This window comes from Paenarthrobacter aurescens, assembly GCF_025421775.1.
Taxonomy (GTDB): Bacteria; Actinomycetota; Actinomycetes; order Actinomycetales; family Micrococcaceae; genus Arthrobacter; species Arthrobacter aurescens_B.
This window is the reverse complement of record NZ_JAOEFX010000001.1, coordinates 1-56,994: the sequence shown is the minus strand read 5'-3', so window position 1 is coordinate 56,994 and position 56,994 is coordinate 1. Positions and strand designations below refer to the sequence as shown.

At 61.9% G+C, this 56,994-nt stretch carries 56 protein-coding genes, 5 tRNA genes and 1 other RNA gene (1 of these 62 only partly in view); 25 read left to right on the top strand and 37 right to left on the bottom strand.

What is annotated here, in order from left to right:
• Positions 1-772 carry the 5' portion of a bifunctional folylpolyglutamate synthase/dihydrofolate synthase gene (locus tag N7568_RS00310; protein ID WP_261607943.1) on the bottom strand. The gene continues 590 nt to the left of window position 1, outside the view, so 772 of the gene's 1,362 nt are visible here — the first part of the coding sequence; its start codon is at positions 770-772; the stop codon falls past the left edge of the window.
• 3 nt (positions 773-775) lie between these two features.
• On the bottom strand, positions 776-4,084 hold the full coding sequence (gene ileS / locus N7568_RS00305) for an isoleucine--tRNA ligase (protein ID WP_261607942.1): 3,309 nt from the start codon (positions 4,082-4,084) through the stop codon (positions 776-778).
• Between the two features lie 328 nt (positions 4,085-4,412).
• Between ileS and N7568_RS00300 the strand changes: the two genes are divergently transcribed.
• On the top strand, positions 4,413-5,459 hold the full coding sequence (locus N7568_RS00300) for an endonuclease/exonuclease/phosphatase family protein (RefSeq protein ID WP_261607941.1): 1,047 nt from the start codon (positions 4,413-4,415) through the stop codon (positions 5,457-5,459).
• Here the strand turns inward: N7568_RS00300 and N7568_RS00295 are convergent.
• Positions 5,456-6,235, bottom strand: a complete 780-nt coding sequence (locus N7568_RS00295; RefSeq protein WP_261607940.1) for an SDR family oxidoreductase — start codon at positions 6,233-6,235, stop codon at positions 5,456-5,458. The two genes, N7568_RS00300 and N7568_RS00295, sit on opposite strands and share 4 nt — an antisense overlap.
• An 83-nt stretch (positions 6,236-6,318) precedes the next feature.
• Between N7568_RS00295 and valS the strand changes: the two genes are divergently transcribed.
• Positions 6,319-8,940, top strand: coding sequence for a valine--tRNA ligase (gene valS, locus N7568_RS00290; RefSeq protein WP_261607939.1), 2,622 nt, complete (start codon positions 6,319-6,321; stop codon positions 8,938-8,940).
• A 356-nt stretch (positions 8,941-9,296) separates the two neighbouring features.
• A complete protein-coding gene (locus N7568_RS00285) occupies positions 9,297-10,172 on the top strand; it encodes an Fpg/Nei family DNA glycosylase (protein WP_261607938.1) in 876 nt (291 codons plus the stop codon).
• 56 nt (positions 10,173-10,228) lie between these two features.
• Here the strand turns inward: N7568_RS00285 and N7568_RS00280 are convergent, their stop codons facing one another.
• The 6 genes from N7568_RS00280 to N7568_RS00255 form a co-directional block, all read right to left on the bottom strand.
• Positions 10,229-10,873, bottom strand: coding sequence for a mycothiol-dependent nitroreductase Rv2466c family protein (locus N7568_RS00280; RefSeq protein ID WP_261607937.1), 645 nt, complete (start codon positions 10,871-10,873; stop codon positions 10,229-10,231).
• 79 nt (positions 10,874-10,952) lie between these two features.
• Positions 10,953-12,242: an ATP-dependent Clp protease ATP-binding subunit ClpX gene (gene clpX / locus N7568_RS00275; RefSeq protein ID WP_261607936.1), complete on the bottom strand. Its 1,290-nt coding sequence runs from the start codon at positions 12,240-12,242 to the stop codon at positions 10,953-10,955.
• A 182-nt stretch (positions 12,243-12,424) separates the two neighbouring features.
• Entirely contained in the window at positions 12,425-13,084 is a 660-nt protein-coding gene (locus N7568_RS00270) for an ATP-dependent Clp protease proteolytic subunit (protein ID WP_024816918.1), read from the bottom strand.
• Positions 13,085-13,123: 39 nt separating this feature from the next.
• Positions 13,124-13,747: an ATP-dependent Clp protease proteolytic subunit gene (locus N7568_RS00265; RefSeq protein WP_026542390.1), complete on the bottom strand. Its 624-nt coding sequence runs from the start codon at positions 13,745-13,747 to the stop codon at positions 13,124-13,126.
• Positions 13,748-13,966: 219 nt separating this feature from the next.
• Positions 13,967-15,349: a trigger factor gene (gene tig, locus N7568_RS00260; RefSeq protein ID WP_261607935.1), complete on the bottom strand. Its 1,383-nt coding sequence runs from the start codon at positions 15,347-15,349 to the stop codon at positions 13,967-13,969.
• Positions 15,350-15,418: 69 nt separating this feature from the next.
• Positions 15,419-15,493: transfer RNA gene (locus N7568_RS00255), tRNA-Pro, on the bottom strand.
• 128 nt (positions 15,494-15,621) lie between these two features.
• Between N7568_RS00255 and N7568_RS00250 the strand changes: the two genes are divergently transcribed.
• A tRNA-Gly gene (locus N7568_RS00250) sits at positions 15,622-15,695 on the top strand.
• Between the two features lie 46 nt (positions 15,696-15,741).
• Here the strand turns inward: N7568_RS00250 and N7568_RS00245 are convergent.
• The 3 genes from N7568_RS00245 to N7568_RS00235 form a co-directional block, all read right to left on the bottom strand.
• Positions 15,742-16,629 (bottom strand): Fpg/Nei family DNA glycosylase, encoded by an 888-nt coding sequence (locus tag N7568_RS00245; RefSeq protein WP_261607934.1) that lies wholly within the window; start codon positions 16,627-16,629, stop codon positions 15,742-15,744.
• Positions 16,629-17,111: a ribose-5-phosphate isomerase gene (locus N7568_RS00240; protein ID WP_261607933.1), complete on the bottom strand. Its 483-nt coding sequence runs from the start codon at positions 17,109-17,111 to the stop codon at positions 16,629-16,631. Before N7568_RS00240 ends, N7568_RS00245 begins: the two co-directional genes overlap by 1 nt.
• A gap of 98 nt (positions 17,112-17,209) precedes the next feature.
• On the bottom strand, positions 17,210-18,214 hold the full coding sequence (locus tag N7568_RS00235) for a hypothetical protein (protein WP_261607932.1): 1,005 nt from the start codon (positions 18,212-18,214) through the stop codon (positions 17,210-17,212).
• A gap of 133 nt (positions 18,215-18,347) precedes the next feature.
• Between N7568_RS00235 and pepN the strand changes: the two genes are divergently transcribed.
• On the top strand, positions 18,348-20,909 hold the full coding sequence (gene pepN / locus N7568_RS00230) for an aminopeptidase N (RefSeq protein ID WP_261607931.1): 2,562 nt from the start codon (positions 18,348-18,350) through the stop codon (positions 20,907-20,909).
• Between the two features lie 59 nt (positions 20,910-20,968).
• Entirely contained in the window at positions 20,969-21,448 is a 480-nt protein-coding gene (locus tag N7568_RS00225; protein WP_261607930.1) for an OsmC family protein, read from the top strand.
• Here the strand turns inward: N7568_RS00225 and N7568_RS00220 are convergent.
• The gene (locus tag N7568_RS00220) at positions 21,445-22,443 is read right to left on the bottom strand and encodes an NAD-dependent epimerase/dehydratase family protein (RefSeq protein WP_261607929.1); all 999 of its coding nucleotides are present in this window, start codon (positions 22,441-22,443) and stop codon (positions 21,445-21,447) included. The two genes, N7568_RS00225 and N7568_RS00220, sit on opposite strands and share 4 nt — an antisense overlap.
• An 87-nt stretch (positions 22,444-22,530) precedes the next feature.
• Here N7568_RS00220 and N7568_RS00215 point away from each other — a divergent pair, with 87 nt between their 5' ends.
• Together N7568_RS00215 and N7568_RS00210 are read left to right on the top strand one after the other, a co-directional pair.
• Positions 22,531-23,232, top strand: coding sequence for a mechanosensitive ion channel family protein (locus N7568_RS00215; RefSeq protein ID WP_261607928.1), 702 nt, complete (start codon positions 22,531-22,533; stop codon positions 23,230-23,232).
• Positions 23,225-23,701, top strand: coding sequence for a globin (locus N7568_RS00210; RefSeq protein WP_306422471.1), 477 nt, complete (start codon positions 23,225-23,227; stop codon positions 23,699-23,701). Before N7568_RS00215 ends, N7568_RS00210 begins: the two co-directional genes overlap by 8 nt.
• A 2-nt stretch (positions 23,702-23,703) precedes the next feature.
• Here the strand turns inward: N7568_RS00210 and N7568_RS00205 are convergent, their stop codons facing one another.
• Positions 23,704-24,375: a hypothetical protein gene (locus tag N7568_RS00205; protein WP_261607927.1), complete on the bottom strand. Its 672-nt coding sequence runs from the start codon at positions 24,373-24,375 to the stop codon at positions 23,704-23,706.
• Positions 24,376-24,438: 63 nt separating this feature from the next.
• On the opposite strand from N7568_RS00205, the gene N7568_RS00200 reads away from it, so the two are divergent.
• Positions 24,439-25,344 (top strand): acyl-CoA thioesterase, encoded by a 906-nt coding sequence (locus N7568_RS00200; protein WP_261607926.1) that lies wholly within the window; start codon positions 24,439-24,441, stop codon positions 25,342-25,344.
• A gap of 92 nt (positions 25,345-25,436) precedes the next feature.
• Here N7568_RS00200 and ettA read toward each other — a convergent pair whose 3' ends face one another.
• On the bottom strand, positions 25,437-27,119 hold the full coding sequence (gene ettA / locus N7568_RS00195) for an energy-dependent translational throttle protein EttA (RefSeq protein WP_207593754.1): 1,683 nt from the start codon (positions 27,117-27,119) through the stop codon (positions 25,437-25,439).
• Positions 27,120-27,175: 56 nt separating this feature from the next.
• On the bottom strand, positions 27,176-27,466 hold the full coding sequence (locus N7568_RS00190; protein WP_261607925.1) for a DUF6993 domain-containing protein: 291 nt from the start codon (positions 27,464-27,466) through the stop codon (positions 27,176-27,178).
• Between N7568_RS00190 and N7568_RS00185 the strand changes: the two genes are divergently transcribed.
• Entirely contained in the window at positions 27,435-27,671 is a 237-nt protein-coding gene (locus N7568_RS00185; RefSeq protein WP_261607924.1) for a hypothetical protein, read from the top strand. The two genes, N7568_RS00190 and N7568_RS00185, sit on opposite strands and share 32 nt — an antisense overlap.
• Before the next feature lie 89 nt (positions 27,672-27,760).
• Positions 27,761-28,198: an SRPBCC family protein gene (locus N7568_RS00180; protein WP_261607923.1), complete on the top strand. Its 438-nt coding sequence runs from the start codon at positions 27,761-27,763 to the stop codon at positions 28,196-28,198.
• Positions 28,199-28,242: 44 nt separating this feature from the next.
• Here N7568_RS00180 and N7568_RS00175 read toward each other — a convergent pair.
• Positions 28,243-28,315 (bottom strand) — tRNA-Arg (locus N7568_RS00175).
• A gap of 223 nt (positions 28,316-28,538) precedes the next feature.
• Here N7568_RS00175 and N7568_RS00170 point away from each other — a divergent pair.
• Positions 28,539-29,108, top strand: coding sequence for a single-stranded DNA-binding protein (locus tag N7568_RS00170; RefSeq protein ID WP_261607922.1), 570 nt, complete (start codon positions 28,539-28,541; stop codon positions 29,106-29,108).
• Positions 29,109-29,172: 64 nt separating this feature from the next.
• Positions 29,173-29,796 carry a GNAT family N-acetyltransferase gene (locus N7568_RS00165; RefSeq protein WP_261607921.1) on the top strand — a complete coding sequence of 208 codons (624 nt, stop codon included), beginning with the start codon at positions 29,173-29,175 and terminating at the stop codon, positions 29,794-29,796.
• On the opposite strand, the gene map is transcribed toward N7568_RS00165, so the two are convergent.
• On the bottom strand, positions 29,774-30,541 hold the full coding sequence (gene map, locus N7568_RS00160) for a type I methionyl aminopeptidase (protein WP_261607920.1): 768 nt from the start codon (positions 30,539-30,541) through the stop codon (positions 29,774-29,776). The two genes, N7568_RS00165 and map, sit on opposite strands and share 23 nt — an antisense overlap.
• 161 nt (positions 30,542-30,702) lie before the next feature.
• Between map and N7568_RS00155 the strand changes: the two genes are divergently transcribed.
• A complete protein-coding gene (locus tag N7568_RS00155) occupies positions 30,703-31,389 on the top strand; it encodes a DNA alkylation repair protein (RefSeq protein WP_261607919.1) in 687 nt (228 codons plus the stop codon).
• A 6-nt stretch (positions 31,390-31,395) separates the two neighbouring features.
• Here the strand turns inward: N7568_RS00155 and mptB are convergent, their stop codons facing one another.
• Entirely contained in the window at positions 31,396-32,952 is a 1,557-nt protein-coding gene (gene mptB, locus N7568_RS00150) for a polyprenol phosphomannose-dependent alpha 1,6 mannosyltransferase MptB (RefSeq protein WP_261608476.1), read from the bottom strand.
• A gap of 143 nt (positions 32,953-33,095) precedes the next feature.
• On the opposite strand from mptB, the gene orn reads away from it, so the two are divergent.
• From orn to N7568_RS00130, 4 genes are all read left to right on the top strand, one after another.
• A complete protein-coding gene (orn, locus tag N7568_RS00145) occupies positions 33,096-33,731 on the top strand; it encodes an oligoribonuclease (protein ID WP_261607918.1) in 636 nt (211 codons plus the stop codon).
• A gap of 132 nt (positions 33,732-33,863) precedes the next feature.
• Positions 33,864-33,939: transfer RNA gene (locus tag N7568_RS00140), tRNA-His, on the top strand.
• 125 nt (positions 33,940-34,064) lie between these two features.
• Positions 34,065-34,637: a peptide deformylase gene (gene def, locus N7568_RS00135; protein WP_261607917.1), complete on the top strand. Its 573-nt coding sequence runs from the start codon at positions 34,065-34,067 to the stop codon at positions 34,635-34,637.
• Between the two features lie 3 nt (positions 34,638-34,640).
• Positions 34,641-35,471, top strand: a complete 831-nt coding sequence (locus N7568_RS00130) for an acyltransferase domain-containing protein (RefSeq protein WP_261607916.1) — start codon at positions 34,641-34,643, stop codon at positions 35,469-35,471.
• On the opposite strand, the gene N7568_RS00125 is transcribed toward N7568_RS00130, so the two are convergent.
• The 4 genes from N7568_RS00125 to rnpB all read right to left on the bottom strand — a co-directional run bounded on the left by N7568_RS00125 (position 35,456) and on the right by rnpB (position 38,799).
• Positions 35,456-36,256, bottom strand: a complete 801-nt coding sequence (locus tag N7568_RS00125; protein WP_261607915.1) for an HNH endonuclease family protein — start codon at positions 36,254-36,256, stop codon at positions 35,456-35,458. The genes N7568_RS00130 and N7568_RS00125 overlap by 16 nt on opposite strands.
• Positions 36,257-36,374: 118 nt before the next feature.
• Positions 36,375-36,584 (bottom strand): hypothetical protein, encoded by a 210-nt coding sequence (locus N7568_RS00120; RefSeq protein WP_261607914.1) that lies wholly within the window; start codon positions 36,582-36,584, stop codon positions 36,375-36,377.
• 72 nt (positions 36,585-36,656) lie between these two features.
• Positions 36,657-38,144 carry a glyceraldehyde-3-phosphate dehydrogenase gene (locus tag N7568_RS00115; protein ID WP_261607913.1) on the bottom strand — a complete coding sequence of 496 codons (1,488 nt, stop codon included), beginning with the start codon at positions 38,142-38,144 and terminating at the stop codon, positions 36,657-36,659.
• 263 nt (positions 38,145-38,407) lie between these two features.
• Positions 38,408-38,799: RNase P RNA component class A (rnpB, locus tag N7568_RS00110), an RNA gene on the bottom strand.
• A gap of 57 nt (positions 38,800-38,856) precedes the next feature.
• Between rnpB and N7568_RS00105 the strand changes: the two genes are divergently transcribed.
• Positions 38,857-39,621, top strand: coding sequence for a YaaA family protein (locus N7568_RS00105; RefSeq protein ID WP_261607912.1), 765 nt, complete (start codon positions 38,857-38,859; stop codon positions 39,619-39,621).
• 26 nt (positions 39,622-39,647) lie between these two features.
• On the opposite strand, the gene N7568_RS00100 is transcribed toward N7568_RS00105, so the two are convergent.
• Positions 39,648-40,385, bottom strand: coding sequence for a zinc ribbon domain-containing protein (locus N7568_RS00100; protein ID WP_261607911.1), 738 nt, complete (start codon positions 40,383-40,385; stop codon positions 39,648-39,650).
• A gap of 90 nt (positions 40,386-40,475) precedes the next feature.
• Positions 40,476-41,387 (bottom strand): Nif3-like dinuclear metal center hexameric protein, encoded by a 912-nt coding sequence (locus N7568_RS00095; protein ID WP_261607910.1) that lies wholly within the window; start codon positions 41,385-41,387, stop codon positions 40,476-40,478.
• A 115-nt stretch (positions 41,388-41,502) separates the two neighbouring features.
• Here N7568_RS00095 and msrA point away from each other — a divergent pair, with 115 nt between their 5' ends.
• From msrA to epsC, 3 genes are all read left to right on the top strand, one after another.
• Positions 41,503-42,027, top strand: a complete 525-nt coding sequence (gene msrA, locus N7568_RS00090; protein ID WP_261607909.1) for a peptide-methionine (S)-S-oxide reductase MsrA — start codon at positions 41,503-41,505, stop codon at positions 42,025-42,027.
• A 66-nt stretch (positions 42,028-42,093) separates the two neighbouring features.
• A complete protein-coding gene (cysK, locus tag N7568_RS00085) occupies positions 42,094-43,029 on the top strand; it encodes a cysteine synthase A (RefSeq protein ID WP_261607908.1) in 936 nt (311 codons plus the stop codon).
• 41 nt (positions 43,030-43,070) lie between these two features.
• Positions 43,071-43,655 carry a serine O-acetyltransferase EpsC gene (gene epsC / locus N7568_RS00080; RefSeq protein WP_011775089.1) on the top strand — a complete coding sequence of 195 codons (585 nt, stop codon included), beginning with the start codon at positions 43,071-43,073 and terminating at the stop codon, positions 43,653-43,655.
• Here the strand turns inward: epsC and N7568_RS00075 are convergent.
• Complete coding sequence (locus tag N7568_RS00075) at positions 43,652-44,491, bottom strand: oxidoreductase (RefSeq protein WP_261607907.1); 840 nt, start codon at positions 44,489-44,491, stop codon at positions 43,652-43,654. The genes epsC and N7568_RS00075 overlap by 4 nt on opposite strands.
• A 123-nt stretch (positions 44,492-44,614) precedes the next feature.
• Positions 44,615-46,051, bottom strand: coding sequence for an NADP-dependent phosphogluconate dehydrogenase (gndA, locus tag N7568_RS00070; protein WP_261607906.1), 1,437 nt, complete (start codon positions 46,049-46,051; stop codon positions 44,615-44,617).
• 252 nt (positions 46,052-46,303) lie between these two features.
• Between gndA and N7568_RS00065 the strand changes: the two genes are divergently transcribed.
• The gene (locus N7568_RS00065) at positions 46,304-47,032 is read left to right on the top strand and encodes a FadR/GntR family transcriptional regulator (protein ID WP_261607905.1); all 729 of its coding nucleotides are present in this window, start codon (positions 46,304-46,306) and stop codon (positions 47,030-47,032) included.
• 10 nt (positions 47,033-47,042) lie between these two features.
• On the opposite strand, the gene N7568_RS00060 is transcribed toward N7568_RS00065, so the two are convergent.
• Genes N7568_RS00060 through N7568_RS00050 form a run of 3 tightly spaced genes read right to left on the bottom strand, consistent with a single transcriptional unit; the run spans position 47,043 to position 49,808 of the window.
• A complete protein-coding gene (locus N7568_RS00060) occupies positions 47,043-48,092 on the bottom strand; it encodes an L-idonate 5-dehydrogenase (RefSeq protein WP_261607904.1) in 1,050 nt (349 codons plus the stop codon).
• Positions 48,092-48,862: an SDR family oxidoreductase gene (locus N7568_RS00055; RefSeq protein ID WP_261607903.1), complete on the bottom strand. Its 771-nt coding sequence runs from the start codon at positions 48,860-48,862 to the stop codon at positions 48,092-48,094. The genes N7568_RS00060 and N7568_RS00055 overlap by 1 nt, the downstream gene beginning before the upstream one ends.
• 34 nt (positions 48,863-48,896) lie before the next feature.
• Positions 48,897-49,808: an NAD(P)-dependent oxidoreductase gene (locus tag N7568_RS00050; protein WP_261607902.1), complete on the bottom strand. Its 912-nt coding sequence runs from the start codon at positions 49,806-49,808 to the stop codon at positions 48,897-48,899.
• Positions 49,809-49,878: 70 nt separating this feature from the next.
• Between N7568_RS00050 and N7568_RS00045 the strand changes: the two genes are divergently transcribed.
• On the top strand, positions 49,879-50,946 hold the full coding sequence (locus tag N7568_RS00045) for a D-2-hydroxyacid dehydrogenase (RefSeq protein WP_261607901.1): 1,068 nt from the start codon (positions 49,879-49,881) through the stop codon (positions 50,944-50,946).
• A 131-nt stretch (positions 50,947-51,077) separates the two neighbouring features.
• Positions 51,078-51,461: a hypothetical protein gene (locus tag N7568_RS00040; protein WP_261607900.1), complete on the top strand. Its 384-nt coding sequence runs from the start codon at positions 51,078-51,080 to the stop codon at positions 51,459-51,461.
• Positions 51,462-51,560: 99 nt separating this feature from the next.
• On the opposite strand, the gene N7568_RS00035 is transcribed toward N7568_RS00040, so the two are convergent.
• From N7568_RS00035 to N7568_RS00005, 7 genes are all read right to left on the bottom strand, one after another.
• Positions 51,561-52,919 (bottom strand): MFS transporter, encoded by a 1,359-nt coding sequence (locus N7568_RS00035; protein WP_261607899.1) that lies wholly within the window; start codon positions 52,917-52,919, stop codon positions 51,561-51,563.
• Positions 52,920-53,080: 161 nt separating this feature from the next.
• A complete protein-coding gene (locus N7568_RS00030) occupies positions 53,081-53,875 on the bottom strand; it encodes an IclR family transcriptional regulator (RefSeq protein ID WP_261607898.1) in 795 nt (264 codons plus the stop codon).
• Positions 53,876-54,109: 234 nt separating this feature from the next.
• On the bottom strand, positions 54,110-54,400 hold the full coding sequence (locus N7568_RS00025; protein ID WP_261607897.1) for a hypothetical protein: 291 nt from the start codon (positions 54,398-54,400) through the stop codon (positions 54,110-54,112).
• 114 nt (positions 54,401-54,514) lie between these two features.
• Positions 54,515-54,590: transfer RNA gene (locus N7568_RS00020), tRNA-Val, on the bottom strand.
• 64 nt (positions 54,591-54,654) lie between these two features.
• Complete coding sequence (locus N7568_RS00015; protein ID WP_261607896.1) at positions 54,655-55,602, bottom strand: NAD-dependent protein deacetylase; 948 nt, start codon at positions 55,600-55,602, stop codon at positions 54,655-54,657.
• Complete coding sequence (locus N7568_RS00010) at positions 55,599-56,102, bottom strand: peroxiredoxin (RefSeq protein WP_261607895.1); 504 nt, start codon at positions 56,100-56,102, stop codon at positions 55,599-55,601. The genes N7568_RS00015 and N7568_RS00010 overlap by 4 nt, the downstream gene beginning before the upstream one ends.
• Entirely contained in the window at positions 56,099-56,518 is a 420-nt protein-coding gene (locus tag N7568_RS00005; protein WP_089595414.1) for a DUF3052 domain-containing protein, read from the bottom strand. The genes N7568_RS00010 and N7568_RS00005 overlap by 4 nt, the downstream gene beginning before the upstream one ends.
• Positions 56,519-56,994 lie beyond the last annotated feature (476 nt).

Below are 56,994 nucleotides of genomic sequence, written 5' to 3'. Positions count from 1 at the left end.
CATAGCGTCCAGCCAACCCCTGGATGGTCAGAACCTGCCCACCAACGGCAACGCTGCGTGACTCCACCCCGAATTCAACGCCCTCGAACCGGAACGGCACGTCCACTTCGCGGGCCTTCTCCAACAGGACCTGTGCTGCGTCCACGGGCTGGGCGGCGCTCACAAGGAAGCCGCCAGGCTTGATGATGCCGGCCTTCTCATAGGCGATGTCCTCGGTGGTATCACCCAGGAGATCCGTGTGGTCCAGCGAAATGGGTGTGATGACGGAAACCTGGCCATCGCCGACATTGGTGGCATCGGTGATGCCGCCCAAACCAACTTCCATGACCGCAACATCAACCGGCTGGTCGGCGAACACCGCGAAGCCCAGGATAGTCAGGCACTCGAAGTACGTCAGCCGGGGCTCGTTTGCTGCCACGAGCTCGTTGTCCACGATCTCCAGGTATGGACGGATTTCGTCCCAGATCCGAACAAAGGTGGCGTCCGGCACGGGTTCGCCATCGATGCTGATGCGCTCCGTCACCTTGGACAGATGCGGACTGGTGTATCGGCCGGTGCTCAGCCCATGGGCACGCAGTCCCGCCTCGATCATGCGGGCCGTAGATGTCTTTCCATTCGTTCCCGTGATGTGGATGATCGGAAATGCCTTGTTCGGCTCTCCCAGCACATCCATGGCACGGAACAGCGGCGCAAGGCGCGGTTCCATTTTGTTTTCCGGCGCGCGGCCCAGGAGTTCCGCGTAGACGCTTTCAACTGAGAATTCATCAGTCATGGATCAGGCCCCTGCCTTTGCGACGGTGACCTGCGGTTCGTCGACGCTTGCCAGCAAGACCTCGAGTTCCAGGGTCAATGTCTCGGTCTTGACGAGTTCGGCGTTGGCTTCGAGGGCGTCCACCACGTCCTGGGCAGCCTCAACGGAGGTCCGGATGCGATCACTCACGTTCAGTCCGGCATCCTTACGTGCCTGCTGGATGGCGCGGACCATGTCACGGGCCAGGCCCTCGGCAGCAAGTTCCGGGGTGACTTCAGTGTTCAAGACCACGAATCCGCCGCCCGGCAGAACTGCCACTGCTTTCTTGGCGGCAGCATCGTCGTCGGAGGTTTCAGCCACGACAGTCTCCAGCGTGTATTCCTGCGGCTCAAGCTCAAGTCCGCCCGCCACCACGACGCCTGCGTCGTTCACGGACCAGTCGCCGGACTTGGAGCCCTTGATGGCCTGCTGCACGTTCTTGCCGAGGCGCGGGCCCGCGGCACGGGCGTTCACCACCAGTTTCTGCTCGATGCCGAATTCCTCCGGCGAAGCCGTTGCGGCGTCCAGCAAGCGGACCGACCGCAGGTTCAGTTCATCAGCGACGACGGCGGCAAAGCCTTCCAGCGCGTCTGCGCCTGGTGCCACAACAGTCAGTTCCTGAAGCGGCAAGCGAACGCGAAGGTTTGCGGCCTTGCGCAAGCTGGAGCCAGTGGAACAGATCTGCTGGACACGGTCCATGGCTTCCACCAGTGCCGGGTTGGACGGGAACAGCGAAGCGTCAGGCCAGTCGGCCAGGTGTACGGAACGGCCACCGGTCAGTCCGCGCCAGATCTCCTCGGTTACCAGCGGGAGCAAGGAAGCCGACACACGGCACACCGCTTCGAGAGCCGTGTAGAGCGCATCAAAGGCGTCAACGTTCTCGTCGAAGAAACGCTGGCGGCTGCGGCGGACGTACCAGTTGGTGAGCATGTCCAGGTAGCTGCGCAGTTCATCGCAGGCACCGGAGATGTCATAGCTGTCCAGGCTGGCGGTGACATTACGGACCAAATCGCCGGTGTTGGCCAGAAGGTACTGGTCCAGCGTGTCAGCGTAGCCGTCATAGCGGAGCTTCGCCTCGTACCCCTCCCCTCCGTTGGCGGCATTCGTGTACAGCGTGAAGAAGCTATACACGTTCCACAGCGGCAGGATGACCTGACGGACGCCATCGCGGATGCCCTGCTCGGTCACCACAAGGTTCCCACCGCGGAGGATGGGGCTGGACATGAGGAACCAGCGCATGGCGTCGGAACCGTCGCGGTCCAGGACCTCGGACACGTCCGGGTAGTTCCGCAGGCTCTTGGACATTTTCTGGCCGTCCGAGCCCAGCACGATGCCGTGGCTGATCACATTGCGGAACGCGGGGCGGTCAAACAACGCAGTAGACAGGATGTGGAGCATGTAGAACCAGCCACGGGTCTGGCCGATGTACTCCACGATGAAGTCCGCCGGGTTGTGGGTGTCGAACCACTCCTGGTTCTGGAACGGATAGTGCACCTGCCCGTACGGCATGGAGCCGGAGTCGAACCAGACGTCCAGGACGTCCTCTACGCGGCGCATGGTGGACTGACCTTCTGACGGCGAACGGGGGTCGTCCGGGTTCGGACGTGTCAGCTCATCAATGAACGGACGGTGCAGGTCCACTTGGCCTTCGTTGTTGACCGGGAGGCGGCCGAAGTCGGCTTCCAGGTCCGCCAGCGAACCATAGACGTCGGTGCGCGGGTACTCGGGATCATCCGACTGCCAAACGGGGATGGGTGATCCCCAGTAGCGGTTGCGGCTGATGGACCAGTCGCGGGCGTTATCCAGCCACTTGCCGAACTGGCCGTCCTTGACATTCCCCGGGATCCAGTTGATCTCCTGGTTCAGCTCGGACATGCGGTCCTTGAACTTGGTGACCTCCACGTACCAGGAGGACACGGCGCGGTAGATCAGCGGGTTCCGGCAACGCCAGCAGTGCGGGTAGCTGTGTTCGTAGCTGGCCTGGCGGACAAGACGGCCATCGGCACGGAGCACCTGGGTGATGGGCTTGTTCGCATCGAAGACCTGCAGGCCAACAATCGAGGCAAGCTCACCGTGCGCGAACAGAGGCAGGAACTTGGCGCCCTCGTCCACAGAGAGGACCACGGGGATGCCGGCGTCTTCACAGACTTTCTGGTCATCTTCACCGTAGGCCGGAGCCTGATGGACAATGCCCGTACCGTCGGTGGTGGTCACGTAGTCAGCCACCAGGAAACGCCACGCATTCTGCGTTCCGTACTTCTCAGCATCGGCAAAGTCGTTCCACAACGGAGCGTACTCAATACCCGCCAGCTCGGCGCCTGTGTAGGTGGAGACGACGGCGGCAGTTGCGGCAGCTGCGTCGTCGTACCCCAGGTCCTTGGCGTAGGACCCCATCAGGTCAGCCGCGAGCAGGAAGCTGCCCGTGACCGGCGCTTCAGCGGAGGCCGCCTTCACGCCGTTGGGTCCTGCAGGCAGGACGGCGTAGGAGATGTCAGGCCCGACGGCGAGCGCCAGGTTGGTGGGCAGCGTCCAGGGCGTGGTGGTCCAGGCGAGCGCCTGCACACCGTCGAGGGCCTTGGAGAGTTCGGACTCTCCTGCCTTGATGGGGAACGTCACCGTGACCGTCTGGTCCTGGCGGTTCTTGTAGACGTCATCGTCCATGCGGAGTTCATGGTTGGACAGAGGGGTCTCGTCCTTCCAGCAGTACGGGAGAACCCGGTACCCGTTGTAAGTGAGGCCCTTCTCGTGCAGTTGCTTGAAGGCCCAGAGCACCGACTCCATGTACTCAACGTTGAGGGTCTTGTAGTCGTTCTCGAAGTCCACCCAACGGGCCTGGCGGGTGACGTAGGCCTTCCACTCGTTGGCGTACTTCATCACGGAGGCACGGCAGGCGTCGTTGAACTTGTCGATGCCCATGGCTTCGATCTGGGTCTTGTCCGTCATGCCGAGCTGCTTCATGGCCTCAAGCTCTGCCGGCAGGCCGTGCGTGTCCCAGCCGAAGCGACGCTCTACACGCTTGCCGCGCTGGGTCTGGTAACGACCTACGAGGTCCTTGGCGTAGCCGGTCAGCAGGTGGCCGTAGTGGGGCAGGCCGTTGGCGAAGGGAGGGCCATCGTAGAAGACGAATTCGTTGCTTCCATCGTTACCCGCATCGCGCTGGTCGATGCTGGCTTGGAAAGTACCGTCTTCATCCCAGTATTTGAGGATGCGCTCTTCGATTTCCGGGAACTTCACGGAAGCGGACACGCCTTGCGTGCCGGAAGAAGAGGCTGAGGCCTTGGGGTAGTGGGTCATCTCATATCCTGTGATAGCTGGTTGACTGTCAGGATGCGAGGACGGCTGCGGCATTGACCTGGGTCAACACCGGTACCGCGGTACCACCTCACTTACCGAAATACGGGATTTCGGCCTCTCATTACTGCTGTGACGGGCTTACCCGTCCGGTTCTACTGAGCGCTTTCCGCCTTGCAGACGGTCAGTACTGTTCTTCCGGAGGCTCACCGGTGATGGCCGGGTCGAAGCTGTTCCTTCAAGTCTAGCGGCAGCGGCGCGCGTTGCTCTACTTAGGGGTTCATCCTCTGGATGGAGTCCAGTATCACTGGCGGTGAATAGACTCGACCCCATGACGCACCCCTCCCCTGCACTTCCGGAATCCCGTCCGGTGCGACGCCGGGCTTCTCTGGCATGGTCGGTGCCGGCTCTGCTGATGGCGTTGCCCGTGGCGGCCGTATCGATGTTCCGTGCAATCCCTGCGGAGTGGCCCCTGATCGTGGTGCAACTGCTGTCCTTCACCCCGTGGATGGTCCTGCCAGCTGCTGTGGCATTGGTGCTCGCCCTGCCGGGACGTCGCCTGTGGGTGATAGTGACGACGTCGGCCCTGCTGGCTCTCCAAGTGTTGTGGCTGTTTCCGCTGGACCCAGGACGCCAGCAAGCGCTGCCTGACGGGACTCCGACTGCATCGGTGAGGGTGATGAGCCTCAACACCGAGTACGGGGAGGCTGACGCGGACACCATCGTGAGGTTGGTCCGTGAGCACGGTGTCCAATTGCTGACGCTTCAGGAGCACACGCAGCGCCTGGAAGATGCCCTCCGCTCCGCAGGTATGGACAAATTGCTCCCAAACGTCCTCAGCGAACCCAACGATGACGCCTCCGGTGGCGCCGTGTATTCCGTGTTCCCGATCGAGGCCGTGGGTCTTCTGCCGGATACCCCGTTCCGGATGGACGTCACCCGGGTCCTGGTCACTGATGGCGGCGCGGCGTCCACAGCGGCACTGAACCTCACCAACGTCCATGCCCTTCCACCGGTGGACGAACGGATCGGGCAGTGGCGCAGTGATCTGGACAAGGTGGCCCGGCAAGCGTCCCGGCCGGGAAACCACCTGTTGGTGGGTGACTACAACGCCACGTACGATCACTCCGAGTTCCGGTCGTTGCTTGATGCTGGCACGGGCAGCCAGCAGGAAGCCAGCAAACTCGTTGACGTCGGCACGGCCTCGGGCGGACGGTTCTCACCCACCTGGCCAATGGAGGGTCCGCCATTGCCGGGAATCGTCATCGACCACATGGTGACGACGCCCAGGATCAGCAGCAGCGGTTACTCGGTCCACCGGATTCCGGGCAGCGACCATGCAGCCATCATGGCAACGCTGGTCATCCCCGCCGGCTAACTTTCCTTGCGGACCAACTTGTGGTTGGCGGCCTGCGCAACAGGGCGGACCACGATCTGGTCGAGGTTGATGTGATGCGGCAAGGAGACTGCGTACTTCACAACATCTGCCACATCCCCAGCGGTCAAGGGCTTCTCCACTCCGGCATAAACCTTGGCCGCCGCATCCTTGTCGCCCAACCGGTTGAGTGCGAACTCCTCGGTGTGGACCAGGCCCGGAGCCACTTCGATAACCCGGACGTTGTTGCCCACCTCCTCCAGCCGCAGGGCATTGGTCATGGCGTGCTGGGCGAACTTGGCGGCGTTGTACCCGGCGCCGCCCTCGTAGGCGGACAGCCCGGCCGTCGAGGTGAGGTTGAGGACGGTTCCTTCGCCGTTCTCCCGCAGCATGGGCAGGAAGGCACGGGTGATCTTCATGGTGCCCAGGACGTTCACCTGGTACATCCATTCCCAATCTTCCGTGTCGGCGTTCGCGATGGTGTCCGCGCCCCTCGCACCGCCGGCGATGTTGATGAGAGTGTCAGCACCTCCGGCTTGGGTGACCGCCGCCAGCAGGGCCGCAACGTCGTCGTCGTCGGTGATGTCGGCCGGGAACGGAACGGCGCCGGTTTCGGCGCCCAAAGCGCCGAGCCTGTCAGCCCTGCGCGCCACGGCGAAGACCTTCCACCCGGTGGAGACCAAGGCCCTCACGGTGGCCTCGCCGATGCCGGTGCTGGCCCCGGTTACAACGGCCGTCTTGTTATGTCCTGCGGGGATGCTGTGCGCTGCCAAAGTCATGGGACTACCTTATCGGGGGTGCGGGGTCCTGAAGCGGCGGCGGGATGTACCCTGCGTTGATTCAGCCATGAAACAATTGGTCCATGGCTGAATCAACGCAGGGTACAGACACGCCCGCCACCGCCCCCATTAACGTTCCCGACAAGCCGGCCCTTGAAGGCCTTGAGGCTGCCTTGACGCAGCGCTGGCTGGAAGAGGGAACCTACAAGTTCAACCCGGACACCACCCGGGAGCAGGTCTACTCGATCGACACTCCCCCGCCCACGGCGTCCGGCTCGCTCCACGTGGGCCACATGTTCTCCTTCACGCAGACCGACGTCCAGGCACGCTACATGCGCATGACGGGCAAGAACGTCTTCTACCCGATGGGCTGGGACGACAACGGCCTGCCCACCGAGCGCCGCGTCCAGAACTACTACGGTGTGCGCTGCGATCCCGCCATCCCTTACAAGGCCGATTACACGCCCCCGGCACAGCCGGCCAAGAACCAGCGCGATTTCGACGTCGTTTCGCGGCAGAACTTCATCGAACTGTGCGAGGAACTCGCCGTTGAGGACGAGAAGGTCTTTGAGAACCTGTTCCAGACCCTTGGCTTGTCTGTGGACTGGGACCTGACCTACCGCACCATTGACGACACCTCCCGCGCGGTCTCCCAGCGTGCGTTCCTCGCCAACCTCTCCGCCGGTGACGCTTACATGGCCGAAGCTCCTACCCTGTGGGACGTGACGTTCCGCACCGCTGTTGCCCAGGCTGAACTTGAGGACCGCGAAGTTGCCGGCGCCTACTACCGCTACCCCTTCTTCACCGAAGACGGCGAAAAGATCTTCATCGAGACCACGCGTCCGGAACTGCTCGCCGCTTGCGCAGCCCTGGTAGCCAACCCCGACGACGAGCGGTACCAGCCGCTGTTCGGCAAGACCGTGAGGTCCCCGCTGTTCGACGTCGAACTGGAGGTCAAGGCGCACCCGTTGGCCAAAGCTGATAAGGGCTCCGGCATCGCCATGGTGTGTACGTTCGGTGACCTGACGGACGTCACGTGGTGGCGCGAACTGCAGCTGCCTACCCGCGCCATCATGGGCCGCGACGGCCGCATCATTGCCGACACTCCGGAGTGGATCACCACCGAGGCCGGCAAGGAAGCCTACGCCGCAATCGCCGGCAAGACAGCTTTCTCCGCCAAGGAAGCCGTGGTGGAGCTCCTCAAGGCAGCCGAGCTGCTGGACGGCGAACCGAAAAAGATCACCCATCCGGTGAACTTCTTCGAGAAGGGTGACAAGCCCCTCGAGGTCGTGACGTCCCGCCAGTGGTACATCCGCAACGGTGGCCGCGACGAGGAACGCCGTGAACGCCTCATCGGTCGCGGCCAGGAGATCACTTTCCACCCGGCCTTCATGCGTTCCCGCTACGAGAACTGGATCGCGGGCCTTAATGGTGACTGGCTCGTATCCCGCCAGCGCTTCTTCGGAGTGCCGATTCCCGTCTGGTATCCCTTGGATGCCCAGGGCAACCCGGACTACGACAACCCGGTTCTTCCGTCGGACGAGATGCTGCCGGTCGATCCTGCTGCAGACGCTGCCCCCGGCTTCGAGGAGTCGCAGCGCGATCAGGCGAACGGCTTCACCGGCGACGCCGACGTGTTGGACACGTGGGCTACGTCCTCCCTTACACCGCAAATTGTGGGTGGCTGGAGCCGCGACGAGGACCTGTTCTCCAAGGTCTACCCCTTCGACCTCCGCCCTCAGGGTCACGACATCATCCGCACCTGGCTGTTCTCCTCGGCCGTCCGCGCGGATGCCCTGCAGAAGAGCGCCCCGTGGAAGCACGCGGCCATTTCCGGCTGGATCCTGGACCCGGACCGCAAGAAGATGTCCAAGTCCAAGGGCAATGTTGTTGTCCCCACGGATGTGCTGAACGAGTACGGTTCAGACGCCGTGCGCTACTGGGCCGCTTCTGCCAAGCTTGGCGCCGACACGGCGTACGAGATCGCCCAGATGAAGATCGGCCGCCGATTGGCCATCAAACTTCTCAACGCCTCCAAGTTCGTATTGAACCTGGGTGCAACGGAAAACTCCGTAGTAACCTCCGACCTCTCGGTGCTGACCAACCCGTTGGACCGTGCGCTGCTCGCGCAACTGTCCGACGTCGTTGCCCAGTCCACCAAGGCGTTCGAAAACTACGACTACGCCCGCGCGCTCCAGATCACCGAATCGTTCTTCTGGCAGTTCACGGACGACTACGTAGAGCTGATCAAGGACCGTGCTTACGGTGCAGCTGGGGAAACCGAGCAGGCTTCCGTTCTGGCAGCGCTGGCAACAACCCTCGACTCGCTCCTGCGCCTGTTCGCCCCGTTCCTGCCCTTCGCCACGGAAGAGGTCTGGGGCTGGTGGCGCACAGGATCCGTCCACCGTGCAGAGTGGCCCGCCGCCCTGGAAATCACCGACGGCGACACCACCATGCTGGGCACTGTGGGCATCGCGCTCAGCGGTATCCGCAAGGCAAAGTCAGAGGCCAAGGTCAAGCAGCGCACAGAGGTCCTGTCTGCATCCATCACCGCCTCGGAGGTCCTGGTCGCCCAGTTGAAGGCCGGCCTCGGTGACTTGAAGGCTGCCGCCAACGCGCAGGAGATCACGCTCCAGTCGGGCGAAGGTGAACTGACTGTCAGCGACGTTGTCCTGGCACCGGCTGAGGAGACGCCCGCGTCCTAGCCTTTCCGGCGGCCGGAGTTCAAGAGCCCAACAGTTTTTGGGCAAAGGGGAAGCCCCATCAGCGTTTTGCCGTTGGTGGGGCTTCGACTTTTCGGCTGTCTGGTGACGTCTTGACAGTCTGGCGGAATCCTTGGAATTTCAGGTCTTCCTACCTCGTCACTGGTAGCTTGCTTCCAACTTTGCCAAAGGCTGCGTTGGTTGCATATCACTGAATCTTTGGTTTCCGTGTCCCTCTTCTTTCGAAGTGGGTAAGAACCATTGTTGTCCTGCTGACGGAGATGCACAAGGCTTCCGGACGAACTACAATCCTGTAGTTCTCCTGTGACACCTGAGCCACCTGTGGCAGAGTATTGTCCATGCCGGAACTCCCCGAAGTGCACGGCCTGTGCATGTACCTGGACACCCAACTCCATGGAGCTGTGCTGACCGAAATCCGCATCAATTCCTTCTCAGCGCTCAAGACCGCGGATCCGCCCTATTCCGCTCTGGAGGGTCGGACTGTTCAAGGTGTCCGACGTATCGGGAAGTTCGTCTGCGTTGACCTTGATGGCCTGTTCTTCGTGTTCCATCTGGCGAAGGCCGGTTGGGTCCGGTACACGGAGCACCCTTCCTCCGCCGGACTACGCATGGGCAAAAGCAACATCTCCGCGAGGCTGCTGTTCCACCGTCCTGCCGACGACGCCCACATCGGGGTGGACCTGACGGAAGCGGGCACCAAAAAGAGCTTGGCAATCTACGTGGTGAGGGATCCGCAGGACGTACCGGGAATCGCGACGCTGGGCCCGGAACCACTCAGCCCCGAGTTCGACGTTGAGGCCTTGGCAGCAATACTTGGGTCAAGCTCGCAGCAAATCAAGGGATTGCTTCGCAGCCAGGGCGTCATTGCCGGCATCGGCAATGCCTACAGCGATGAGATACTGCACGCCGCAAAGATCTCTCCGTTTGCCAGCGCCAAGTCATTGGACAAACAAACGGTGGCCCGGCTCTACGAAGCCATGCAGGAAATATTGGTGGGAGCTGTCAATGCAGCAGCCGGCAAACCCTCCAGCGAACTCAAGGACACCAAACGCAGCAACTTCAGGGTGCACGCGAGAACAGGACAGCCCTGCCCGGTGTGTGGGGATACAGTCAGGGAGGTGTCCTTCGCGGACACCTCCCTGCAATATTGCGCCACCTGTCAAACGAGCGGAAAGATCCTGGCCGACCGGCGGACATCGCGGTTCCTCAAATAGGTCGCGGGTCCCTCAGTAAGTCGCGGTTTCCTTAAGTAGGTGGCCTGGCGTTCCGGCTAGCTGAACTCCGGGCTTTCCGAGCGGCTGCGCTTCAACTCGAAGAAGTGCGGGTAGCCAGCCAAGGTCACCGTGGCGTCCCAAATCTTCCCTGCTTCTTCGCCCCTGGGAATCCGCGTCAGCACCGGACCGAAGAATGCTGTTCCGTTAACCGCCACCACGGGGGTACCGACGTCCTGGCCAACCAGTGAAATCCCGGCGTCATGGCTTGCGCGCAACTGGACATCGTACTCATCCGACTGCGCAAAGCGGGCGAGGTCAGCGGGAAGGCCGGTTTCAGCGAGGGCTTTCTGGATCACGGACGCACGGTCCTTGTTGCCCTCGTGGTGGATCTGCTCTCCCATAGCGTCGTAGAGCGGCTTGACATAGCTGCTGCCGTGCAGCTCCTGGGCAGCGATGATGACACGGACGGGGCCCCAACTGTCATCCATCATTGCCCTGTAGTCGGCCGGCAGATCCCGGCCCTCGTTCAGGACCGAAAGGCTCATGACGTGCCAATCGGTCTCTATACCGCGCACCTGCTCCACCTCGCCGATCCAGCGCGAAGTAATCCAGGCGAACGGGCATACGGGGTCGAACCAGAAATCGGCCTTGTTGGCGGTCTGTTCTGGTGCGTTCACTTCGGACACAGTCTGTTCGGGCACAGGGAACTCCTCGGAGGGGTGGAAACGTGGTGTGGCGGACGGTCCAACGGAACCGCGCCTTGTCTACGCCAACAGGAAGCTATGCCGACTTATTCCGGCGCTTGGCAACGACGTCATGGGCGATCATGGTGGGCTGTGCCTTCTTCGCCACAACGTCTGCTGTGATGACCACAGTGGCGATGTCGTCCCGGCTGGGAAGATCGAACATGACGGGAAGCAGGACTTCCTCCATGATGGCCCGCAGGCCGCGCGCACCAGTACCGCGTTCGAGTGCTTGATCCGCGATGGAGTCCAGGGCGTCGTCGTCGAATTGGAGGTCTACGCCGTCCAACTGGAACATCTTCTGGTACTGCTTTACCAGCGCGTTCTTTGGAGTGGACAAGATCTGGATCAGGGCGGGCCGGTCCAGGCTGGACACGGTAGTGATCACGGGAAGGCGACCAATGAACTCCGGAATAAGGCCGAACTTCAGCAAGTCCTCAGGCATGACTTCGCCGTAGGTGTCCACGTTGTCACGGGCCTCGTTGAGTGGAGCACCGAATCCAATGCCCTTGCGTCCGGACCGCGAACCGATGATGTCTTCGAGACCAGCGAAGGCTCCCGCCACGATGAAGAGCACATTGGTGGTGTCAATCTGGATGAATTCCTGATGGGGGTGCTTGCGTCCGCCCTGTGGTGGCACGGAGGCTACAGTGCCTTCGAGGATCTTCAAGAGTGCCTGCTGCACGCCCTCGCCGGAAACGTCACGTGTGATCGAGGGGTTTTCGCTCTTTCGGGAAATTTTGTCGATCTCATCGATGTAGATGATGCCTTGCTCGGCCTTCTTGACGTCGTAGTCAGCGGCCTGGATGAGCTTGAGCAGGATGTTCTCGACGTCTTCGCCCACGTAGCCGGCCTCCGTCAACGCCGTGGCATCGGCGACTGCAAACGGCACGTTGAGCCGACGGGCCAGAGTTTGTGCCAAGTATGTCTTGCCACAACCGGTGGGGCCGATCAGGAGGATATTGGACTTGGCAATCTCCACGTCCTCGTGGTGCGATCCCTCGCCGAGGTTGCCGGTCTTGGGTGCGTGTCCGGCCTGAATGCGCTTGTAGTGGTTGTAAACAGCCACCGCCAGTGATCGCTTTGCGGGTTCCTGGCCAATGACGTATTCCTGCAGGAAGTCGAAGATCTCACGGGGCTTGGGTAGTTCGAAACTACCGAGATCGGAAACTTCAGCGAGTTCCTCTTCGATGATCTCGTTGCACAGCTCGATGCATTCATCGCAGATGTAGACACCGGGCCCGGCAATCAGCTTCCGCACCTGCTTCTGGCTCTTTCCGCAGAAAGAACACTTCAGCAGATCCGTGCTCTCGCCAATCCGAGCCATGTGGAAATCCCTTCGTTGCATGCGGGTGGTGCGGCTCCGCGCCGTACTCAAGTGTGCGGCCAAGCCGCGGCTGGCACCACCGTGACAACATCCACTCTAGGTCACAATGGGCTGCTTGGGTGGAAACAGAACGCCGGTGCGGTCCATGTTTCGCGAACCGCACCGGCGTTGAATTCCGTGCGCTACCTGGTGATCGCCTGCGGCTTGATCTTCCGGGAGTCCAGAACCTGGTCGATGAGACCGTAGCTCAGGGCATCCGCAGCCGTGAGGATCTTATCGCGCTCGATGTCATTGTTGACCTGCTCCGACGTGCGGCCCGAGTGGTGAGCCAACGTGTCCTCGAGCCAGGTGCGCATGCGCATGACTTCCGCCGCCTGGATTTCGAGGTCCGAGGCCTGGCCACCCTGGCCACCGGAGAGGGCAGGCTGGTGGATCAGGACACGTGCGTTCGGGAGTGCGAGTCGCTTGCCCGGGGTACCGGCAGCGAGCAGGACTGCAGCTGCACTGGCGGCCTGGCCCAGGCAGACCGTCTGGATTTCCGGACGGATGTACTGCATGGTGTCGTAGATGGCCGTCATGGCCGTAAACGAACCACCCGGCGAGTTGATGTACAGGGTGATGTCGCGGTCCGGGTCCGTTGACTCCAGGACCAGCAACTGGGCCATGATGTCGTCGGCAGATGCGTCGTCAACCTGGACACCGAGGAAAATGATGCGGTCCTCGAACAGCTTGGTGTACGGGTCCTGGCGCTTGAAGCCGTAGGGCGTGCGCTCCTCGAACTGGGGCAGGACGTAACGGCTGGACGGGAGATTACCGGCAGACCATCCGAAGTTGTAGTTCATGTTCTTTACTCCTGGGGTTTCAGTGGTTCTTTGTGCCGGTTAGTTTTCGGAGTTCGACTCTGCGCCCGACTGGTTGGCCGTGCCGCCACCACCGGCAACAGAACCGGCGTGCGCCGAGATCTTGTCGAAGAAGCCGTACTCCAAAGCCTCAGCGGCCGTAAACCACTTATCGCGGTCGTTGTCCTTGAGGATGGTCTCCACGGACTGACCGGTCTGCTCAGCCGTGAGTTCGGCCATGACCTTCTTCATGTGCAGGATCAGTTCAGCCTGGATCTTGATGTCCGAGGCCGTGCCGCCGATGCCGCCGGAAGGCTGGTGCATCAGGATGCGGGCGTTGGGCGTGGCGTAACGCTTGCCCTTGGTGCCGGACGACAGGAGGAACTGGCCCATGGAGGCAGCCAAGCCCGTTGCGACGGTGACGACGTCGTTCGGGATGAACTGCATGGTGTCGTAGATGGCCATGCCGGCCGTCACGGACCCACCCGGGGAGTTGATGTACAGGTAGATGTCCTTCTCCGGGTCTTCGGCCGAGAGGAGGAGGAGCTGCGAGCAGATGGCGTTGGCATTCTCGTCACGGACTTCAGAGCCGAGCCAGATGATGCGCTCTTTCAGCAGGCGGTTGTAGATGTAGTTGTCCTGGGCTGCGGGATCGACAGTTGCCATCCGGGGAGCCTCTGATTGCTGTGACATAAGTACTTACCTCTCGCTGGTGCCAGTGACCTCACTGAACTTCACTACTTGGACACTAACCGTTTTCAGGGGCGATTTGTTCGCCGGAATCGCGCTGTTCGCTGACGGCGCACGTCTGGGTCAGCACCAATGTTCAGCCTTAAAGCAAACCGGCCCCGGATCAGGAGATCCGGGGCCGGTTGAAGTCGTTGACTAGAACTTCACTGCTGCGGGGTCATCGCTTGCTGCAGAGTCCGCTTCCTCGGTTGCTTCAACAGCGGCAGCCTCTTCGGCTGCTGCTTCGCCTGCGGGGCGGACGAAGTCGGTGAGGTCAACCTTGTTGCCCTCGGTGTCGACAACCTCGGCCTGGCCCAGGACAACAGCCAGGGCCTTACGGCGGCGAACCTCGGACACCATCATGGGAACCTGGCCGCTCTGATCAATGATCTGGGCGAACTGGTTGGGGTCCATGCCGTACTGGCTGGCGGTGGTGACGATGTAGTCGATCAGCTCGTTCTGGCTGACGTCCACTTCTTCCTTGTCGGCAATGGCGTCAAGGATGATCTCGTTCTGGAAGGCACGCTCGGTGTTGGCCTTGACCTCGGCGCGGTGCTCCTCGGTGTCGTGGTCACCTTCGCCGTGGGCGTTCTCCGGGTTGAAGTGCGCTTCGATCTGCTCTTCGACCACGGAATCCGGAACCGGAACCTCTACGAGCTCAACGAGCTTGTCCAGGACCTTGTCACGTGCTTCAACACCCTGCTCGACGACCTTGGAGTCGGCAGCCTGCTTGGCGAGGTCCTCGCGGAGTTCAGTGAGAGTGTCGAACTCGGAGGCGAGCTGCGCGAAGTCATCGTTCGCTTCGGGGAGTTCGCGCTCCTTGACAGCCTTGACGACGACCTTGACCTGTGCGGATTCGCCCGCATGGTCGCCGCCCACAAGCGTGGTGTCGAAGATGGCTTCTTCATCGGCGGACAGGCCGGTGACGGCTTCATCGAGGCCTTCGAGCATGGTGCCCGCGCCAACCTGGTAGGACAGGCCGGAAGCGGAATCGATCTCTTCACTGTCGATCGTGGCGGTGATATCGATGGTGAGGAAGTCATCGTTCGCGGCAGGGCGCTCAACGGACTTCAGCGTGCCGAAACGGCCGCGCAGTTCGTCGAGGGCCTTGTCGACATCGGCCTCGGAGGACTCCGCAGCAGCGACCTCAACCTTGATGCCGGCGTAGTCCGGCAGTTCGATCTCGGGGCGGACATCGATCTCCACCTGGAACTTGAGCTCACCATCGGTTGAGGTCGGGTCCGGAACCTCGGTGATCTCAACCTCGGGACGGCTCAGGGGGCGGACGCCGGTCTCCTGAACTGCAGCCTGGTACCAGCCGTTGAGGCCATCGTTGATGGCGGTCTCCAGGACGTAGCCACGGCCAACGCGCTGATCGATGAGCTTGGAGGGAACTTTGCCCTTGCGGAATCCGGGAACCTGGATCTGCGAAGCAACGGTCTTGTACGCGGCGTCGATGCTCGGCTTCAGTTCCTCAAAGGGAACCTCAACATTGAGCTTGACCCGCGTTGCGGTGAGGTTCTCGACAGCGCTCTTCACAGTCTAAGTACTCCTGAATTCGTGGGTATGGGGTTCTGTCGTGCCCCTGAAGCGGACACAAACACAGAGTCGGGGTGACAGGATTTGAACCTGCGACTTCCTGCTCCCAAAGCAGGCGCTCTAGCCAAGCTGAGCTACACCCCGAACGCACAGGACAGTCTACGGGCAAGCGAGCCAAGAATGCACATTTGACACTGCCGCCGGAATTAGGTTTAGTAGTACCCGGCTTCAACAGCCACCGGGAAGATGTCCTGAACAGGGACTTTCGTCCTGGGGACGTAGCTTAATGGTAAAGCCTCAGTCTTCCAAACTGATTACGCGGGTTCGATTCCCGTCGTCCCCTCCAGAAAAAAGCGCCCCGATCCATGGATCGGGGCGCTTTTTTGTTGCTGCTACACCTGGCAGCCCGGACACCAATACAGCTTTCGGGCACCAATTTCCGTCATGCCCACCAGCGTCCCGCAGGCGCGGCAGGGCATTCCGTCCCGCTTATAGACAAAGTGGGCATCGGCGTCGGGCGCCACCGCACCGCCGCCAGTCCACAGGGTGGGAGGCGTCGTGACAATCCGTCCGTCGCGGACACCATCGGACATGGTAGCCACTGTGTCATCCCAGAGTCGGCCAGCGGTCCCGGCATCAATGCTGCTTCCGGGCGTCCAAGGATCCACTGCCTGCCGGAACAGCACTTCGGCACGGTAAATATTCCCGACGCCGGCCAGCACGGACTGGTCCATCATCAGCAATGCCACGGCCGTCTTGCGGCGACGCAGGCGACGGATGAATTCATCCCGGTCCCCTCCCCTGTTGTGCAACGGGTCAGGACCCAAACGATCCAGCACGGCTTGAGCCTCGGCAGCGGTGACGGCTGCGCAGGTGGTGGCACCGCGCAGATCTGCCCAACCGTGGTCGGACACCAGACGGACCCGGACGGCACCTACCGGCTCAGGCGGGCCGGCGTACTCGCCGCCTTCGGCAGCGGAGCCACTTTCCCGTTCCCCGATCCGGCGCGGGGCGCCAATGCTCGAGGCGCCCGTGAAGGAGCTGTCGCCGCCGAAACTCCATGCGCCGTACAGCCCCAGATGGACATGGAGGAAAAGTTCGTGGTCAAACCGGAGGAAGAACTGCTTGCCATGGGCTTTGGCCTCCACCATGGTGTGACCGCTCAGCAGTTCCGCACCGGAAGCAAAACGTCCCTGGGGACTGGAGACGTCCAAGGACCGGCCGCCAAAAACATCCTGGAATTGGCGGGCCAGCCTGTGGACCGAGTGCCCTTCCGGCACTACTCGACGATTTCGCCGGTGGTTTCGTACACCGCGATCTTGCCAATGCGGCGTACGTGGCGCTCGTCATTGCTGAACGGTTCCTGCAGGAAGGCTTCGATGAGCTCAGTGGCTTCCTCAACGGTGTGCTGGCGGCCTCCGACGGCCACAACGTTGGCATCGTTGTGCTCGCGGGCCAGCTTTGCGGTAGAGAGGTTCCAGGCCAGCGCAGCGCGGACGCCCTTGACCTTGTTGGCAGCAATTTGCTCGCCATTGCCGGAGCCGCCCAGGACGATGCCCAAAGCGTGGACACCGGCCTCCTGGTCCGCGACGACGGCACGTCCTGCATTGATGCAGAAGGACGGGTAGTCATCCAGGGCGTCGTATTCCTTGGGCCCGTGATCCACTACTTCATAGCCCTTGGCGGTGAGGTGGCTGACCAGGTGGGCACTCAGTTCCATGCCGGCGTGGTCAGTAGCGATGTGGACGCGGGGTGTAGTCACAGGAAGTCCGTTTCTTTCTGGCGCGCCGGGACGGCACTGGGCAGCAGCACAGCACATGCCGGGCGCGGCGATAAAGGGATGCGCTACCAAGGGTACCGCTACCCGGGTTGTTGGGCCTGACCTCCGCCATGGGCCCGATGGGCCGCCCGGTTCAGGATTCCAGCAAGTTTGTCTGCGGAGGCAACGGTGCCGGCGCTGAGTGCCACCCGGCCTCCATTAAGTTTCCTTACGACGACGGCGGGGCCGCTGCCAACGAGCATCGCCGTCGCGTCGTCATGGTGCCGCCATCCCCACCCGCCGTAATCCGCCGCCTTGACTTCGGCAGGGGCCGCCCCGGCGATTTCGACGGCGGGAACGGTCAGGACGCGCACGATGCCGCCAGCGAAGACCTGGAGCCCTCCTCTGTCGGCCCGCACCCGTGCGAAGAGGAACCCTGCGCCAACCAGTGCGGCCACCGCTACCAGGGCGCCAAGCCATGGGACTGCGACCGCTATCAGGGCAGCAGGAAACAGGGCCGAGACAATGATCATGACAAAAACGGAACTCCGGGCATGTACCCACAGGCGGAGCGAATCGCGGGCGAGGTCGGGGTCTTCGAGGAGGCTCAGTTCCTCCTGGAGTGCGACGTCGTCCTCCCGCGTCCACCGCGGGTCCGGCTTGAACGCGAACATCATGACTACACCCAAAGCCACGGCCGCCCCGCTGCCCATGGCCAGCACGATCGGGTCAACATGGGACTGCCGCGCGTCCACCAGCCCGGACTGGCCCACCAGGCCGGCTGCCACCACAGAGGTGATGAACAGGCTGACCATCATCCCCACGCCCATCATGACCCGACGCATGACCACCGGCCGGGTGATCGATACTGCTTGGAGGAACACCGCCCAACCGCAAAAGGTGATGAGTGCCGCCCCGCCTGCAACGTAGGCGCCAAACGGCGCAAACGAACTGCCGCCGTCGGCGTTCCACATGACCGCAACGGGGTTCGGGAGGTCGTTCCGCAGCATCTGGGCGCACACCACGAAGCCAACAGCGAGCAGCAAAGGAAATGCGACCGCAAACCTCAGTGCGCGGAAATCGAGAGTGTCCCGGAACGATCCCATGATCCAACGCTACTCCGTGGTGCGACACTGTGGCTCCCACTCCTTGCCTTCCAGGCGTGGAGTGAAAGAATGACTTCACACCAGCGACCGGCAGCGATCAGCCGGCCACCCCATCATCTTCCGGAGGCACCACTTGCCAGGCCTGAACCTTACGCGCGACGAAGCCGCAAACCGCGCCGAACTGCTCAACGTCGAGTCCTACAACGTCACCTTGGATCTCACCAAGGGCCCTGAGGTCTTCGGCTCCACCACCGTGGTCAAGTTTTCTGCGACGCCGGGAGCGTCAACCTTCATTGATGCGATCACGGCCGCGGTCCACAGTGTGACCCTGAACGGCACCGACCTGGACCCGGCTGAAGTCTCCGACGGCGTGCGCATCCAGCTCCCTGGGTTGTCGGCCGAGAATGAGCTCACCGTGGTGGCAGACGCTCCCTACATGAACACCGGCGAAGGTCTCCACCGCTTCGTGGATCCCGTTGACGGCGAGGTGTACCTCTACACACAATTCGAAGTTCCCGACTCCCGGCGCATGTTTGCCGTCTTTGAGCAGCCCGACCTGAAGGCAAGCTTCACCTTCACAGTCACTGCGCCGTCGCACTGGGACGTGATCTCCAACTCCCCCACCCCGGTTCCGTCCGAAACAGCACCCGGCGAGGATGGCGGTGCCCGCTCCGTGTGGGAATTCACCACCACGCCGCGGCTGTCCTCCTACGTCACGGCCTTGATCGCCGGACCGTACCAGTCGGTCAGGTCAGAGGTCACCAGCTCCGACGGCCGGGTCATCCCGTTGGGAGTCTTTGCCCGCAAGTCGCTCATGCAGTATCTCGACGCTGACAACATCTTCGAACTGACCCGCCAAGGCTTTGAGTTCTTCGAGGCCCAATTCGGCTGCCCGTACCCGTTCGAGAAATACGACCAGCTCTTCGTCCCGGAATTCAATGCCGGAGCCATGGAGAACGCAGGGGCCGTCACCATTCTGGAGGGCTACGTCTTCCGCGGAAAAGTCACTGGCGCCCAGATCGAACGGCGCGCCATCACCGTCCTCCACGAGCTGGCCCACATGTGGTTCGGCGACTTGGTCACCATGCGCTGGTGGAATGACCTTTGGCTCAACGAATCGTTCGCGGAATACATGTCGCACCTGGCTGCCGTGGAGAACACCGAATTCGACAGGGCCTGGACCACCTTCGCCTCCGTGGAAAAGTCCTGGGCTTACAAGCAGGACCAGCTGCCCACGACGCACCCGATCTTTGCCGAGATCAACAATCTTGAGGACGTGGAGGTCAACTTCGACGGCATCACCTATGCCAAAGGCGCTTCGGTGTTGCGTCAGTTGGTTGCCTGGGTGGGTCCGGAACAGTTCATGGCCGGTGTCCGTACGTACTTCGCCAAGCACGCGTGGAAGAATACCGAGCTCGCTGACCTCATGGTGGAGCTCGAGGCCGCCTCCGGCCGCGACCTGGACGTATGGGGCAAGCTCTGGCTGGAAACTTCCGGTGTGAACACCCTGGCCCCCGAACTGGCAGTTGACGCCGAAGACACCATCACCAACTTCGCGATACTGCAGACCGCAATTCAGGAGCAGCCCACACTCCGTCCGCACCGCCTCGCCGTTGGCTTCTACTCGCTCTCAGGAGAAGGCAAGCTGGAACGCACCCACCGCGAAGAACTCGACGTCGATGGGCCCCGCACCGAGGTCCCGGCCCTTGCCGGCCGTCAACGCCCGGACTTGATCCTGCTCAACGACGACGACCTCGCATATGCCAAGGTCCGCCTCGACGAGCACTCCCTCGCCACTGCCAAAGCCCACCTGAAGGACTTTGCCGCCAGCCTGCCCCGCACCCTGGTGTGGGGCTCCGCATGGGACGCTGCACGCGACGGCGAAACCCCGGCCCGCGGTTACGTGGACCTGATCCTGGCCAACATTGCCCACGAAACGGATTCTTCAGTCATCCTGGTCCAGCTCCGTCAACTCGCCACCACCCTGACGTACTACGTCGCCGCGGACCACAAGGCAGCCACCACGATCGCGGCCGCAGACAAGCTCTGGGAACTCGCTTCCTCCGTGGAAGCAGGCTCAGATGCCCAACTCCAGTTCGCCAAGTCCTTCGCCCAGCTGGCACGCAGCGGCGGCCAGTTGGACCGCATCGAGGCCCTCTTGGAAGGGACGGAAACCCTCGAAGGCCTCACCGTGGACCAGGACATGCGTTGGGAGCTCCTGACCGCCCTCGTGGCCGGCGGACGCCACGGCCAGGAACGCATCGACGAGGAGCTTGCCCGCGACAACACCTCCAACGGCCAGAACGCCGCAGCCCAAGCCAAGGCAGCCATCCCCACCCCGGAGGCCAAAGCAGCTGCCTGGGACTCGATCGTGGTCACCGGAGAGCTTTCCAACGCATTGCAGTCCTCTGCCGTGGCCGGCTTTATGCGGGTCCCGGATACCTCGCTGTTGGAGCCTTACGCGGAAAAGTATTTCGAAGCCGTTCCCGGAATCGTCAAGGAACGCACGCACGCTCTGGCACAACAGATCGTGGTGGGACTCTACCCGGCACAGCTCACCACCCAGGCCACGGTGGACCGCACCGATGATTTCCTGGCCGGACTCCCCGAAGAAAGTGCAGCCTTGCGCCGAATGATGCTGGAGAACCGCGACGGTGTAGCCCGTGCCCTGCGTGCACGGGCAGCGGACGTGTAGGCACGGTTCGCTCCTGGGGCCCGTGCGGACAGTTGGCTGTGCGTAGCTAAACTGTCCGCATGGGCCTCAACGAACACCACTACGCGCTGACCGTCCGCTGGACTGGAAACCTCGGCGATGGCACGGCCAGCTATCGGGGATATTCACGCGACCACGACGTCGAGATCAGCGGGCTGCCTACGTTGAAAGGATCGGCCGATCCCACATTCCATGGCGACCGGACGCGCTACAACCCCGAGCAACTGCTGCTTGCCGCGCTCTCGCAGTGCCACATGCTGTCTTTCCTGCATGTAGCCGTCAAGCATGGCGTGGTTGTCACCAGTTACGAGGACAACGCCGAAGGGCTCATGAAGCTCAACCGCGACGGCAGCGGCCAATTCGAGAGCGTGACCCTTAAACCGAACGTCACCATCGCGGATCCCGACCATGCCGGGTTGGTGCCACAGTTGCACCACGAGGCCAACCAAGTCTGCTTCATTGCACGCAGCGTCAACTTCCCCGTACTGCACGAGCCAACCACGACGGCGGCAGCTGCCTAACGCTGTTCACCCCGCCAGAGTGCCACCAGCCGTTGTTCGGTCCCGCGGCTGAGTCCGGCCTTTCGGTCCCTGTCCAAGCCCCGCTGCTTCTCGTCCTTAAGGGTGGCCGCAAGAGTTTCCTGCCACGGCCGCAGGGCCATCCCCCGCTCACGTGCCGCCTGGTTCGTCCGCGCTTGGAAGCCGTCGTGTCCCGCCGGCAACCACAGGGGAAGGGAGTCAGGTCCGGCCCAATAATCCACGCCGTGTTCCACCAGCCAGTCCTCGTCAGGCTGTACGACGTCCCCTGCCGCAGCCCCGGCTGCATTTTGTGATTCCTTGATGTAATCCTCGAACCTCACAACGTCTCCCAGGGCGTTGTACGTACCCGTCAGCCCTTGAGCGGCGGATCGCAGGATCCACGCGGCGAGATCCCGGACATCAATGATCTGGGTGGCGTCGTCAGGGATGTCGGGGACCACCACCGTGTCAGTGTTCGCAGCGAAGCGGGCCGGCCAGTAGCCGTATCTGTCAGTGCCGTCCCCCGGTCCGCCAATGAGCCCGGCACGGACGATGTGCGCTTTCCCTCCCACCCCGGCAAGCGTCATCTGCTCGATTGCAGACTTGGATTCGCCATATGTCTCCGGGGTGCCCGTTTGGCCCTCGGGCAAAGGTTCCAAGAGCGCTGCACTTTCATCCGCACCGGGAACCGAGTGGTCCGCATACACCGAACAACTTGAGACAAAGGTCCAATGAGCGGCGGCCGGCGCCAGCACATCGAGTGCCACACGTGCCTGCACGGGATCCCGCGAGACATCCACCACCTCATCCCAGTCGCCGTCGATCTCCGCGAACGCCGCCGCACCCAAGGCGCGGTCACCCCTTACCCAGGTGACGCCGTCGGGCGGGTTGGCCGAAGTACCCCGCGCGAAACAGGTGACATCGTGCCCGGCGGCAACAGCCTGCCGAGCGATTTCTGCTGACAGGAAGGCGGTACCGCCCAGGACCAGGATGCGCATACCGTCACGCTACGGCGCTAGGGTTGTAGGTGGACAGAGTGTTCCGCGCCCGGCGAACACGGGCCGACGACAAGGAGCTATTCAACCTTGACCTCCATCCCCCTGGCAGAAATTGTCACTTTGGAACCCGAAAAGATCGACCTCGTTTCAATCCTCATCACTTTAGGCGTGGGCCTGGGTGTATGGATCGTTGCGCGGTTCATCATCTTGCGCATCACCCGGCGGGTTTCCGCCGGAAGTTCCTTCTTCAAGAAAGCGCACTTCAAGTGGGTGCAACCAGCCATCCGCGCGCTGGACCACGAGCGCCGTTCACAGCGCGCCGAGACAATCGGCACCCTGCTGACGAGCCTGGTGAGCGTTGTGGTGGTGGTGATCGTGATCATCTACGTCCTCAAATACATGAACGTGGACGTCGCGCCGCTGCTGACCAGCGTGGGCATCCTGGGTGTGGCCATCGGCTTCGGTGCCCAGCAACTGATCCGCGATTTCCTCGCCGGAATCTTCATCACCATCGAAGACCAATACGGAATCGGCGATGTCATCGTCACCAGCGAAGTGATTGGTACCGTTGAATCCGTGGGCCTGCGCATCACCCGGGTCCGAGCTGAAGACGGAGCCATCTGGTATCTGCGTAACGGCGAAATCCTCCGCGTGGGAAACCGCTCGCAGGGTGACTACGTCCCGCTGGAAACACCGGACACCACCATTGAGCCCGGCGCTGCAGCAACTGCGCCCGTCACAGCAGGCGCACCGCGCGTCACCAAAGCCGAGGAGAAGTCCAATGAGTAGCACAACAGGCGGGCAACCCCCGGCACCCCAAACGGGCCCCCGACGCCAGCTGATGCAGAATGATCCCTTCAGCCAGCCCGCCTACACGGACAGTTTTTACGCTGCAGTGGGCGGACACGAGACATTCGTCAAGCTCATCGACGTCTTCTACGACGGCGTTGCCACGGATCCATTGCTTCGACCCATGTACCCCGAAGAGGACCTGGGGCCGGCAAAGCGACGATTCCTCATGTTCCTGGAACAATACTGGGGCGGTCCCACCACCTACGGGGAAGAACGCGGGCATCCCCGGCTGCGCATGCGCCACATGCCGTTCCAGGTAACCCCCGAAGCCAAGGATCGCTGGCTGTTCCACATGCGCACTGCGGTGGACTCCCTGAACCTCTCGCCACTGCATGAGGGCACCTTGTGGGACTACATGGAACGGGCTGCGCTGACCATGGTCAACAGTCCTTCGTCCGGCGCCTGACCCTAGAAGCCGAGCCCCAGGCCTGCGCCTGTGCGCACCAGCACATGGCCGCGGGGGCCGCTCAGGCGGAACCAGCGGCCATTGCGGAAGACTTTCTGCTCGGCGTCGCCCAGGAAACCCAGAGCGAAAGCAGCGAAAGCCGCCCCTGCCGGCAGCCCGGTCACACCGGGGAGTTCGCGGCCCCAGACAGCAGCCCTGGCGCTATTGACGACGGCGGCACCTGCCAAAGCCGGAATGACACCAGCCACCTCGGCGATGCCGGCCTCGGCCGCCTGCCTGAGGTCGGCGTCGAGCATTGATCCCTGCGCTTCCCACCCGGAGCGGGGTGCGCCGACGCCTGCCCAGGACTCGGAAACGGTCGACGGCGGTATTGGCAGCTCCACGTCATCGGCACCCGAGCGGGCCAAACGGTCCATAACGGACGCAAGCGTCACCGTCACGTCCGCATGGGCGGGTTCGGCCAAAGCCATGGTTCGCAGGCCCAGGATAGTGGGCGTCGACTCCCCCAGGATGCGGGGCCTCAAGACGCATACGTAGGCGGCCAGGACGTTGCCTGCGGCCTGGAGGCGGATGGCGCCGTCGTCGATGCTTTTGGCCCTGGTGACAAAGGTGCGCAGATCGGCAAGGTCACGGGGGTCGGCGAAGCGGATGGACTGGGTCAAGGCATCTGTCACATCACCGACTCTACCGGCATGTCCCCGGTTGAGAGGGGTCGGGGCGGCGTCTAAAGTCGAACCATGACTGAGACGAACGCTGGCCTCGAGGTGGAAGCACCCGCAGAAGACCCCATGGAAGTGCTGATAGGCCTGCTGGACCTTGGTGACTTTGACGGAGCACGGACCAACGAGGACATCTTCCTTGGGCCGTCCCAGAAGCAACCCCGCCACCGCGTTTTTGGTGGCCAGGTCCTGGCGCAGTCGATGATGGCGGGCATGAGGACCGTTGAACCGGACAGGGTTGCGCACTCAATGCACGGCTATTTCCTGCGGCCAGGTGACGCCAACAAACCCATCACTTTCGGCGTTGAACGACTGCGCGATGGTCGGTCCTTCTCGGCACGCCGGGTGCATGCCTACCAGGATGGCGTGCCGATTCTTTCAATGATCGCGTCATTCCAAGTGGAAGACACCGGCCTGGACCATCAGGCCACCATGCCTGAAGGCATACCGGATCCCGAAACCTTGCCCAGCACGGCCGAACTGTTGTCGCATTTCGACCACCCGATGGCGCGGCACATGTCATCCGAGCGGCCCTTCGACGTCCGCCACATTGACCCCGCCCTCTACGTTTCCCCACCCACCGAGCACGTGGCTACCAACGCGGTGTGGATGAAGACCATGGGTCCCCTGCCCGATGACCCCAACCTGCACCGGGCCGCCTTGGCCTACGCAAGCGACTACACGCTCCTGGAGCCCATACTCCGTGCGCACGGCCTCGCGTGGATGACGCCGGGTATGAGCGTCGCCAGCCTGGACCACGCCATGTGGTGGCACCGTCCGGTACGGGTGGACGAGTGGATGCTCTACGTCCAGGAGTCCCCCAGCGCCCAAGGCGCACGCGGGCTCGCCACAGGCAGGATCTTCAACCGCGACGGTCTGCATGTTGCCACCGTGGCCCAGGAAGGCATGGTCCGGATCCCGTAGCCCATGGGTTCCGTACTTACGGATGTACACGCAGAAAGGCCGGCCCCTGGCGGGACCGGCCTTTCTGCGTTGATGCCTTAGGCGATCAGCTTCTAATCGCGGGTCAGGCGGCGGTGCGTCACGCGGTGCGGCTTGGCGGCATCGGGGCCAAGGCGCTCCACCTTGTTCTCTTCGTAGGAGTCGAAGTTGCCCTCGAACCAGTACCACTTGGACGGGTTCTCGTCGTCACCTTCGTAGGCGAGGATGTGGGTCGCTACCCGGTCGAGGAACCAACGATCGTGCGAAACCACCACTGCGCAGCCCGGGAATTCGAGAAGGGCGTTTTCAAGGCTGCTCAGGGTTTCGACGTCGAGGTCGTTGGTAGGTTCGTCAAGCAGCAACAAGTTGCCACCCTGCTTGAGGGTCAGCGCCAGGTTGAGGCGGTTGCGCTCACCACCGGAGAGGACACCAGCCTTCTTCTGCTGGTCCGGACCCTTGAAGCCGAACGCCGAAACATAGGCACGCGAAGGCATTTCGACCTGACCGACCTGGAGGAAGTCATGTCCTTCCGAAACAACTTCCCAGAGGGACTTGTTGGGATCGATGCCGCCACGGGACTGGTCCACGTAGGAGATCTTCACGGACTCGCCGATCTTGAGCTCACCATCGTCCAACGGCTCCATGCCCACGATCGTCTTGAACAGCGTGGACTTACCTACACCGTTGGGTCCGATGACGCCAACGATGCCGTTGCGGGGCAGCGAGAAGGAGAGGCCATCGATCAGGACGCGGTCGTCGAAGCCCTTCTTCAGGTTCTTGGCCTCAATAACCAAGGAACCCAGGCGCGGTCCCGGCGGGATCTGGATCTCTTCAAAGTCCAGCTTGCGGGTGCGATCCGCTTCGGCAGCCATTTCCTCATAGCGGGCAAGACGGGCCTTGGACTTGGTCTGGCGGCCCTTGGCGTTGGAGCGCACCCACTCAAGTTCCTCGGTAAGGCGCTTGGACAGCTTCGCGTCCTTTTTGCCTTGGACCTCCAGGCGGGCCTTCTTCTTCTCCAGGTAGGTGGAGTAGTTGCCCTCATACGGGTAGAGGTGGCCGCGGTCAACTTCTGCGATCCATTCAGCCACGTGGTCCAGGAAGTAACGGTCGTGGGTCACGGCGAGGACAGCACCGGGGTACTGGGAGAGGTGCTGTTCGAGCCACAGCACGCTCTCGGCGTCCAAGTGGTTGGTGGGCTCATCAAGAAGCAGCAGGTCAGGCTTCTGGAGAAGAAGCTTGCACAGGGCCACGCGGCGGCGCTCACCACCGGAGAGGACAGTGACGTCAGAATCAGCCGGCGGGCAACGCAACGCGTCCATGGCCTGCTCGAGCTGGGAGTCGATGTCCCAGGCATCGGCAGCGTCAATAGCTTCCTGCAGCTTGCCCATCTCATCCAGGAGCGTCTCGTAATCCGCATCCGGGTTGGCCATTTCTTCGGAGATCTCGTTGAAGCGCTGGATCTTGCCATAGATCTCGCCAACGCCTTCCTGGACATTGCCCAAGACAGTCTTTTCCTCGTTCAGCGGCGGTTCCTGCAGGAGGATGCCCACGGTGTAACCGGGGCTCAGGCGGGCCTCGCCGTTTGAAGGGGTGTCCAGTCCGGCCATGATCTTCAGGATGGTGGACTTGCCAGCACCGTTCGGGCCCACGACGCCGATCTTCGCGCCAGGGTAGAACGACATGCTGACATCGTCCAGAATAAGTTTGTCGCCAACGGCCTTGCGAGCCTTGGTCATCGTGTAAATGAATTCCGCCATGCCCTTAAATCTAATGGCTAGGCGTACTTAACTCACATTCGTGAGCTGCAGTGCAGCTAGCGGGCGTCTCCGACGAAACATTTTCCGGTGGCAAGCACGGGGAGCACTGACACCACCACCCCACCATCACGGATCTGCCCCATGACGCAGCTTTCCCCAGACAGGGCCGCCGCCTCCATGGCGTCCACGTCAAGGCCAGTCGGCGTGCGGCTGACAGAAACCTCGATGTTCCCTTTCGGGATGCCGGCGGAAACCAAGGCTGCCCGCAGTGCCTCCCGGTCCGGTTTGGTGTTCGTGGCAACGAGGTTCTTTAGCGTGGTTTCGACCACAGACGTCGTCGCAGCCACGGCAGGATCCACGGAAGCCGTGACTGTTGAGCTGGCGGACGGTGCCGGAGTGGCGGCAGGCTGGCCCGCGGACGACCCCGGAGACGCCGTGCAAGCCGTCATGGTCAGAGCCGCGGCAATCACCAACGACAGCCCGGCGATGCGGACTTTCGCTGCGGCTGCTGCCTCACAGTACTTCGGGGCGGTTCTCCTGCTCATCACCTAGACATTGTGCCATTCACAACGCATGCTGGCGGGCGTAGCGTGTCACCGGAAGGTTTTCGCTGTCCAGGTTGAGGAATGGAGAGCATCATCATGAATGGACAAGCTCCTGACGCCGTCGCCTCGACCACCGTCGCTGCCCCGCCCGAAGAAGTGTGGGAGGCGCTGACTGATCCCTCCCTCATCAAGCAGTACTTCCTCGGAACCAACGTCAACACCACCTGGCAGGTTGGGGATCCAATTACCTACTCCGGCGAGTACAACGGCAAGGCCTACGAGGACAAAGGAACCATCCTTGCCTTCGATCCCCCGGAATTGTTGAAGACCACCCACTACAGCCCGGCGTCGGGGCTTCCTGACGCTCCAGAGAACTACCACACCGTGGAATACCGCATTGCCGGAGCACCGGACGGAACGACAGTGACCATCAGGCAAGGCAACAATTCGAAGAAGGGGGAAGTGGATCACTCGACGGAAACCTGGCGGCTGGTCCTACAGAACCTCAAGGAATTTCTTGAGTCGCGGCCATAAGACAACATCCCCCTTGGAGGCGGTTCCAAGGGGGATGCATTCTGTGCCCCAGGAGGGAATCGAACCCCCGACCGGCGGATTAGAAGGCCGCTGCTCTATCCCCTGAGCTACTGGGGCGCACTGGCGCCACCACCACCGTGGGCCGTTGGCGCCACAAAGAGTTTACAGTGCTGGGCGCCAACCGCCTGCCATGTCCACGCCGTGTGCCTCTCTTCTCCTCCACAGCGCCCTTATCGCCGTGGTTGTACACATAGCCTGTATCGCCACTGCCGTGGCGGCCCTTCCCGGATGAAGCTGAAAGAGCCGGACAGGCACTTCCCTACATCGAGAAGGACCACTCATGAATGACATCATCACCGTCCGGGGCTTCGTGGCCTCGGAGGTCAAGAGTTCCACCACAACGCGGGGAACGTCCACCGCTTCGTTTCGTCTGGGATCCACGGAACGCCGCTACGACCGCGCCAGCAATACCTGGGTGGATGGCAATACCAACTGGTATACGGTGCAGTCGTTCCGCTACCTTGCCGGGCATGTGGGGTGCAGCGTGAAAAAGGGACAGCGTGTCCTGGTCGTCGGCAGGCTCCGGTTGAGGCAATGGGAGCATGAGGGCCGGGTTTATCATGTGGCGGAAATCGATGCCGAATCAGTAGGGCACGACCTGATGTGGGGCTCTGCCAACTTCACCCGCATGAACGGCACCTCGGCACCTGCTGATGCCGTTCCCGGAGAAACGGCGGCGCCCGGTGAGGCACCGGGCAAGCCAGGAAGCAGCAGCGAATGGGAGGATGACGACGAGGAGCAAACTCCTCCGGAAGACGAGTCCGAGGCATCCAACGTTGATGATCCTGACGGCACCGGCCAATTGATGGTGAACACCACTACAGGAGAACTTGTGGGCGCCGGCGCTTGAACTTTCAGCCACATTCCAGGAGCCTGCAGGACCAGCCCTGCAGTTGAGGGCCTATTCTGGGTCCATGGCACAGCACGATGCAGCGCCCAGGCTTGAGACCGCTCCCGCCTCTTGGGCGGCTGTTGAGGAACTGTTCGGAACCAAGGGCGAACCGTCCCGGTGCTGGTGCCGGTGGTTCGCCCTCTCGGGAAAAGCTTGGACCCACACATCGCCGGATGATCGTAAGGAACTGCTGAAGTCAGCGTTCAGCGCGGATCCGGCACCGGGGGTCCTCGCGTTCCGGGACGGCAGGCCCGTTGGCTGGTGCGCTGTTGAACCTCGGGCAAACTACCCGCGGCTCAAACGATCCTCAGTCCTCAGGGCGTCGCATCAGGCACCCTCGGACGACGCCGGTGTTTGGGCAGTCAGTTGTTTCGTCGTCGCACCGAACCACCGGCGCACGGGCGTGTCATCCGTGCTGTTGGACGCGGCCATAGATCATGCGTTCAACAACGGCGCCGAGGCGATTGAGGCCTACCCCGTTGATACAGAACTGAGGACCAAAGCGACCGCCTCGGATCTTTATCACGGAGCACTTAGCCTCTTCGTGGCAGCCGGTTTCAGCCCGGTAACCGAGTCCGTGCCCGGCCGCCCAGTGGTGCGGTTGGGAAAGGGCAATCGCCCAGCTAAGGCAGCGTCAGGATCGTAGGACCCTCCGCCGTTACAGCAATTGTGTGCTCGCTGTGGGCGGCCCTGCGACCATTCGCCGAGCGCAGGGTCCACTCGTCCTCGTCGTGGTAATAGTCGTCCTTGCCGCCCAGAATCAACATCGGCTCTATGGCAATGACCAAACCTTCTTCCAGCTTCATGCCACGTCCTGGCCGTCCGATGTTGGGGACCGGGGGTTCGGCGTGCATAGTCCGGCCGATCCCATGACCGCCATGATCAGCCAACAGGCCGTAACCGGCACGTTTCGCCTCACCGCCGATCGCATAGGCAAGGTCACCCATTTTGTTGCCCATGCGTGCAGCTTCGATGCCCCGTGCCAACGCGGCTTCCGTCGCGTCGATGAGTTGCTGATCCACGATGTCACCTTCCCCCACGATGAAGCTGATGGCCGCGTCCCCGCACCAGCCTTCCAGGAACGCGCCGCAGTCCACGCTGAGCAGGTCCCCGTCCTCAAGGACATAAGCGTTCGGGATCCCGTGCACCACGGCGTCATTGACGCTTGCACAGATGACTCCCGGAAACGGTACGGAGGCCCACCGGGGGTGGTAGTCGAGGAAAGCAGGTTTCGCGCCGGCATCGGAGATCACCGCCGCTGCGACGTCGTCGAGTTCTTTCAACGAAACACCCACTGCGGCGTGATCCCTCACTGCCGCCAGTGCATTGGCAACAACACGGCCGGCCTCCCGCATCGACGCAATCTGATCCGGTGACTTCAGCATTGACATCGTGTTCCTCCGTTGCTGGACATGCATCTGGGGGCGGTTTGGGGCTGGCCCCAACAAATTTCCGCGAACATGCCCACTCTACGGCGGCCCTTCACCTGGTGCGAGGGCGTTTGGTTGATGGTTCGAGGTGTGTGTTCAGGCACCAGCCCTAGTGTTGAAGCATGACCATCCAGGACCTCGTGCAGTCAATCCGTTCCAGGCTCCGTTCCGCGGGGAATGCCGAGAGGGCGCGGGGAGCCCAGGCCTACATGAAGTCGGAGATGCCATCCTGGGGAATTCGTGTACCTGAGGTGCGCAGCATCGTCAAAACCGCGGCGAGAGAATTCCCGGTTTCATCGCCGGAAGAATTGCGGCGGGCCGTTCTTCAGCTCTGGCGTGAGTCTGAGGCCCGCGAAGAGCGATACGCAGCCATTGACCTGACCGGGCTTCGCATCGTTAAGGAAGATTTGGACATGCTGCCTGTGTACGAAGAGATCATCCGCACGGGCGCCTGGTGGGACCTCGTTGATGGTGTCTCACATCGGCTCTGCGCCCTGCTGCTTGCCCACAGGACCACCGTTGCACCGCTGCTGCTTCAATGGGCCGAGGATGAGGACATGTGGATCCGAAGGGCTGCCATCACGACCCAACTGGGGGCAAAGTCCATGACAGACCCCGGTTTGCTGTCGTCTGTCATCGAGCCCAACTTGGCCGACAAAGAATTTTTCATCCGGAAGGCCATCGGTTGGGCGCTTCGTGAGTACAGCAAAACGGACCCTGAGTGGGTCCGTTCGTTTGCGGCCGACAATGCTTCCGCCCTTAGTCCGCTGTCCACCCGCGAGGCGACTCGGCTGTTGCCCTCCCCCTGATCGTTCTCAGATGATGGGGCGCAGGCCTGGTTCGTCCCGCTTGCGGAACAGGCTCTTGGTTTTCGGATCGACAAAGATCAGGTACACGGCAAAGAGAAGCGCGATGATGGCTGCCGCGTTCCTGGCCAACGTCAGGGCAAGGCCCAGGTCTTCGCTCTGAAGGTATGGGAAGACATCCAACTGATCCGAAATTGCATAGACCATGAAGAACGAGACGATGAAGTAGAGAGCCTTGACCTGCCAGTCGTTACGGATGCCCGTCACAGCAAACAGGGGAATGAGCCACACCACGTACCAGGACTGAATCATCGGAGCCAGCAGCACAATGGCGGCGAACGCCAGCGTGAGACGGCGCATCAGGCGGTCGTAGTCGCCACGGAAGACCTGCCAAGCGATGGCACCCACCATGAGTAGCTTGCCGGCATCGTAAACCCATTTGGCCATGCCCCAACCGTCCAGTCCGAAAACGTTGAAGATCGAGGCTACAACCAGACCAATCAGGCCGATGGGTGCGTACCATATCCACACGCTCCCCGGAGCTGACAGGCCGTTGATCCAGCCGAACCCGAAGCCATTGACCAAGCTCAACGCATAGAGGAGTCCGAAGCTCAGCCCAGCGGTCAGGAACCAGAAGACAAACTTCCGGGGCCAGGAGGCCCCCTTGCCGGCCCACAGCAGTCCGATGAACGGCAGGAACACCACAGTAATGGGCTTGACGGAAATGGAAAGCGTGACCAGGACAATGCCCAGGATTACCCGGCGCGTAGCACAGTAATACAAACCAGCCAGTGCCAGGCCAATCATCAAAGCGTCGTTGTGGACACTGGCAATAAAGTTGGTCAGGAAGAGCGGATTGGCGGCTGTCAGCCACAGCGCCCGGTGCGGATTAACCCCGTGGAGCTCTGCCAGCTTTGGCACGTAGATAATGCAGAGGACGATGCCCACCAAGGCAACAAGCCTGAAGAGCATGATGCTGGCCTCAGGTTGTACGTTGGTGGCCCACACCACGAACTGTTCGATCCAAAGGAACAACTGCCCATAAGGTACCGGCGCTTCGGTCCACATCTTGTCGGCACCCAGCTGGAAGTAGTTGGGGAGCGCCGAAATCCCGTTCTCGTAAGGATTGATGCCTTCGACCATCAAGCGCCCCTGGCCGATGTATGCGTAAACGTCCCTGCTGAAGAGTGGAACGGTGAACATCATGGGCAAGCCCCAGGCCACCACGGCTTGCAGCGTGGCCTTACGGGCTTCGAGTCCCCACACCCGCACGCGTTGGCCCAGGCGGAGCCAGGCCCGGACAAGCAACATGCCCCCGACTGCCAGCAGGACAATGGAGAGAGCGACACCGACGCCTTCGGTACGCATCCAGATGAAGAGCGGTAGCCGGCGCAGTTCGGATACAGGAGCGAGCCAACCCACGCCCAATGAGCCAAACACCATGAACATCGAACCGACGAAGCCGGCAATCAGCGGCGAACGTGCGTTATCTACCTCGCTGGTTGCAGCATCCGGCGTCGGCGCTGCTGTCCCTGCCTTCTGGGCGGCGGGTACTGGCACCGTCATGTAGTCGTCATCCAATCGTTCGCCCGTGTTCGGGACAAATTCAGCGTTTTTGGGGCTTTCCACGACAGGAAGAAACGACACTGCCGCGCTCAAAAATCGTACCATCGGAGCACTTGGAAGCGGCTGAAGGATAGGCTAGGCGCGTGCCTATTACTAATGAACGCATCGTCTGGATCGACTGCGAAATGACCGGCTTGGACCTCAAGAACGACGCCCTGATCGAGGTTGCGGCGCTTGTGACGGATTCCGAGCTCAATATCCTGGGCGACGGCGTCGACGTCGTCATCAAGCCGGACGATGCTGCACTGGAACAGATGAATGACTTCGTTCGGGACATGCATACGCGCTCCAAACTCCTTGACGAGCTCCCTTTTGGCAAGACCATGGCCGAGGCTGAGGCCCAGGTTCTCGAATACATCGAGAAGTGGGTCCCGGACCCGCGCAAGGCTCCGCTGGGCGGCAACTCTGTAGGAACGGACCGGATGTTCCTGGCCAGGGACATGCCAAACATCGTGGAACACCTCCACTACCGTGTGATCGATGTCAGCACCATCAAGGAGCTCTCACGGCGCTGGTTCCCACGCGCCTACTTCCAGTCACCCGCCAAACATGGCGGTCACCGCGCCCTGGGTGACATCAAGGATTCCATTGATGAACTCCGCTACTACCGCGAGGCCGTCTTTGTGGCTGCTCCGGGGCCGGACACCGCAACAGCCCAGCGCATCTCCAAGGAGATTATTGCTACAGCGGAGACCTTGGGATCCAGCGAAGCGATGTGATCTGCGCCATTTTTCGAAGTTTTTTTGCCAAAACCGGCAAAAGTGGACGTTGCACCCCAAAACAGCAGGTAAGCTTTTTGTCGTTGCCTTGAAGGAAAGCCGGTCAAACGGTTCAGCCCAAAAAGGCACATGGTGGGCTTAGCTCAGTTGGCAGAGCGCCTGGTTGTGGTCCAGGAGGTCGCGGGTTCAACCCCCGTAGCTCACCCCACCGAGATTGGCTCCAGAGCCGGTTTCCACGAAGGCCGCACCGGTTATCCGGTGCGGCCTTCGCTTTTAACCGAAAGCGGACCAGGGCCGCTCCGGCCTTCAGCGATCGACAAAGGAAGAACTGACATGACCGTCCTGCCAGTCACCATTTGGGGCGAACCCGTATTGCACCGCCGGGCAAGCGAAGTGGAGGTCTTTGACGACGAACTCCGTGCCTTGATTGCGGACATGTTCGAGACCAACGATGCTGCCAACGGCGTTGGACTCGCCGCTCCGCAGATCGGAGTGGGCAAACGCATCTTCGTCTACAAGTACGCCAATGATGACGAGGTTCCGGAGCAGGGTGTGGTGGTCAACCCGGTGCTGACCCTGTCCAAAATCTCCGGCGCCCTCCCCGATCCGGACGAACATGTGGAAGGTTGCCTGTCATTTCCGGGCGAGTACTACCCTTTGCAGCGCGCTGAGTGGACTCGTGTTCAGGGCTTCGATGGCGATGGCAACCCGGTGGACTTTGAAGCAACAGGCTGGTTCGCCAGGATCCTGCAACATGAGTTCGACCATTTGGACGGCAAGCTGTACGTCAACAGGCTGGTGGACCGGTACTCAAAGAAGGCGCTCAAACAGGCCAAAAAGAACGGTTGGGGCGTGCCGGGTCTGACTTGGATGCCCGGCGTCGATCCCGATCCGTTCGGGCACTGAACCATGGCAACCAACGCCCACGCGCAACTTTTCGATCTCCTGGACATCACCGGCGACGACGCAGCGGAATGTGCCGGACTTCTGGCCACGCCGCCCGATGAGGCTGTGCTACAGGCCGTGGCTGCCATGGAGGAGCGCCTCGGAACCTTTCCGCTGGCCAGCATCCACGCAGATGGTGCCAGTGAAACTGAATGGATCGAAGCCCTGCTCCGCTTCGCCCCTTCGGTTCACGCCTACCACCTGAAGCTCGGAATAAGTCCGGCGGTCTCGGCCGCGTCCTTGGCCGACATGGGTTTGCAACTCAGGATCAACCGGCGGGTCCACGGTCATTTTGGGCTTGACACCTGGGGCTGGCTGACGTTGCACATGGCCGGAAATCTTTTCAGGTTGGGCCGGTTGCAGTTCCACTTGGTCAGTGGGTCAGAAGAGGGCGGCGTCGCCGGTGCGGGTTCCAGCTGGGTACTCGGCGTGCACATTCCTGAAGACGGCGGCCTCTCCCCCACGCTGGTGGATGCCAGTATGGCTGAGGCCCGCACTTTCTTCCCGCAGTATTTCCCGGACAAGCCGGCAACTCTGGCCACCTGCGATTCCTGGATGCTGGATCCCTACCTTGTGGAACACCTTCCGGACAGCAACATTGCTGCCTTCGCCCGGCGCTTCACGCTGGATCGCTGCACTGATGCCCCTACCGACGCCGTGTACTTTACCTTCCGGCAGCGTGGGCTCCAGGGCTTGGATCAACTCCCCCGTGAGACCTCGCTCCAGCGGGTGGTGCTGGAAAGAATCGACGACGGCGGCACTTGGCAGCTGGGGCATGGTCACCTCGCACTGTAGATAGTCTGCTGCTCCGGGCAAGAGGACAGGACACCTTTCATGGCATCCTTTTCTGCTTGGGTCACCCAGAGCTTGTAGGCTGCTTTGACGGATATCTGGCGGGCGACATAGTGACAGCGAAAGTTCTTGTTGGCCGGTAGCCATGTGGCGGCGTCACCGGCTCCCTTCTTGACGTTCGCGGGACCGTCAGCAGCGATCAGGTTCAGCGGATCGTTCGCGAACATTTGTCGTTGCTGGACGGTAAGCTGCTGCGCACCTTTTTGCCAAGCGTCTGCGAGGGCCACCACGTGGTCAATTTGAACGGCTGCACTGGTGTCCTGGCCTCTCTGGAAGGACACCAGCACTCCCGTGTAGGGTTCGTGAAAGCTACCGGCAGCGACCTTGCAGGATGATCCTTCCGTGAACTCGACCGCCGAGAGGTCCCTCCGCAGGATGTCGTTCCGGGTATCGCACCCATTCCGGTCAGCATCGGCCCACGCTTGACCGAAAGCAGTCCGGGCATAGTCCGTTTTCGCGGCCCTGCCCTTGACCTGCAGTCGCTCCAAGGCATCAGTCGCCTTCGCCGCGGCGACGGGAGCAGCGCCGCGGATAGGCTTCATCCAGGCGGGGTCGAAAACGGGGGCTTCGCTGGGGCCCGCTACCCACGGCTCCGCAGCGTTGAATTGGCCCGTGGTGAAAAACCAGGACAGCCCGGCAATGATGGTCACGGCGGCCAGGCCCAGAATGGCCCATGCTTGGCGGGACCTCCGCCGGGCGCGTTTGTAGGCAGACCAGGTAATGCTCAAGGGACTCCATCCAGCGGGGTAAGCAATGTCCTACGAGCGTAGGACAAGGCCCCGACAGTCAGAGTCGATATCCACAGTGTGTAGGAGAAGTCACACTGTGGAGAGGGTGTCTCCGGGCTTATTGCTCCCGCATCACACGCTGGAGGTCCTCTGTAGCCAAGGCGAGGAGCCCGCGCAGCTGCTCCACCCGCTGGTCCGGGACGTCGCCTGCAGCGTTGGCAGCAACAGCTTGATCCAAGAGCTTTTGGGCTTGCTTGTGATTGGCGCGGGCCACGTCCAGCGCGTGCTCCAGCGTGGTCTCGTGTTCCAGGGTTGATTCATTTTCCATGAACCCATTTTGGTCAGGTTTCCCGGCTGGCACCAGTGACGCAGCCGGGAAACCCGTGAATACTTCCGAGCGCTAGGCGCCTGCCGCCTCAAGCACAGCGATAGGAGCCACGACGTCCTTGGCAGGGAAGGACGGCGGGTTAACACCGGCCATTTCCTCCATGACGCGGACAACCTGGCATGAGTAACCGAACTCGTTGTCGTACCAGACGTACAGTACGAGGTTCTTGTCATTGGAGATCGTCGCGAGGCCGTCCACAATGCCAGCGCGGCGGGAGCCAACAAAGTCAGTGGAAACAACATCCGGAGAATCAATGTAGTCGATCTGCTTCCGCAGATCGGAGTGCAAGGACATTTCGCGGAGGAAGTCATTGACTTCATCCCGCGTGGTGCCCTTCTCCAGGTTGAGGTTCAGGATGGCCATGGACACATCCGGCGTAGGAACGCGAATGGCGTTGCCTGTCAGCTTGCCCTGCAGTTCCGGCAGTGCCTTGGCTACGGCCTTGGCGGCTCCGGTCTCCGTGATGACCATGTTCAGCGCTGCGGAGCGGCCGCGGCGGTCGCCCTTGTGGAAGTTGTCGATCAGGTTCTGGTCGTTCGTGAACGAGTGCACCGTTTCCACGTGGCCGTGGATGATACCGAACTTGTCGTTGATGGCTTTCAGCACCGGAGTGATGGCGTTCGTGGTGCAGGATGCGGCGGTGACGATCTTGTCATCATCCGAAATGTCCCGGTGGTTGATGCCGTGGACGATGTTCTTGAGGTTGCCCTTGCCCGGCGCGGTGAGCAGGACGCGGGCAACACCCTTGCTCTGCAGGTGCTGGGAGAGGCCGTCGGCGTCACGCCAGCGGCCCGTGTTGTCCACTACCAGGGCGTCTTTGATGCCGTAGGCCGTGTAGTCCACCGTCGCGGGGTTATCCGAGTAGATGACTTGGACCTGCACGCCGTTGGCCGTGATGGTGTTGGCTTCCTCATCCACACGGATGGTGCCCTCGAAGGAGCCGTGCACGGAGTCGCGGCGCAGCAGGCTGGCGCGCTTGACGAGGTCGTTATCGGCACCCTTGCGCACCACAATGGCACGAAGGCGCAGGCCGTGGCCGCCGCCGGCCTTTTCAATCAGGATGCGGGCCAGGAGGCGGCCGATACGGCCAAAGCCATAAAGAACAACGTCAGTGCTGGTACGGTCGTCAGCGCCGCGCTTGCCTACGATCTCTGCAAGCTCTGCACGCAGGTATTCATCCAGGGAGGCGCCATTGCCTTCTGCCCGGTACTTCTCGGTCAAGCGTGCAATGTCGATGGCTGCTGCACCGAGTTCCAGCTCCGAAAGGGCGTTCAGCAGGGGTGCGGTCTCTTCGAGCAGGAGCTCGTGGTTGCTCATCCGGCGGGCAAACCGGTGCGCCTTGAGGATGTTCATGGTGGACTTGTTGATCAGGCTGCGGCCGTGGATGCTGGTGACCACGTTGTTTTCCCGGTACAACCGGCCGATCACCGGAATCATGGCCTCGGCGAGAGCCTCCCGGCCCATCCACTTATCAAGACAAGAATCTGACGTCTGGCTCACAGAACTACCTTCCTTGGGTCAACCACATACGTCCTCGTATGCAGATGGCAGCGGCCGCCCGGAGTAATCCTGCGGCACATGCGCCGGCGGGCTTCGGTCCACCCACAGCGCCTTGAACGAGAGCAAAGAAAATCCGCCGGCTGCGAACGCAGTCCCGGCGGCAGAACATCTACGTTCAGTAACCATTCTAGGGCGGAAGGAAGGGGCTTGGGCCGCGCCAGGGCGTGAAATCACTCACACGCCGGTTTCCCGGCGGTCATAAATGGATGGGTCGACCGATACGCCGGGTTCTGTCATCCCTTCCCGTTACCGGAAAGGGAGTAGCGGCCATCCATCTACGAACGCCGTTGCCGACGCCCTCCAGCAGCCTACCCGGACACTCGGGCGAGCAGCCCTCAAACGTGTCCTGTCTGGCCTTGCTCCGGGTGGGGTTTACCTAGCCTCCCCGGTCACCCAGGGAGCTGGTGGTCTCTTACACCACCGTTTCACCCTTACCTGCTGCCGCGTGATGCAAACATCATGCGGCGCAGGCGGTCTGTTCTCTGTGGCACTGGCCTGCGGGTTACCCCGAGTGGGCGTTACCCACCACCCTGCTCTGCGGAGCCCGGACGTTCCTCGAGCCACTCTCGTGACGCGCGACCGCCTGGTCGACCCATCCGCCGTCCAGTCTACCGGCGTCTGAACCCGCCAAAGTCCCCGGTAATATCGACTGGTGCTGATTCTGCTGCCGCCTTCCGAAGGCAAGACCCCCGCCGCCAATGGTCCCGCCATCGAATGGGAGTCGCTCAGCTTTCCTGAGCTGAACCCCCACAGGGCAATGGTGCTTGAAGCACTGGGAACGGTGAGTGCGCACGAGGACGCACTCGCGCTGCTGGGCGTCGGCGCCTCGTTGCGGGACGACGTCGAACGTAATACCCGGCTGCACGACGAACCGGCGGCGCCGGCGCACCAGGTCTATTCAGGAGTTCTGTACGACGCCTTGGGCTACAACAGCATGACACCGACGCAGCGACGTAAAGCGACCGAATCAATCCTTGTGGTGTCTGCCCTCTGGGGCGCCATCGGCTTTGGCGACCAGGTTCCCGCCTACCGGCTGTCCATGGGAACAGCACTGCCCGACGTCGGACGCCTCGCCGCATATTGGAAGCCACACCTCAACGCCTCCCTCGCCAAGCGGGCCGAAGGCGAGCTGTTGGTGGACTGCCGCTCCAGCACCTACGCCGCTGCCTGGGCTCCCCCGGCGGCGCAGACAGTCAACGTCAATGTCTTCAGCGAATCGAATGGCAAGCGTACGGTGGTCAGTCACTTTGCCAAGCACACCCGCGGCGAGCTGGCCAGACACCTGCTGACCAGGCGCGGTAAAGCACCCACAACGCCGGCTCAGCTGCTGAAGGCTGCCAGCGAAGTCTGGACGACGGAAATCGTCGAGGGCACGGCCCGCAAGCCGCACGCGCTCAACATCATTCTGTCGAACTAGGTTCGCTCAGCTCAGTTGGTACTGGCTCAGTTCCATTCAGCCGAACGGACCAGGATGACACCTGAGTCCGGGCAGAAAACGATCTCGTCCTCCGCAGCGGCCTTGACTTCGGCAAGGTCGCCGGGACTGAGCATCATGCCGGAGCCTTCGGACTTGCCATGAAAGAGCCGGGCAGCGCCGACTCCCCTCTTGGCGATGGTCTTCTCGTAGAGGGCCAGCATTCCCGCATCGAGGGTGTCTGCGAAAGCGGCCCGCTGGCCCCGCACGACCGTTTCTTCGGCAGCGATTTCGGCGATGGCTTCGTCAAGTTCAGCACGGATGCTGCCGAATGAGCCCTGGATGTCGTCAACGATCGTCTGCTGGGCTGCTTGCCGCTCGCGCAGCGTGTCCAGACGTTCCAGGATTTCGAGCTCCACGTCTTCAAGATCGGAGCGGCGCTTGTTAAGCGAGGCAATGTCGCTCTGCAAAGCTACGAGGTCCTTGGACAGCCCTGTTCCGCTGTTGAGCCTGATCTCATCGCGTTCAATACGGGTAGCCACCTGCTCTACGTCGGCTTCCGCCCTGCGCAATTCAGACTCAGCGTCGTGCACCGCAACCTTGGCCGCTCCCAGTTCGCCGTTGGCGACGCCAAGCGCATCCGTGAGGTCCGTGATCCGGGGATCCGTCTCCAGGACTTTCCGACGGCCGGCCAGCGACTTCAGCTTGGCATCCAGCCCCTGCAGTTCAAGCAATTTCAATTGTTCTGCCGGTGCTGCTTTCGCCACGCTTACCTCCGCTTGTCACTGCCGGGCCTGGGGATCAGTTCCGGCCGGACTGGCCTCATTCTGTTGAGGCTGTCCGTATCCTTCTAGACTCTAGTCCCCGCCGGGAGTGAGTATGAAGTCCCAGGGATCGCTGTTGGTGCTGCTGACACGGATTTCGACGTCGTAGCCCTGGTCCGCGAGCACGTTGCCCAGCGCTTCTGCGGCGGCAGGCAGCCACAGCCACTCGCTGGCAAAGTGTGAAACGTCGATGAGATACGGCCGTCCGTTGGTGGCGCCCTCACGGGCTTCCGAGGCTGGGTGGTGCCGCATATCTGCCGTAACGTACACATCCGCCTGGCTGGCCCGGACAGCGTCAAACAAGCTGTCTCCGGCACCACCGCAAACGGCAACGCGCCGCACCAGGCCATCTTTGTCTCCGGCCACCCGGACGCCGCCGGCCACTGCGGGCAGCATCTCGAAAACCCTCGCTGCGAAATCACCGAGTGTCATAAGGTCAGGAAGGTCACCCACCCTGCCGATGCCTTCTTCCGGCAATCCATTGGCTGCTGCAGTCAGCGGTTCCACATTCTCCAACCCGAAGGCGTCGGCCAGGACGTCCGACACTCCCCCGACGGCTGAATCGCCATTGGTGTGAACGGTCAAGAGGCCGGTACCGGCTTCGATTAAACGGTGAACGGCCAGGCCCTTCGCCGAGGTGGCGGCGACGGAATTCACCCCCTTCAGCAGCAAGGGATGGTGTGTGATCAAGAGCCCGGCTCCCCACTCAATGGCTTCGTCAATCACGGCCAATGTGGGATCAACGGCAAACAGGACTTTGGTGACAGGGACATTGGGACGGCCGACGACGAGCCCTACTTCGTCCCAGTCCTCAGCCAGGGATTCAGGCCAGAGTTCCTCGACAGCCAGCAACACCTGACCGAGCGTCGGATCACCGCTGGCTTCAACTGTCTCGTCATCTTCGACGGAATCCGCATCAGAAATGTCGGTGTTTACTGCTTCCATACTCTTATTCTTCCCTACCTGGCCGGATCGGGCTGTTTCGGCGCATGCCAGTCGCCGTAATTCTCCCGTAAGGTGAAACGGGAATCATCAAGCCCTCCGATCCATTGAAGAGAACATGAAAACTTTCGTACTTGGCGGCGGCTGCTTCTGGTGCCTTGACGCCGTTTACCAGAAAACCCGTGGTGTTGCCTCAGTGGTCTCCGGCTACACCGGTGGGCACGTCCGTAACCCCGACTACTACGAGGTCTGCTCAGGAACCACCGGGCATGCCGAAGTGGTTGCAGTGACGTTCGATGAGGCTGTGGTGCCGGAGGAAGTCATCCTGGACATGTTCTTCGCCCTTCACGACCCCACCACCCTGAACCGGCAGGGCTATGACGTCGGAACCCAGTACCGGTCTTCGATGTTCTATACAACTACGGAAGAAAAAGTGCTGTTCGAGGAAGCCATCGAGCGTGCGCAGGCCCTTTGGTCCGATCCGATTGTGACCGAGGTGAGCCGCCTCCCGGAGTTCCACGAAGCCGAAGAAGTCCACCAGAATTACTATGCCAAGTTCCCGTACCAGGGTTACTGCCAGGTGATCATTAATCCCAAGCTGGCCAAGGCCCGGAAATATTACTCTGCGTGGCTTACTGCTTAGCAGGGTTTCGATCCGGCTGGTTAGGCTGACCACAGCATTCCCTCTTCAGAGATAGGCGTAATTTTCATGGCAAGGATCTACGACGACGTCACGCAACTGGTCGGCCGCACTCCGCTGGTTCGCTTGAACCGGCTCACCGAGGGCCTTGACGCCACCGTTGCAGTCAAGCTTGAGTTCTACAACCCGGCCAACAGCGTCAAGGACCGCATCGGCGTGGCCATCATTGACGCCGCCGAGAAGTCCGGCGCTTTGAAGCCCGGCGGGACCATTGTCGAGGGTACCTCCGGCAACACCGGCATCGCACTCGCCCTGGTGGGCGCAGCACGCGGCTACAAGGTCATCCTGACCATGCCTGAAACCATGTCCACCGAACGCCGTGTCATGCTCCGCGCGTATGGTGCCGAAATCGTCCTGACGCCCGGATCCGAAGGCATGCGCGGCGCGGTCGAGAAGGCCCAGGAAATCGTCGCCAACACAGAGAACTCCATCTGGGCACAGCAATTCGCCAACGAAGCAAACCCGGCCATCCACCGCACCACCACTGCCGAGGAAGTCTGGGAAGACACCGACGGTGAAGTAGACATCTTTGTTGCCGGCGTTGGTACCGGTGGCACCATCACCGGCGTCGGACAGGTTCTCAAGGAACGCAAGCCCGGCGTGCAGATCGTGGCAGTCGAGCCCAAGGACTCCGCAATCCTCAACGGCGGAGCTCCGGGTCCGCACAAGATCCAGGGAATCGGCGCCAACTTTGTTCCCGAAATCCTGGACACCAACGTTTACGACGAAGTCCTGGACGCCACGCTGGAGGATTCCGTCCGCGTTGCCCGTGAACTCGGTGCCCGCGAAGGCATCCTCGGTGGCATCTCCTCCGGCGCCATCGTCTGGGCTGCCCTCGAGCTGGCCAAGCGTCCCGAGAACGCCGGCAAGCTGATCGTCGCCGTCGTCTGCGACTTTGGAGAGCGCTACATCTCCACTGTCCTGTTCGACGACATCCGCGGCTAGCACTTAGCCCGCACACCGTCATTTCCTGTAGAAAGGTCTTTGTGAGCTTCTTCGCAAGGCTTAAGGAAGACCTCGATGCCGCCCGGTCGCATGACCCGGCGGCTCGAGGCTCTTTTGAGAACTTTTTCGCATACTCCGGCCTGCATGCCATTTGGGCCCACCGGGTAACGCACCGGCTCTGGCAGAACCCTGCGCTGCGTTTTCCTGCCCGTCTGATTTCCCAGCTGGCCAGGTTCCTGACGGGTATCGAAATCCATCCCGGCGCAACCATTGGCCGTCGATTCTTCATCGACCACGGCATGGGGGTGGTCATCGGTGAGACGGCCGAGATCGGCGAGGACGTGATGATTTATCATGGCGTCACACTCGGTGGACGTTCGTTGGCCAAGGTCAAGCGCCACCCCACCATCGGGGACCGCGTCACGATCGGCGCTGGTGCGAAGGTCCTGGGTCCCATCACCATCGGCGCCGGCAGCGCGATTGGCGCCAATGCCGTGGTAGTCAAGGACGCGCCTCCGGAATCCATCATCACGGGCATTCCCGCTACGTGGCGGCACCGCGATGCGAGGTCGGAAACCAAGCCGGCCGTGGACCCGGCAGAGTACTACATCGAGTACCGCATTTAGCCGGCGAGCCTTCGGTAAGAGTTCCAAAAGACATAATCGAAAACGCGGTCCGGAAGAATTCTCCGCATTGCCAGGACGCTCCAAGCGCCCCTGCCCACCGGGTAGCGGGTCTTGGGGCGTCTTGCCGTTGCAGCTCGAACAATTGCTTTCGCGACGACCCTCGCCGGGGTGGACAACACGTGGCCGGCCCCGGAGGTTGATGCCAGCGCCGCGGCCACAATATGCGCTTGCTCCTGGTAGGGCCCGTCACCGGACGTCATCAGCAAGCCCTCGCCCGCTATGGTGCCCCACTCAGTGTCTGTCCCGGACGGCTCAATAATGACGACGTCGATGCCGTGCGGCTTCAGCTCCAGGCGCAGGGAATCGCTCATTCCCTCGACCGCGAACTTGGTGCCGTGATACCAGGCGCCCAATGGCTCGTAGATTTTTCCGCCAATGGACGTGACATTGATGATTCTTCCTGAGCCCGCGGCGCGCATCCCGGGAATGACGAGTTGCGTCATTCCCGCCAGGCCCATGACGTTGACCTCGAACTGACGTCTGCCCTCAGTCAGTGAAACTTCTTCGAGCGACCCGTAGGAACCGTAGCCTGCATTGTTGACAAGCACATCGATCCGGCCGTGGGCGGCTTCCACCAACGCCACTGAAGACGCCATGGATTCCTCTGAGGTGACATCCAGGGACATGACGGTAATGCCGTGGCGCTTCAGCGGCTCCATCTTGTGCAAACGGCGCGCGCCCGCATAAACCGTAAAGCCGGCAGCCTTGAGGGCAACGGCGGTCTCGAAACCGATTCCCGTGGAGGCTCCAGTGACTAGCGCTATGCGGGGTGCCATGGCCGTAGTCCTTAAGTTGGTGGTCACTTGACCAGCGCTGACGCACTACAACTATCCAGCACGGCAAAGGCCGGTCCTTCCCAGCGTAGCTGGGACGAACCGGCCTTCGGCGGCAACCAGGTGCTAGTGGGTGTCGACTGCCGAGATCTCGGACTTGTCTTCGCCCCAGAGCGTGTGGAAAGTGCCCTCAGTGTCCACACGACCGTAGGTGTGTGCACCGAAGAGGTCGCGCTGGCCCTGGATCAGGGCGGCGGCAACACGCTTGCGGCGCAGGCCGTCGTAGTACGCCAGTGAGGAGGAGAACACTGGTACCGGGATGCCCAGCTGGACAGCCGTGGCAACAACGCGACGCCAGGCCGGAAGTGCCTCGGCGATGGCCTTGGTGAAAGCCGGCGCGAACAGCAGGTTGGCGGGCTTTTCTTCGGCGGCGTACGCCTTGGTGATGTCCTTGAGCAATTCTGCACGGATGATGCAGCCGGCACGCCACAGGGAAGCGATCTCGTCCAGCTTGAGGTCCCAGCTGTACTCCTTCGCGGCGGAGGTGAGCATGTCCAGACCTTGGGCGTAGGAGACCAGCTTGGACGCATACAGCGCCTGGCGGACGTCCTCGACGAATGTCTCGGGAATTTCCACAGAGGCTTCTTCGCCGGCCAGAAGTTCCTGGCCGAGCTTGCGCTGCTCGGTCTGGGAGGACAGTGCGCGGGCGAAAACGGACTCGGCGATACCTGAGACCGGGGAGCCGAGTTCCAGGGCAGAGATAACCGTCCAGCGGCCCGTGCCCTTCTGGCCTGCTGCATCCACGACGACGTCCACGAACGGTTTGCCCGTCTTGGCGTCAACGTGGCCCAGGACCTCGGCGGAGATTTCGATCAGGAAGGAGGACAACTCGCCCTTGTTCCATTCAGCGAAGATCTTGGACTGCTCAGCGGGCTCGATGCCGGCGCCGGAGCGGAGGAGGTCGAATGCTTCACCGATGACCTGCATGTCGGCGTATTCAATGCCGTTGTGGACCATCTTGACGAAGTGGCCAGCACCGTCGGTGCCGATCCAAGCGCAGCAGGGCTCGCCATCAACCTTGGCGGAGATCTTCTCGAGCAGCGGGCCGAGGGCGTCGTAGGACTCCTTGGAACCGCCAGGCATGATGGACGGCCCGTTCAAGGCGCCTTCTTCGCCGCCGGAAACACCGACGCCCACAAAGTGCAGGTCCTTCTTGGCCAGCGCAGCCTCGCGACGGCGGGTGTCCTCGTAGTGGGAGTTACCGGCGTCGATGATGATGTCGCCTGCTTCGAGCAACGGCTCAAGCTGCTCGATCACGTTGTCAACAGGAGCGCCTGCCTTGACCATGATGAGTACGCGGCGGGGCTTTTCGAGGGAATCGACGAGTTCCTGCAGCGTTTCCGTGCGGATGAAATCACCGTCTGTGCCGTGCTTTTCCAGCAGGGCGTCAGTCTTTTCCACGGAGCGGTTGTGGAGGGCCACGGTGAAGCCATTGCGGGCGAGGTTGCGGGCCAGGTTGGCGCCCATCACCGCAAGGCCGGTGACACCGATGTGTGCTGACATCAAAACTCCAATTCGTTTGTGTACAAACAGTCCTGACGTACCCATAGGGGCAGGCAGGAAGCGACTTCATAACCAGGGGCTGTAATAAACCATACGTATTTAAGCCTTGGGCGGGAAAGCGGCGCCCACGTTTTGGAACGGTGCCGCGTCATAAACAGTCTATGATGACCGCCCCGGTACCACCGGCAGACAATGGTGCCTGTGACATTGGATCCCCCACGGAGGCGGCTCCGCGCCACTATGCTTACCTCTATGTCAACCAGCCTCCATCACCGCGCCGTTGAGCATCTGGGTACCCGGATTGTCGGCGGAGCCCTTCCTACCGGCCATGTCATGTTGGCGGAGCATCTGGAAGACGAACTCAATGTGTCCCGTTCCGTAGTGCGTGAAGCTGTGCGTGTACTGCAGTCATTGGGACTCGTGGAAACCATCAAGCGGGTAGGCATCCGCGTCCTTCCCGCCCACCGATGGAATCCATTCGACCCTTTGGTGATTCGTTGGCGCTTGGCCGGCGAGGGGCGCGGCGCGCAGCTGCGTTCGCTCGCAGAGTTGCGCTCCGCCGTCGAGCCCGTTGCCGCGGAACTCGCCGCAGGCAACGCACCCGAGAGCCTCCGGCAGGAGTTGGTGGGCATTTCACTGGCTATGAAAGAGGCCGGCGACGCCGGCGACATGCCCAGGTTCCTGGATCTCGATATCCGGTTCCACGCGCTGGTGTTGTCCGGGTCGGGCAACGAGATGTTTGCAAACCTCATTGGCCAGGTCACCGAGACCCTCACCGGACGAACCGTGCATGGGCTCATGCCGGAGCATCCCCAAAAGCAGGCCCTCCAGTGGCACATGGACGTGGCCCACGCCATCGACGCCGGTGACGGTGCCTTGGCGCGGGATGCCGCCGCCAAAATCATGCGCCAGACGATTGCGGAGCTGTCGCCCAGTTGGGACGATCAGCCCCGCGTCTTCGTCCCTGTCTCCAAGAACTAGCCGGCCCAAACTACTGACGGAAGTTCAGCAACACCTTGCCGGATTCCGCAGAGTTCTTCGCCACCTCAAAGGCTTCCAGGCCATGGGCCAGATCGAATTCGTGTGTCACTACGGGATCCACCAACAACGAACCGTCAGCCAACGCACCGATGACCTCATCGATTTCGTCGTTGAAGCGGAACGAACCCAGCAGTTCCAGTTCGCGGGTGATGGCCAGGGAGATGAACACCGGCTGCGGCCCGGACGGCAGCAGTCCCACCATCACCACTTTGCCGCCGCGGGTAGCTCCCTTGATGGCGGAAGCAAGCCCGTAGTGGCTACCCGAAGATTCAACGACGACGTCGGCCTCCACTGCCGCGATGGCCTCGGCGTCGTCACCCTTGAGGACAGCGTCCGCTCCCACGGCCTTGGCGATCTCCAGCGGCTTGTCATGCATGTCGACGGCGACAATCCGGGCCGCGCCGGCACGCTTCAGGACCGCGACAGCGAGGGCACCGATCGGACCGCTGCCGATCACGAGGGCCGTCTTTCCCTTGACGTCGCCGGCCCGGGCAACGGCGTGCCAAGCGACGCTGGCCGGTTCCACGAGCGCGGCCGTGCGAAGGTCCAGGTTCTCCGGCAACGGGCGGAGCATCCTTGAGGGCAGGTTCGCGTAGCGGCTGAAGGCACCGTCCGTGTGCGGGTATCGGGCTGCACTGCCCAAGTATGTGCAGCCCGGCGAAAGGTTCGGCCGGTCCTCCGGGTACCTGGCAACGCCGGGAGCAGGGGTGGCCGGGTGAACAGCCACAGGCGTGCCAATCCCGGGGCCGGAACCGTCGGCTGCTTGCTGGACCACCACGCCAACGATTTCATGGCCCAGGACCATAGGCTCCTTGAGAATGGATTCCCCGGCCGCGCCGTGCATCCAATAGTGCAGGTCAGATCCACAAATGCCGCCATAGGCAATCTCCACAATTGCTTGATCCGGGGCAGGAGTGGTCAGCGGAATGTCCTCAATTCGAAGGTCGCCCTTGCCATGCGCAACTACTGCGGGGCCTGAGGTGGGAAGCTGGATGCCCATCAGACCACCACCGTCATTCCACCATCGACGAAGATTGTTTGGCCGTTGACGAAGTTGGACGCCTGGGATGCGAGCCAGACCACCGGCCCTGCGAGGTCGCCTACCGTTCCCCACCGGTGGGCTGGAGTGCGGCCCAGGATCCAGGAGTTGAAGTCGGCATCGTCCACGAGGTTTTGCGTCATTTCGGTGTGAATGTAGCCAGGAGCTATCCCGTTGATCTGCAGGCCGGACGCAGCCCATTCGGCTGTCATGGCGCGGGTCAGGTTACGCAGCCCGCCCTTGGCGGCCACATAGGGTGCGATGGTGGGGCGGGCGAGGTCCGTCTGGACAGAGCAGATGTTGATGATCTTGCCCTGCCCTCTCGGGATCATGTGCCTGGCCGCTTCCCTGCCTACCAGGAAGGCACTGGTCAGGTCGGTGGTGATCACCCGGTCCCAGTCCTTGACGTCCAGGTCCAGCATGGGCACACGGTGCTGGATTCCGGCGTTGTTCACCAGGATGTCCAGTGGCCCTACGTTCTGTTCAATCCATGCAACACCATCAGCGGCAGACGATGCATCGGTGACGTCGAAGGCGCGGCTGTACACCTGCCCCTCCGGATAGTCAGTTGCCATGGCTTGGTGGGCCGCTTCAAGCCGCTCCGCGTTGATGCCGTTGAGCACCACCGTGGCACCTGCGTCTGCCAGGCCGCGAGCCAACGCGTTGCCAATCCCCCTGCTTGAACCTGTGACCAGGGCAACTCGCCCGGTCAGATCGAAAAGTCCACTCATAGTTTGTTCTTCATTCCTTCTGGGTCGTGTCGGTTCAGTTGCTGCTCGACGAAGCAGTTGGTGTCCGGCTCAGGTTTGCGATGGTTTGGCGGACGACGGCGAGGTCCTGGTCACCGAGTCCTTGGCGTTTGAGTTCTGCATAGAGGTCGATGGCAGCTGAGGCCATGGGGACTGCCGAGCCAACCGCTTCAGCACTGGTGAGCACGAAGCCAAGGTCCTTGTGCATGAACTTGGCCGGCCCTGTTGGGGCATAGTCCTTGGCGGCCAGGCGTGGGCCAACGTTGTCCAGAACGCGGCTTCCCGCCAGCCCTCCGGACAGGACGTCAAAGAGGGCGTCCACCTCCATGCCGGAGCGCTCGGCGAGTTCTGCGGCTTCGGCAAGCGCCGCCGTCGTGGTTCCGACGATCAGTTGGTTGCAGGCTTTGGCGAGGGATCCGGAGCCCAGCGGCCCCATGCGCCGGACGGTGGTCCCCATGGAGCCGAGAAGCGGTTTCAGGTCGTCGAATTGGGATTCGGTGGCGCCGACCATAATGGCCAGCGTTCCGCCCTGCGCACCTTCCGTCCCGCCACTGACCGGCGCGTCCACCACAAAGGCGTTGCCATTGCTGGCGTGATGGACAGTTTCGCCAAACTGCCGTACCGCTGTTGGCGAGACGCTGCTCATGATCACGAAAGCGGTACCCGGCTTTGGTGGCGCGCTCCGCCAGGATTCGAGCAAACCCGAGGCAGCTTCTTCGATGAACGGCAGATCCGGAAGCATGAAGATGATGGCGTCCTCGTCCCGCAGTCCGGCGACGCTGGCTGCCCGCTGGACACCGGAGAGGCCATCAAAGGCGGCATCGGAACGGTTCCAGGCGGTGATTGCCCACCCGGCTTTTGCGATATTCGCGGCCATGGGTGCGCCCATGAGGCCCAGGCCTATGAAGCCCACACGCTGACTGGTCACGGCAGGTAACTCCTCACTTCTTTGTGGTCATCTTCAGGAATACTGTTCAATATCCTAGCCTCCATTCAGTATGATGAACACTATGACGACTGATGAACTTACCATCGCCATCGCTGTACCGCTCGAAGCAGAGCATGTAGAGCTGATCCGCGCTGTTGATACTTCCGTAACGGTTCTCTACGATCCCGAGCTGCTGCCCCCCGAGCGGTTCCCCGCCGACCATGCCGGCGACCCCGACTTCAAGCGGACGCCAGAGCAGGAGGAACGATACTGGGCCATGCTGAACCGGGCGCAGGTTCTCTACGGCTTCCCCAACGAGAGCCCGGCAGGACTGGCACGCATCGCCGCGAGCAACCCCCACCTGCAGTGGATCCACGCCATGGCCGCCGGCGCCGGCGGAGCGGTCAAAGCATCCGGGCTGGACACCGAAACCTTGCAGAAGTTCCGGGTGACCACCTCGGCAGGCGTCCATGCTCTGCCGCTGGCGGAGTTCTCCGCTTTCGGCATCCTCAACGGCTTCAAGCGCAGCGCGGAGATGGCACAGGACCAGGCCGCCAAACTCTGGCCCGAACTCCGCACACCCACCAAACTGGCCAACGGCTCAAAGGTGGTCATCGCCGGGCTCGGCGAAATCGGCATGGAGACGGCACGCATCGCTCGCGCTCTGGGCATGAAGGTCAGCGGAACCAAGCGCAACGTCGAAGCCATTGACGGAATAGAGGAGGTCACCGGCAATGACGGACTCCCCGGACTACTCGCCGACGCCGACGCCGTAGTCAACACGCTCCCCGGTACTCCTTACACGGAGAATCTGTTCAACAAGGACATTTTCTCCGCCATGAAGCCCGGAACGGTGTTTGTGAACGTGGGCCGCGGAACCGTGGTGGACGAGGAAGCGCTGCTCGAAGCGCTGGACAACGGCCAGGTCTCCTACGCGTGTCTTGATGTCTTTGCGGTGGAGCCCCTCCCCCAGGACAGCCCCTTGTGGAAGCACCCAAAGGTACTCGTTTCCCCACACACTTCGGCCCTCAGCGCGGCCGAGAACCGGCTCATCGCCGAACGGTTCTGCAGCAACCTTCGTACCTTCCTGGCCGGCGGGGAACTGCCGCACCTAGTGGATCCGATCCACTTCTACTAGACCGTCTTCTCAACGTTCGGCCTGCGCAAGGGGCGCGGCCAGGGACCGCCCCTGGCCGCGCCCCTTGCTTTGACATTGCATTGAAGCAGCATCGCCACACGAATGCATCGGAGGGCCCGCAACGCGCTATCGTGCGCCCGTTTCCGGACTGCGGGGACACGGCGCTCTGGCTTGACGGTCCCATCGACTACTGGAAGTCGGCGGACCGGGCAGCCAAGTACACCACTGAAGGTCATCGACTGGCACAGCGTGTTGCCGATGAACCCGGCGATGGATATGAAGTCGGGTTCAGGTCCTACGAGGAAGGCTTCCGGACACACCTGTTCAGAGGCACAGGATCCCCCAACCCCCGGGCCGTTGCTGCTTTTGATGTCCTCATCGCTGCGGCGCGCGCAGAAAAAGACAGAATCGTCCGCGCACTTACAGCCAGCCCATCCGGGGAAGGTACTGGATGGTTCGCCACCTCTCCGATTTCGGGAAGCGTCTTCAAGGCGCCCCGGGAAGTGCAGGAATAGTCCGTCCGTACCCAGCAACGGCCTCGCCTCTGACAGCAGCAGCGCGGCACCCTCCGCATGGAGAGTGCCGCGCTGCTGTGCTTGAAGTTAGCGCGAGAGCTACTTTGCGTCTTCCGTGCTGACGAGGTCCCGCCCAGCCGTCTCCGGAGTGAAGAAGGTGGTCACGAAGGAGATGAGCGCCAGGACCAGGGAGTAGATGGCCAGCACCAACCACGAGTGGTTGGTGGCCGCCAGCATGAGCGCACCCAGCAGGGGTGCGAGTCCGCCGGCCAGGACGGCTGAGATTTCCCGGCTCATGGCCACACCGGTAAAGCGGTACTGGGAGCCGAACAGTTCCGGCAGCAGCGGGCACTGGGGGCCAAGCATCGACTGGACGCCGATGGCGATACCCACGGCCATGACAATCCACACCAGGGTGACGTTGCCCAAGGTGACCAGATAAAAGGCAGGAACGGCAATGATGGCCTGGAACAGTGCGCCGTAGCGGTACACCGGGACACGACCGAACTTATCGGACAAGGCGCCAAACGTCACCACCAGAACCGCAGCGAAACCTGCGGCGATCAGCAAGCCCACGGGACCGATCGAATTGTTACCGGCAAAGACGCCTGCCGGCATGCTCATGAAGGACACCAACAAAGCGGAGTAGATCGAAGAGTTGCCGTTTTCGCCCATGCGCAGGCCGATGCCGAGGAGCACGTTCTTCTTGGAGTGCTTCCACAGCGCACCGATGGGGTTCTTGACCACATTCTTGTGCTTTTCCAGCTCCTGGAACGCGGGGGTCTCCTTGAGCTTGAGGCGGATGAAGATGGCTACCGCGATCAGGATGAAACTGGCCAGGAACGGTACCCGCCAGAGCCAGCCCTGCAGGACGGACTTGTCGGCCATGGCGATCAGGGCAAAGGTGCCGGCGCCCAGGAGTGTACCCAACTGGATGCCGACGAACGGCAGTGATGCGTAGAAACCACGACGGCGGCGCGGAGCCACCTCGGAGATCAGCGTGGTGGCGCCTGCCTGCTCGGCGCCGGCCCCCAGGCCCTGGATGATCCGAAGGGTCACCAGCAGGACCGCCCCGAGCATTCCGGCCTGTTCGAAGGTGGGAAGCAGTCCGATGGCAAAGCTTGCCGTTCCCATCAGGGCGATGGTCAGGATCAGGACCATTTTCCGGCCAAACCTGTCGCCGATGTACCCAAAGATCAGTCCACCAAATGGGCGGGCAGCGAAGCCCACGCCGTAGGTGGCGAAGGACGCAATCAAAGCACCGTCCGGGCCAAGGGGGGAAAAGAACAATGGCCCAAAGATCAGCGCGGATGCCAATCCATAAATGTAGAAATCGTAGTACTCCAAGGCGGAGCCCACAGAGCTGGCCAGCGTTGCCCGGCGTAGCTGTTCCGGCTCAACTACAGCATCGTCGGCTTCGGCCGCGAGCTTTGCATTAGTACGAGTTATCACAAGCACTCCCTCAAAATCACCCCAGGCCCCCGTTGGCCCGGCGAGATAGTGATGGCATCACCGCCAAGATCACTATGATGAACAGCGTACAGCTTGTTGAACTCACTGCCAAGGCTGTAATCAGATTTATTCAGCCAAGGCGATATGAGATGGGGATAATCCTCCAACTACCCCATCGGGTTGCCGAGGGAACGTGCCAACTCCTTGAGCTCTTTGACCATCAGCGCGCCCTGCTCTTCCGAGTACGTCGCCTTCAGCGCGGTCACCGAAAGTCCGAGGCTCGGTCCATGGGCCCCATGCGTGGGCACGGGCACAGCCAGGCAGACCACCCCCACCGTTGACTCCTCATCCTCAAAGGCGAACCCCTGTTTGCGGATGGTGGCCACCTGCGCCTTGAGTTCCTCAGCGGTGCGCAACGAATTGTTCGTCATGACAGGGAGCTGCATGCCGTCCGGGAACATCGCATCTATATCGTGATCGTGGAGCTGCGCAAGCAACGCCTTCCCGACACTGCACAGAGAGACGGGCATCTTGTCGCCAATATTGGACGTCAGCCTGACGGCGGGATGTCCCTCGTACCTTGCCAAATAGATGACGTGGTCGCCGTCGAGCATGGCGATCCGCACGGTCTCGCCGGAGAGCGTGGGGGCCTGCTCGCAGTACTTGTAGAACTCCTGCACCTCATCGAGGCGGCTAAGGTAGGCGGCGCCAAGCTCCACGAGCTTACGACCCAGGGCAAAGTCCGCACCTTGCCTGGTGATGAGCCGCGCTTCCTCCAGCGCGAGCAGCAGATTGGACGTAGACGATTTAGGGATACCGAGTTCACGGGAAAGATCGCTCAGCGTCAAGCGGCCCGACGGAGATCCAGCGAGTGCCTCCAGCACTGCGGCTGCGCGCGTCACGGCCGGCGCCGGCGACGAAGCGCCCAATCCTTCGGAACGGGTGGTGCGGGAATCGGCCATGATTCTCCTTATGTCAGTGCAATCTGCCTGTTCATTCTGCTGAACAGTACCCATCATAGTGGCATGCGGCGGACACCACCGTGGCCGGAGCCGGGTGGATCCACGACACCTGGCAGCGCCACGAGCTCCTCCGCTTTTCAAACCCAAGAGTTATCTGTATATTCATCTTCGAGCTCTCCACCGCGGCATCCCCCAATAGTCGTGGTGGAGAGCTCATCCATTTCCCGGGTAGAGCTAAGCTGCGACGACTTCCTCGCCCCTGAGGCACCAGCCCCCGCCAGCACCGTCCCGCACCAGTTGCCACGTGGCAATGCCGGACCGGACATTGTTTCCCAAACGAACCTGGACCTGCCACACCTCAACATCAACGCGCCCCTGCCCTCTCGGCATGCGCCTTGATTGTTCCCACCATGGGACCCGCTCAAACCAGCGGACAGGTTCCACCACCATCTGCCATTCCCTGCTGCCCCTCACGACCGCGGCCGGCACTCCTTGCGCGCTGGTTCGTATATAAACGTGCTCCATGGAAGGCAACGCTAGGAGCTGCCTCAGACATTTTAGGGCAGCACTCCAACGCCAGGAACGACAAAAAAACCCCGCCACACCGAACCATAAGGCTCCGTATAGCGGGGTTTTGCTTGGTGGGTCCTACCGGGATCGAACCGATGACATCCACGGTGTAAACGTGGCGCTCTACCAGCTGAGCTAAAGACCCAAGACGCGGTTTCAGTGCCTCAGCGCTTCAACCAACGAACAATGACTCTACATGATCAATCGGCCTAAACACCAATCGGCTCTTTTGCCCCCGGAAGTTCAGGGAGATTTCGGGCGAGATAGTCCAATACCCCACTCACTCCCAGCTCGATTTTCAACTCCGCGAACTCATCACCACGGGTAGTTCCCCTATTGACGATGACCACCGGCTTCCCGGCTTTTGCTGCATGGCGCACGAACCGAAGTCCGCTTTGCACCGTCAGGGACGATCCCGCCACGAGGAGCGCGTCCGCAGCATCGACCATGGCGTAGGCGCGCTCCACCCGCCCCTTAGGGACATTCTCCCCGAAGTAAACGAAGTCCGGCTTGAGCGTCCCGCCGCATATGGGACACACAGCCATGACGAACGAGGTGATGAGTTCAGGATCCTCAACCGTCGCGTCTGCATCGGGGGCCATTTCCACCACCCCGGCCTCCAAAGCAGCAGCGACGAAACCTGGATTGATCTCCTCGAGGATGGCTGCAATCAATCGCCTGCTGAAAACGTGCCCGTTCTCGAGGCAGATCACTTGGTCGAATCGCCCATGGAGATCCACCACGTTGACGCTCCCGGCGTCCTCATGGAGCCTGTCCACATTCTGGGTAATGAGGCCGGAGAGCAGTCCACGACGCTCCATCAGCGCGACGGCGGCATGGCCTGCGTTGGGATCGGCATGCCTCAGGTGGGACCAGCCGAGGTGGTTCCGCGCCCAGTACCGTCTGCGGTTGGCCTCACTGCCGATGAACTCCTGATAGGTCATGGGGTTCCGTGGTGCTGACCCTGGACCCCGGTAATCAGGAATGCCCGAATCGGTACTGAGGCCTGCTCCCGTAAGAACAGCCAGACGCTTGCCACTCAGAACGCGCGCCGCCCGCTCGACATCGTCAAGCTCGTCGGCGGCAAGTTGCGCCACGGGAGCCGGTGCCATGCTGGCAAACCCGGTCATGCCCACCCCGGGCCGGTTGTGGCTCATGGCGACTGTGGCCCCAAAGCCAAGAGCGCCCGACGGTACTCAGCGAAGTCACGGGCTTGGCCGCGCGGATTCACCACCACATGGCGTACGACGCCGGAAGCGTCGATGATGAACGTTCCCCTCAGGGCCATGCCGCTGTGGGCGTCGAAAACGCCGTAAGCCTGGGCTACCGCACCATGCGGCCAGAAGTCGGCTAAGAGGTCGAAGCCATAGCCTTCTTGCTGCGAGTAGGCGCGCAGGGTGAATTTGCTGTCGACAGAGACCGCAAGCACCGTGGCGTTCGAATCCTCAAAGGCCGCGATATTGTCGCGAATCTCACAAAGCTCCCCGGTGCAAATACCGGAGAAAGCGAAAGGATAAAACACCACGACGACGTTGCGGCCCCGGTAGTCCGACAGGCGGACTGGCTCGCCGTACTGGTTCAGCAGCTCAAAGTCCGGCGCAAGCTGACCCGGTTGCGGAACGACCGCGGGGGCGGGCGCCAGTCGGACATCTGTCACTTGTTCTTCTTTGGCACCAGGCGGGTGGCACTCCAGTCCTTCGACACCCCGGCAGAGGTGGTGAGGTGCAGCCCGGACGTGGGGGCAGCGTCCTGGATGTCAGCCGGGGAAACATAGTTGTCACGGCCGGACTTAGGCGTCAGGACCCAGACAACTCCGCCTTCCTTCAACGTGGTGAGCGAATCCATGAGGGCATCAACAAGATCACCGTCGCCGTCCCGCCACCAAAAGACAACGGCATCAACTACGTCATGGTCGTCTTCATCCAGCAGCTCAGAGCCCGTGACATCTTCAACGTCGTCACGCAAGTCGAAGTCGACGTCGTCGTCGTAGCCGCGCTCCTGAATCAGATCCCCATCTTTGAAACCCATTCGTTCCGCCACATTTACCGATGTGGCGGCGTCGGCCTCGCTCACGTTTCCTCCTTTTGAAGTGACTTCCATTACTAACAGCCAACACCCTTTGGGCGTGTGCTTCAAGCCATTGTCCCTGCCACGGGCCACATTCCGCATTACCTGGGGTGTTTCGAGGCCGTGGCCGTCACGTGCTTTCCGTCACGCGGGCCGGCCAGGTGTGACATACAACGCCCCTAAGGGCCTGCGGCTACGCATCGCAGCGCAGTGAAAGCTAGAGTGGCCATGAGCGCTATGGCTGCAGGGCGATCGCCCCGCAGAATTCTACTGGGCAGCCAAGCGCTCACAAGACCTGCCCGGCGCATCCGACCGGGCTGTTGAAACCGAGATGTCGCACACGACGCGTTCACGACGGGCAGTTACCCTGCCAGACCTGAGGCGCCGATGCATGCGCCTAAAGGAAGGTTGGACGTGGCTGCAGGAGAAGAGACCTCACACATCCTCAGCGGGTTGACTGCCCAGCTGCCTGATCGTGATCC

Bases quoted from the DNA above. Each gene is read 5' to 3' on its own strand.
- N7568_RS00225 (WP_261607930.1), top strand. From the start codon at position 20,969: ATGGGCCTCAACGAACACCACTACGCGCTGACCGTCCGCTGGACTGGA.
- ettA (WP_207593754.1), bottom strand. From the start codon at position 27,119: ATGGCGGAATTCATTTACACGATGACCAAGGCTCGCAAGGCCGTTGGC.
- N7568_RS00155 (WP_261607919.1), top strand. From the start codon at position 30,703: ATGACCATCCAGGACCTCGTGCAGTCAATCCGTTCCAGGCTCCGTTCC.
- N7568_RS00055 (WP_261607903.1), bottom strand. From the start codon at position 48,862: ATGAGTGGACTTTTCGATCTGACCGGGCGAGTTGCCCTGGTCACAGGT.
- clpX (WP_261607936.1), bottom strand. From the start codon at position 12,242: ATGGCTCGGATTGGCGAGAGCACGGATCTGCTGAAGTGTTCTTTCTGC.
- N7568_RS00075 (WP_261607907.1), bottom strand. From the start codon at position 44,491: ATGGCACCCCGCATAGCGCTAGTCACTGGAGCCTCCACGGGAATCGGT.
- N7568_RS00165 (WP_261607921.1), top strand. From the start codon at position 29,173: ATGGCACAGCACGATGCAGCGCCCAGGCTTGAGACCGCTCCCGCCTCT.
- N7568_RS00200 (WP_261607926.1), top strand. From the start codon at position 24,439: ATGACTGAGACGAACGCTGGCCTCGAGGTGGAAGCACCCGCAGAAGAC.
- N7568_RS00285 (WP_261607938.1), top strand. From the start codon at position 9,297: ATGCCGGAACTCCCCGAAGTGCACGGCCTGTGCATGTACCTGGACACC.
- N7568_RS00030 (WP_261607898.1), bottom strand. From the start codon at position 53,875: ATGGCCGATTCCCGCACCACCCGTTCCGAAGGATTGGGCGCTTCGTCG.
- N7568_RS00220 (WP_261607929.1), bottom strand. From the start codon at position 22,443: ATGCGCATCCTGGTCCTGGGCGGTACCGCCTTCCTGTCAGCAGAAATC.
- N7568_RS00065 (WP_261607905.1), top strand. From the start codon at position 46,304: ATGTCAACCAGCCTCCATCACCGCGCCGTTGAGCATCTGGGTACCCGG.
- N7568_RS00025 (WP_261607897.1), bottom strand. From the start codon at position 54,400: ATGGAGCACGTTTATATACGAACCAGCGCGCAAGGAGTGCCGGCCGCG.
- N7568_RS00170 (WP_261607922.1), top strand. From the start codon at position 28,539: ATGAATGACATCATCACCGTCCGGGGCTTCGTGGCCTCGGAGGTCAAG.
- N7568_RS00180 (WP_261607923.1), top strand. From the start codon at position 27,761: ATGAATGGACAAGCTCCTGACGCCGTCGCCTCGACCACCGTCGCTGCC.
- msrA (WP_261607909.1), top strand. From the start codon at position 41,503: ATGAAAACTTTCGTACTTGGCGGCGGCTGCTTCTGGTGCCTTGACGCC.
- N7568_RS00300 (WP_261607941.1), top strand. From the start codon at position 4,413: ATGACGCACCCCTCCCCTGCACTTCCGGAATCCCGTCCGGTGCGACGC.
- N7568_RS00045 (WP_261607901.1), top strand. From the start codon at position 49,879: ATGATGAACACTATGACGACTGATGAACTTACCATCGCCATCGCTGTA.
- ileS (WP_261607942.1), bottom strand. From the start codon at position 4,084: ATGACCCACTACCCCAAGGCCTCAGCCTCTTCTTCCGGCACGCAAGGC.
- N7568_RS00120 (WP_261607914.1), bottom strand. From the start codon at position 36,584: ATGGAAAATGAATCAACCCTGGAACACGAGACCACGCTGGAGCACGCG.
- N7568_RS00015 (WP_261607896.1), bottom strand. From the start codon at position 55,602: ATGAGCCACAACCGGCCCGGGGTGGGCATGACCGGGTTTGCCAGCATG.
- def (WP_261607917.1), top strand. From the start codon at position 34,065: ATGACCGTCCTGCCAGTCACCATTTGGGGCGAACCCGTATTGCACCGC.
- N7568_RS00265 (WP_026542390.1), bottom strand. From the start codon at position 13,747: ATGGCAACTGTCGATCCCGCAGCCCAGGACAACTACATCTACAACCGC.
- cysK (WP_261607908.1), top strand. From the start codon at position 42,094: ATGGCAAGGATCTACGACGACGTCACGCAACTGGTCGGCCGCACTCCG.
- valS (WP_261607939.1), top strand. From the start codon at position 6,319: ATGGCTGAATCAACGCAGGGTACAGACACGCCCGCCACCGCCCCCATT.
- mptB (WP_261608476.1), bottom strand. From the start codon at position 32,952: ATGACGGTGCCAGTACCCGCCGCCCAGAAGGCAGGGACAGCAGCGCCG.
- N7568_RS00235 (WP_261607932.1), bottom strand. From the start codon at position 18,214: ATGGGATCGTTCCGGGACACTCTCGATTTCCGCGCACTGAGGTTTGCG.
- N7568_RS00270 (WP_024816918.1), bottom strand. From the start codon at position 13,084: ATGAACTACAACTTCGGATGGTCTGCCGGTAATCTCCCGTCCAGCCGT.
- N7568_RS00060 (WP_261607904.1), bottom strand. From the start codon at position 48,092: ATGGGCATCCAGCTTCCCACCTCAGGCCCCGCAGTAGTTGCGCATGGC.
- N7568_RS00210 (WP_306422471.1), top strand. From the start codon at position 23,225: ATGAGTAGCACAACAGGCGGGCAACCCCCGGCACCCCAAACGGGCCCC.
- gndA (WP_261607906.1), bottom strand. From the start codon at position 46,051: ATGTCAGCACACATCGGTGTCACCGGCCTTGCGGTGATGGGCGCCAAC.
- N7568_RS00295 (WP_261607940.1), bottom strand. From the start codon at position 6,235: ATGACTTTGGCAGCGCACAGCATCCCCGCAGGACATAACAAGACGGCC.
- map (WP_261607920.1), bottom strand. From the start codon at position 30,541: ATGTCAATGCTGAAGTCACCGGATCAGATTGCGTCGATGCGGGAGGCC.
- N7568_RS00130 (WP_261607916.1), top strand. From the start codon at position 34,641: ATGGCAACCAACGCCCACGCGCAACTTTTCGATCTCCTGGACATCACC.
- N7568_RS00095 (WP_261607910.1), bottom strand. From the start codon at position 41,387: ATGGAAGCAGTAAACACCGACATTTCTGATGCGGATTCCGTCGAAGAT.